The organism is Carnobacterium sp., from assembly GCF_045617425.1.
GTDB lineage: Bacteria > Bacillota > Bacilli > Lactobacillales > Carnobacteriaceae > Carnobacterium_B.
The window spans coordinates 1-57,671 of the sequence record NZ_JAZLIO010000009.1 but is presented as its reverse complement, the minus strand read 5'-3'; the positions used below and the strand labels follow the sequence as shown (position 1 = coordinate 57,671).

Annotated in this window: 47 protein-coding genes and 1 pseudogene (1 of these 48 running past the window's edge); 40 read left to right on the top strand and 8 right to left on the bottom strand. The window is 30.9% G+C overall.

Features of this window, described 5'->3' with window-relative positions; genetic code table 11:
• A protein-coding gene (locus tag ACKI3H_RS03575; RefSeq protein WP_407370913.1) for a TetR/AcrR family transcriptional regulator crosses the window boundary here: on the bottom strand, positions 1-349 show its 5' portion. It extends 266 nt beyond the left edge of the window; the window shows 349 of its 615 coding nt (coding positions 1-349); the start codon lies at positions 347-349; the stop codon falls past the left edge of the window.
• Positions 350-694: 345 nt separating this feature from the next.
• Between ACKI3H_RS03575 and ACKI3H_RS03570 the strand changes: the two genes are divergently transcribed.
• On the top strand, positions 695-1,582 hold the full coding sequence (locus tag ACKI3H_RS03570; protein ID WP_407370912.1) for a S1 RNA-binding domain-containing protein: 888 nt from the start codon (positions 695-697) through the stop codon (positions 1,580-1,582).
• Between the two features lie 80 nt (positions 1,583-1,662).
• On the opposite strand, the gene ACKI3H_RS03565 is transcribed toward ACKI3H_RS03570, so the two are convergent.
• Positions 1,663-2,901 (bottom strand): aminopeptidase, encoded by a 1,239-nt coding sequence (locus tag ACKI3H_RS03565; protein WP_407370911.1) that lies wholly within the window; start codon positions 2,899-2,901, stop codon positions 1,663-1,665.
• 539 nt (positions 2,902-3,440) lie between these two features.
• Here ACKI3H_RS03565 and ACKI3H_RS03560 point away from each other — a divergent pair.
• Entirely contained in the window at positions 3,441-3,998 is a 558-nt protein-coding gene (locus ACKI3H_RS03560; protein ID WP_407370910.1) for a TetR/AcrR family transcriptional regulator, read from the top strand.
• Positions 3,999-4,033: 35 nt separating this feature from the next.
• Here the strand turns inward: ACKI3H_RS03560 and ACKI3H_RS03555 are convergent, their stop codons facing one another.
• From ACKI3H_RS03555 to ACKI3H_RS03540, 4 genes are all read right to left on the bottom strand, one after another.
• On the bottom strand, positions 4,034-4,489 hold the full coding sequence (locus ACKI3H_RS03555; protein WP_407370909.1) for a flavodoxin: 456 nt from the start codon (positions 4,487-4,489) through the stop codon (positions 4,034-4,036).
• A 105-nt stretch (positions 4,490-4,594) separates the two neighbouring features.
• The gene (locus ACKI3H_RS03550; RefSeq protein WP_407370908.1) at positions 4,595-5,683 is read right to left on the bottom strand and encodes a glycosyltransferase; all 1,089 of its coding nucleotides are present in this window, start codon (positions 5,681-5,683) and stop codon (positions 4,595-4,597) included.
• A gap of 80 nt (positions 5,684-5,763) precedes the next feature.
• On the bottom strand, positions 5,764-6,504 hold the full coding sequence (locus tag ACKI3H_RS03545; protein ID WP_407370907.1) for a WecB/TagA/CpsF family glycosyltransferase: 741 nt from the start codon (positions 6,502-6,504) through the stop codon (positions 5,764-5,766).
• 110 nt (positions 6,505-6,614) lie between these two features.
• On the bottom strand, positions 6,615-7,523 hold the full coding sequence (locus ACKI3H_RS03540; protein WP_407370906.1) for an RluA family pseudouridine synthase: 909 nt from the start codon (positions 7,521-7,523) through the stop codon (positions 6,615-6,617).
• Between the two features lie 270 nt (positions 7,524-7,793).
• Here ACKI3H_RS03540 and map point away from each other — a divergent pair, with 270 nt between their 5' ends.
• The 3 genes from map to ACKI3H_RS03525 all read left to right on the top strand — a co-directional run bounded on the left by map (position 7,794) and on the right by ACKI3H_RS03525 (position 10,772).
• Positions 7,794-8,549 (top strand): type I methionyl aminopeptidase, encoded by a 756-nt coding sequence (gene map / locus ACKI3H_RS03535; protein ID WP_407370905.1) that lies wholly within the window; start codon positions 7,794-7,796, stop codon positions 8,547-8,549.
• Positions 8,550-8,681: 132 nt separating this feature from the next.
• Positions 8,682-9,722 carry an acyltransferase gene (locus ACKI3H_RS03530; RefSeq protein WP_407370904.1) on the top strand — a complete coding sequence of 347 codons (1,041 nt, stop codon included), beginning with the start codon at positions 8,682-8,684 and terminating at the stop codon, positions 9,720-9,722.
• 90 nt (positions 9,723-9,812) lie between these two features.
• Positions 9,813-10,772, top strand: coding sequence for a YihY/virulence factor BrkB family protein (locus ACKI3H_RS03525; RefSeq protein ID WP_350450404.1), 960 nt, complete (start codon positions 9,813-9,815; stop codon positions 10,770-10,772).
• A 238-nt stretch (positions 10,773-11,010) separates the two neighbouring features.
• Here the strand turns inward: ACKI3H_RS03525 and galE are convergent, their stop codons facing one another.
• Positions 11,011-12,045 (bottom strand): UDP-glucose 4-epimerase GalE, encoded by a 1,035-nt coding sequence (gene galE / locus ACKI3H_RS03520; RefSeq protein WP_407370903.1) that lies wholly within the window; start codon positions 12,043-12,045, stop codon positions 11,011-11,013.
• 220 nt (positions 12,046-12,265) lie between these two features.
• On the opposite strand from galE, the gene ACKI3H_RS03515 reads away from it, so the two are divergent.
• The 34 genes from ACKI3H_RS03515 to ACKI3H_RS03350 all read left to right on the top strand — a co-directional run bounded on the left by ACKI3H_RS03515 (position 12,266) and on the right by ACKI3H_RS03350 (position 56,154).
• Complete coding sequence (locus ACKI3H_RS03515) at positions 12,266-13,324, top strand: glycosyltransferase family 2 protein (RefSeq protein ID WP_407370902.1); 1,059 nt, start codon at positions 12,266-12,268, stop codon at positions 13,322-13,324.
• Positions 13,325-13,354: 30 nt separating this feature from the next.
• On the top strand, positions 13,355-14,782 hold the full coding sequence (locus ACKI3H_RS03510) for a lipopolysaccharide biosynthesis protein (protein WP_407371372.1): 1,428 nt from the start codon (positions 13,355-13,357) through the stop codon (positions 14,780-14,782).
• Positions 14,783-14,805: 23 nt separating this feature from the next.
• Entirely contained in the window at positions 14,806-15,738 is a 933-nt protein-coding gene (locus tag ACKI3H_RS03505) for a glycosyltransferase (protein ID WP_407370901.1), read from the top strand.
• A 134-nt stretch (positions 15,739-15,872) separates the two neighbouring features.
• The gene (locus tag ACKI3H_RS03500; RefSeq protein ID WP_407370900.1) at positions 15,873-17,252 is read left to right on the top strand and encodes a sugar transferase; all 1,380 of its coding nucleotides are present in this window, start codon (positions 15,873-15,875) and stop codon (positions 17,250-17,252) included.
• Positions 17,253-17,389: 137 nt separating this feature from the next.
• Positions 17,390-18,529 (top strand): glycosyltransferase, encoded by a 1,140-nt coding sequence (locus ACKI3H_RS03495; protein WP_407370899.1) that lies wholly within the window; start codon positions 17,390-17,392, stop codon positions 18,527-18,529.
• A gap of 39 nt (positions 18,530-18,568) precedes the next feature.
• Entirely contained in the window at positions 18,569-19,891 is a 1,323-nt protein-coding gene (locus tag ACKI3H_RS03490; RefSeq protein WP_407370898.1) for an O-antigen ligase family protein, read from the top strand.
• Positions 19,892-19,918: 27 nt separating this feature from the next.
• Complete coding sequence (locus tag ACKI3H_RS03485; protein ID WP_407370897.1) at positions 19,919-20,944, top strand: hypothetical protein; 1,026 nt, start codon at positions 19,919-19,921, stop codon at positions 20,942-20,944.
• A gap of 22 nt (positions 20,945-20,966) precedes the next feature.
• The gene (locus ACKI3H_RS03480; protein WP_407370896.1) at positions 20,967-21,725 is read left to right on the top strand and encodes a glycosyltransferase family 2 protein; all 759 of its coding nucleotides are present in this window, start codon (positions 20,967-20,969) and stop codon (positions 21,723-21,725) included.
• 33 nt (positions 21,726-21,758) lie between these two features.
• Positions 21,759-23,120 (top strand): polysaccharide biosynthesis protein, encoded by a 1,362-nt coding sequence (locus ACKI3H_RS03475; protein ID WP_407370895.1) that lies wholly within the window; start codon positions 21,759-21,761, stop codon positions 23,118-23,120.
• Positions 23,121-23,151: 31 nt separating this feature from the next.
• Positions 23,152-24,120 (top strand): glycosyltransferase family 2 protein, encoded by a 969-nt coding sequence (locus ACKI3H_RS03470; protein ID WP_407370894.1) that lies wholly within the window; start codon positions 23,152-23,154, stop codon positions 24,118-24,120.
• 65 nt (positions 24,121-24,185) lie between these two features.
• A complete protein-coding gene (locus tag ACKI3H_RS03465; RefSeq protein WP_407370893.1) occupies positions 24,186-25,748 on the top strand; it encodes a hypothetical protein in 1,563 nt (520 codons plus the stop codon).
• Between the two features lie 167 nt (positions 25,749-25,915).
• Positions 25,916-29,431, top strand: coding sequence for a GW dipeptide domain-containing protein (locus ACKI3H_RS03460; protein WP_407370892.1), 3,516 nt, complete (start codon positions 25,916-25,918; stop codon positions 29,429-29,431).
• Positions 29,432-29,673: 242 nt separating this feature from the next.
• The gene (locus ACKI3H_RS03455) at positions 29,674-30,078 is read left to right on the top strand and encodes a GtrA family protein (protein ID WP_407370891.1); all 405 of its coding nucleotides are present in this window, start codon (positions 29,674-29,676) and stop codon (positions 30,076-30,078) included.
• Between the two features lie 73 nt (positions 30,079-30,151).
• Positions 30,152-31,363 (top strand): hypothetical protein, encoded by a 1,212-nt coding sequence (locus ACKI3H_RS03450; protein ID WP_407370890.1) that lies wholly within the window; start codon positions 30,152-30,154, stop codon positions 31,361-31,363.
• 340 nt (positions 31,364-31,703) lie between these two features.
• On the top strand, positions 31,704-32,927 hold the full coding sequence (locus ACKI3H_RS03445; RefSeq protein WP_407370889.1) for a hypothetical protein: 1,224 nt from the start codon (positions 31,704-31,706) through the stop codon (positions 32,925-32,927).
• A 264-nt stretch (positions 32,928-33,191) separates the two neighbouring features.
• Complete coding sequence (locus ACKI3H_RS03440; RefSeq protein ID WP_407370888.1) at positions 33,192-34,328, top strand: glycosyltransferase; 1,137 nt, start codon at positions 33,192-33,194, stop codon at positions 34,326-34,328.
• An 83-nt stretch (positions 34,329-34,411) separates the two neighbouring features.
• A complete protein-coding gene (locus ACKI3H_RS03435) occupies positions 34,412-35,632 on the top strand; it encodes a nucleotide sugar dehydrogenase (protein WP_407370887.1) in 1,221 nt (406 codons plus the stop codon).
• A 63-nt stretch (positions 35,633-35,695) separates the two neighbouring features.
• Positions 35,696-36,838, top strand: coding sequence for a non-hydrolyzing UDP-N-acetylglucosamine 2-epimerase (gene wecB / locus ACKI3H_RS03430; RefSeq protein WP_407370886.1), 1,143 nt, complete (start codon positions 35,696-35,698; stop codon positions 36,836-36,838).
• Positions 36,839-37,021: 183 nt separating this feature from the next.
• Complete coding sequence (locus tag ACKI3H_RS03425) at positions 37,022-38,791, top strand: DUF6020 family protein (RefSeq protein WP_407370885.1); 1,770 nt, start codon at positions 37,022-37,024, stop codon at positions 38,789-38,791.
• Complete coding sequence (locus tag ACKI3H_RS03420; protein ID WP_407370884.1) at positions 38,781-39,734, top strand: glycosyltransferase family 2 protein; 954 nt, start codon at positions 38,781-38,783, stop codon at positions 39,732-39,734. Before ACKI3H_RS03425 ends, ACKI3H_RS03420 begins: the two co-directional genes overlap by 11 nt.
• Positions 39,735-39,950: 216 nt before the next feature.
• The gene (locus tag ACKI3H_RS03415; protein WP_407370883.1) at positions 39,951-40,913 is read left to right on the top strand and encodes an LCP family protein; all 963 of its coding nucleotides are present in this window, start codon (positions 39,951-39,953) and stop codon (positions 40,911-40,913) included.
• A gap of 172 nt (positions 40,914-41,085) precedes the next feature.
• Positions 41,086-42,252, top strand: a complete 1,167-nt coding sequence (locus tag ACKI3H_RS03410; protein ID WP_407370882.1) for a nucleotide sugar dehydrogenase — start codon at positions 41,086-41,088, stop codon at positions 42,250-42,252.
• Between the two features lie 35 nt (positions 42,253-42,287).
• Positions 42,288-43,172 (top strand): UTP--glucose-1-phosphate uridylyltransferase GalU, encoded by an 885-nt coding sequence (galU, locus tag ACKI3H_RS03405; protein ID WP_407370881.1) that lies wholly within the window; start codon positions 42,288-42,290, stop codon positions 43,170-43,172.
• A 211-nt stretch (positions 43,173-43,383) separates the two neighbouring features.
• On the top strand, positions 43,384-44,124 hold the full coding sequence (locus tag ACKI3H_RS03400; protein WP_407370880.1) for a YveK family protein: 741 nt from the start codon (positions 43,384-43,386) through the stop codon (positions 44,122-44,124).
• A 14-nt stretch (positions 44,125-44,138) separates the two neighbouring features.
• Entirely contained in the window at positions 44,139-44,846 is a 708-nt protein-coding gene (locus tag ACKI3H_RS03395; RefSeq protein ID WP_407370879.1) for a CpsD/CapB family tyrosine-protein kinase, read from the top strand.
• A gap of 455 nt (positions 44,847-45,301) precedes the next feature.
• The gene (locus ACKI3H_RS03390; RefSeq protein ID WP_407370878.1) at positions 45,302-47,188 is read left to right on the top strand and encodes a nucleoside-diphosphate sugar epimerase/dehydratase; all 1,887 of its coding nucleotides are present in this window, start codon (positions 45,302-45,304) and stop codon (positions 47,186-47,188) included.
• Positions 47,157-47,780, top strand: coding sequence for a sugar transferase (locus tag ACKI3H_RS03385; protein WP_407370877.1), 624 nt, complete (start codon positions 47,157-47,159; stop codon positions 47,778-47,780). Before ACKI3H_RS03390 ends, ACKI3H_RS03385 begins: the two co-directional genes overlap by 32 nt.
• Complete coding sequence (locus ACKI3H_RS03380) at positions 47,773-48,648, top strand: NAD-dependent epimerase/dehydratase family protein (RefSeq protein WP_407370876.1); 876 nt, start codon at positions 47,773-47,775, stop codon at positions 48,646-48,648. Before ACKI3H_RS03385 ends, ACKI3H_RS03380 begins: the two co-directional genes overlap by 8 nt.
• 15 nt (positions 48,649-48,663) lie before the next feature.
• Positions 48,664-49,911 (top strand): glycosyltransferase family 4 protein, encoded by a 1,248-nt coding sequence (locus tag ACKI3H_RS03375; protein WP_407370875.1) that lies wholly within the window; start codon positions 48,664-48,666, stop codon positions 49,909-49,911.
• Position 49,912: 1 nt separating this feature from the next.
• Positions 49,913-50,959, top strand: a complete 1,047-nt coding sequence (locus ACKI3H_RS03370; RefSeq protein WP_407370874.1) for a polysaccharide biosynthesis protein — start codon at positions 49,913-49,915, stop codon at positions 50,957-50,959.
• Positions 50,934-52,043 carry an NAD-dependent epimerase/dehydratase family protein gene (locus ACKI3H_RS03365; protein ID WP_407370873.1) on the top strand — a complete coding sequence of 370 codons (1,110 nt, stop codon included), beginning with the start codon at positions 50,934-50,936 and terminating at the stop codon, positions 52,041-52,043. The genes ACKI3H_RS03370 and ACKI3H_RS03365 overlap by 26 nt, the downstream gene beginning before the upstream one ends.
• Position 52,044: 1 nt before the next feature.
• On the top strand, positions 52,045-53,169 hold the full coding sequence (gene wecB / locus ACKI3H_RS03360) for a non-hydrolyzing UDP-N-acetylglucosamine 2-epimerase (protein ID WP_407370872.1): 1,125 nt from the start codon (positions 52,045-52,047) through the stop codon (positions 53,167-53,169).
• 3 nt (positions 53,170-53,172) lie between these two features.
• Entirely contained in the window at positions 53,173-54,372 is a 1,200-nt protein-coding gene (locus tag ACKI3H_RS03355; RefSeq protein WP_407370871.1) for a glycosyltransferase, read from the top strand.
• 399 nt (positions 54,373-54,771) lie between these two features.
• Positions 54,772-56,154, top strand: a complete 1,383-nt coding sequence (locus ACKI3H_RS03350; RefSeq protein WP_407370870.1) for an O-antigen polymerase — start codon at positions 54,772-54,774, stop codon at positions 56,152-56,154.
• 347 nt (positions 56,155-56,501) lie between these two features.
• Here ACKI3H_RS03350 and ACKI3H_RS03345 read toward each other — a convergent pair.
• Positions 56,502-57,036: pseudogene (locus ACKI3H_RS03345) on the bottom strand (transposase); the annotation flags it as partial.
• A 90-nt stretch (positions 57,037-57,126) separates the two neighbouring features.
• Here ACKI3H_RS03345 and ACKI3H_RS03340 point away from each other — a divergent pair.
• Positions 57,127-57,671 (top strand): hypothetical protein (locus ACKI3H_RS03340; protein ID WP_407370869.1); only part of this gene is annotated, 545 nt, incomplete at its 3' end.

The window sequence follows — 57,671 nt, the reverse complement described above, 5'->3', positions numbered from 1 at the left end:
AACCGACAGAGTGAATGGCTAAATGAAAAAAATTACGGTGTTCAGAGATAAATATAAAAAGGCCATCTGATAAAGGCTCAATTTTTAATTTAGAATAACAGATTCCTTTATAGTTATCGTCCAACATGACCATTAAATGTTCTAAAAAATGATCCTGTATTTCTTTTAAAATATCTTCTTTATACGCATAATGCTTATAAAATGTCCCTCTATTGACACCAGCTTTATTGACAATTTCAGTAATTGAAATTGTCTTAAAATCGCGTTCATTTAATAAAGTAATGAATGTTTCAGATATAGCCTTCTTACTACGCATAATGCGAATATCGACTACTTCTTTTTGTGACATAAGAGTTCCTCCTGAAATTAGGGTAGTACTTATTTGATTTATATGTGAAAACAGACAGTATAAAGATAGTATGTACAATTATTAGTATACAGTAAAATTATCTATAAAAGATAAAGCAGCAGAATTAATAAGTGAACAATTGGTGACATATCAACAATTTGTCACCAATTGTTCAAAAACGCTCTAATAAACATAGCGATATAGTGCCTAAATAAAAAAATTAAACGTTTCAAAAGAGTACAGTTGTTAAATGAAAAAAAAGTACATAAAAATAAAAAAACGTATGCTATAATAAGTTCGACTAAACAAATCGTTTATTATTTTTTGAGGAGTGAGAAGTTAAGGATGGGTATAAGAGATCTAGTAAAAAAATGGATTGGCAATCACAATAGCGATGTAGGCTCAACAGATGTTGCAGTCATGGAAAGAAGTGAAAACGTTTTTTTCAATAGCGATGAAGAAGTGATTCAACCAGTAAACTATGAAGTTTACTACAATATGATCGAACAAGAAGTCGAATTGACCAGTACTGTTTTATCGTCTCAATATGATGGAGCATTAGCTAGCGATATCGTAAAAGTAGAAATAGATGGGATTCCGGTTTTTATTGAACGGAATGAGTTAGAATTTAAAGCTCATCAACTGCCGTTAATGCGTTATGTAGGTGAAGAAATTCGGTTTCAACTAGTTAACATAAATGAAAAAGAAGGTTGGATGTTAGGGTCAGCAAAAAAAATAAAAGAAAAAGAATTTGATTTACTACATAAAGAATTAAAAGAGGGAAAAATATTCGAAGCTGAATTAACCAAAAACTTGCGATATGGAGCTTATTTTTTAATCGGAAACACCTCTGTTCAAATGCTCAATAAAGATTTCGCTGAAGACCATTCAACGATCGGCGATATCTTAACTGTAGGGGATACAATTAAAGTACGGTTTAATCGCATTACTGAAAATAAAAATTTGAGGGTAGAACCTATTGTAAAATACAAAAATGAAACTTCTGTTTCTTTAGAGAATATGGAAGCCAATCAAGTTGTGTTAGGAACTGTCAGAAGTATTAAAAAATGGGGTATCTTTGTAAGGATTGCGCCGAATTTAGATGCACTATGCTCTATTCCGACGCATATAGAAATAAAAGAAGGGGATACAGTTTCCTTTAGAATCACACAAGTCTTAAAAGAAGACAAAAGGGTCCGAGGAAAAATTGTTCGCCTTGTAAAAAAGGATTAACTAAAAAAGCAGTATAAATACACAAAAACGACTAGGCAATTGCTTAGTCGTTTTTGTGTATTTATAGGTTAATTAATATATTAAGCCCAATCACCATTACGGAAAACGGGAACAGTACTACCATCTTTGCGGATACCATCCACATCCATCTTGTCAGACCCAATCATAAAGTCAACATGAATCGTTGAACGATTTAAGCCAGCAGCTTTTAATTCTTCTTCTGACATTTCTGTTCCGCCAATTAAACTAAATGCGTAAGCAGAGCCTAAAGCCAAATGGTTTGAAGCATTTTCATCGAATAAAGTATTGAAAAATACGATACCGGATTGAGAAATAGGAGAAGGATCAGGAACTAAAGCTACTTCACCTAAACGTGCAGAACCTTCGTCAGTCGCAACTAAATTTTTCAAGACCTCTTCGCCTTGTTCAGCAGTAACATTAACTACTTTACCATCTTTAAATGTAAATTCCATGTTTAAAATCGTGTTACCAGCATAGCTTAATGGCTTAGTGCTACGAACCACACCGTCAACGCGATTAGCGTCAGGAGCAGTGAAGACTTCTTCAGTAGGCATATTTGCCATGAAACGTTCGCCACGAACGTTATCACTACCGGCACCTTCCCAACGATGACCTTCAGGTAAACCAACTGTTAAATCAGTACCAGGAGCTGTGTAGTGCAAAGCTACAAATTGTTCTTTATTTAATTCATCAGCTTTTTCATTCAATGTGATATCTTTTTTAGCCCAAGAGGCAACAGGATCAGCGTCATAAAGGTTAACCGCTTTAAAGATAGCATCCCATAATGCATCAACTTGTTCTTCTTCAGTTGGTAAATTAGGGAAGACTTTAGCTGCCCATTTAGCACCAGCAGCTGCAGCCACTGTCCAACTAACTTTATTCGCTTGAGTTGCTTTGCGTTGTTCACTTAAAGCTTTTCCAGCTGCAGATTGATAAGCAGCGATTTTATCGCTGTCTACACCAGATAGTGCGTCTGGATCTGAAGAGCGAACACTGATACGGCTAGCTCCCTTAGCAATTTGATCTAATGATTCATCAATTTTATATTGTGGAATAGCAGTTAAACGATCTTGAGGCGTTCCGATAAACTGTTCGCGGTTCACGACATCATCTGCCCATTTCACAATAACTTCTGTAGCGCCTAAAGCATACGCTTCTTTAGTAATTAAACGAGCTAAGGGTGCTTGCTCTACATCGATTTGCAAGACGACCGTGTGTCCTTCTGTCACATTTATACCCGATTTAACGAGCAAATGAGCGTATTTTTGTAAATTTTCTTCAAAGTTTGGCAATACCATATTTTTTCCTCCTAATATACGAAATGAGGTTGGAACAAAAGGAACTAAAAGCAGTCAACTATTCTTCTAGTTAGTCCGGTTTCAAACTCTTACTAGATAATAATAGCATACGAAAGAAAGAGAAACAATTTCACGGAAAAAAATTTTGGAATGAAAAAAATAGTTTGACAATAGAAAACTGTCTTATAACAATTCATTTTTTTTAGTAAAGAAATAACTAGACCAATTTTATAGAGCAACCAAATAATGCACAAGTGTTTGTTTTTGCAGTACAAAAGAGTTCTCTTTTAATCACAATAGTGATAGAATAAATTAAGGGTTATTGGAGAGAGGATCCGAACAAAACAGGTACAGTATTGTTTTTTAAACACAAATCTTAAAATAATGCTGTTTTTCACTGAACTCAATTTCTAGATGATGTTGGTCAGTTAGTTGTAAAAGAGAAGTCAAAAACTGTTGGTTGCAGATGACGAAACATTCGGAAATAGTTTATAATGTCTCCTAATTACTGGTAAATGATGCAAAAGAGGTGAATTGAGATGGCTAGAAAGAAAACAATTTTAAAATCACAAATTCTTGAAACAGCTTATCAAGTTGTTAAAACAGAAGGATTTGAAGGTTTTACAGCACGCAATATTGCTAAAGAAATGGATTGCTCAACGCAGCCGATATATCTAGAATTTAAAAACATGGATGACCTAAAACAAGAACTCGTTGTGAAAATTAAAAATTATATCGATGAGACTATTTATACAAAAGAACGCACAGAAGATCCATTGCTCAATATGTGTTTGAACTATGTTTATTTTGCAAAAGAGGAACCTGTGTTTTTTAAAGCACTTTTCTTTGAGTCACAACTGAATACGGATCAAATGCATGAGATTTCATTGGATAAGATGATGGAAGTCTTTAAGGGAAGTGCAGGAACTAAAGACTTGTCTAAAGCTGAAAAAATGAAACTATTTAAAAATATTTGGATCACAGTTCACGGCACAGCTGTTTTAATCGCACAAGGCTTCTTGAAGTTTCATGAAAAAGACGTAACCGATTATATCAATCAAGTATTAGTGCAACATGTTCCAAATTATAAAGTATAAAAAAACTTCCTCACCATTATGGTGAGGAAGTTTTTTTATGTTAAAGATTCGGCTTTTACCACTAATGCCTTAGCAAAAGCTTTTAGATTTTCAATGTCTTCTTCGTTAGCATCTAAGTCAACTTTGACACTTTCTGCACCTTCTACCGCACCGATAGAAGCTAACTTATCGGAAAAATCGTCTACCGATTGGCAAAATTTGTCATAAAAGTGATCACCTGATCCGAAAGTACCAAAGACTTTGCCTGTTAAATCAATTTCGCTTAGTTCTTCGTAGAAATCCACGAACTCATCCGGTAAATTTGCATCATTTCCATAGGTGTAGGTACCAACGATGCAGATATCGACATCCAATAAATCTTCCGGCTCAGCTTGCATACATTCAACTGTTTCAACATCCACACCTAACTCTTTTAACGCTTCATCTACAATATCTGCGCACTCTGCTGTGTTACCCGTTAAACTTGCAAAGACAATCAAAGCTTTGGTCATTTATCTATCATCCTTTTCTACGCGTGTGTACTTCCTTAACAGAGTATACCAAAGGAAAGGCAAGTTCTGCAATAAAAGAAATGAGTATATCCATTAAATAGCGGATTAGTGCTGCGCTATTTTTTCGTAAAGAGATACTGTTTCATTATAAAAACGGTCAAGAGAAAATTGAGTAGAAGCCAATTGATAGAGGCGTTCACCTTTAGCTTCTAATGTGCGAGTTTCCCACTCAGCATAGGCTTCATTTAGAGCAGTTGTTAACGACTCTACAGAATCGGTAGGAACACACCAGCCATAGCTTTTATCGGGCACTAGGAGAGCAACATCCCCGACATCCGTAGCAATAAAAGGCACTTTTTGGTTCGCAGATTCAAGTAGAACCATCGGAAACCCTTCGTTTGAAGAGGCTAAGACAGTGATATCCGAGTGAGCAATGGTTTCTTCTACTTGAGGTTTGTTTAAAAACCCTAAAAAGTGAACATTTTCTTGTAGCCCCAACTGTTGTACTTTTTTTACAAGAGTACCTTTCAATTCTCCATCACCAACTAATTTTAAAGAAAAATTAGTGAAGTCAGCAACATGTAGACTGTCTAAGAGTCGTTCGTGACCTTTAATCGGATGCAAGCGAGCAACGCAAGTCAAAGTGAACCTATCATTCCTCATTGGCGGGTTAGGTGTATTCGGATTGAATTGGATCCCATTATAAATAATGGTTAATTTATTTTTTTTGATACCTAATTGAAGTAGTGGCTCCACCAAACTGTCCGTTACGACAATCAGGTGATCAGTTTTTTTTAAACTTGCCAGATTAAATTTAGTGAATAATGCTCCTTTGATGCCTCTTCCCATAAAATCAAGCGTAGGATCGCTATGCACTGTAGTCAGCCACTGTGCAGCTATTTTTTTATGAATCGTAGAAAAAATAAAGTTCGCACGCGCACCATGAGTATGCACGATATCAAAAGAATTGCTATTGATGAACTGAGTCAAGCGTTTTAAAATAGATAGATCATAACGAGATTGTTGTTCAAGAACGTGTACAATGATCCCTAACTTTTTAGCTTCATCTGCAATAATGCCGTTTTCTAGAACGAGCAGCTCAGCTGTTGTTGGATCAAATTGAGAGAGTAGGGAAAGCATGTGGTTTTTTCCGCCACCGTTTTCTAAGCCCGCATTGATGTGTAATACTTTCATAGTTGTCTAACCTCATTTGTATCGATTTTTAATAAAAATTTTGCAAAAAAAACTGAACAGATCTGTTCAGTTTTTTCGGACTATTTTTTGGAGAATTGTTTCTTTTCATTTCTTACTTCGTGTAAGAAGTGAGGCAAGGCCATCATCCGTTTCAATCGATAGGGTTGTTTAATTAAACGATACAACCACTCCATATTCAATTGAATAAAAAATTTTGGAGCACGTTTTGATTTTCCAGAAAGAACATCAAAGCTGCCACCTACGCCCATTAACAATCCTTTTGAAGCGGTAGTCATATACTGCTGGATCCATTGTTCTTGTTTTGGATAACCCAACGCAACAAAGACCATGTCCGGTTGCGTATCTTGAACGGATTTAATAATCGAAGCATCCGAAAAATCAAAGTAGCCATTTCTGGCACCTACTAACTGGATAGAAGGATAGCGTTCACGCACGGTTTTAACAGTATTTTGTAAAACCTCTTCTTGTGCACCTAACAAGTAAACCCGGCTGCCGTGTTGGTTGGCTTCTTCAAGCAAAGCCAACATTAAATCATACCCTGCAACTCGTTCGACAATTGGAGTTCCCAATATTTTTGATCCTTTTATAATGCCAATTCCATCAGCAATAATATAGTCCGCTTTTTTCATTAGTGACATATAAGCGGGATCTTTTTTTGCATACATCACAATTTCTGGATTAGCGGTCACCACAAAAGATTTTTGTTTGCGGCTGACCCGATCCATTAACTCTTCAAGGAAAGTTTCTTTTGTCTTATTGTCAAAAGAAACGCCTAATACAGATACTTTTTTATGCTCCATAATTGCCAACCATCCTTAAACCCTTTTGCTAACATAGCTATTTTAATTATCATACCATTGAACTACAGGAGAGATAAAGCAAAGCTTTATTATTTTTTTATTAAATAGCATTATTTTGAGTGCATCAAGAATACTTTAGGCACTTTTGAATGGAACCGAACCAATTCTTTACTAGTAGGGTGAATCAGAGCTAATGTAGTGGCATGCAAACCCAATCGTTTTAAAGGATTAGAAGTTGCGCCATATTTTTTGTCTCCTGCCACGGGGTGACCTAGTGTTTCCATATGAACACGAATTTGGTTCTTACGTCCCGTTTCCAAACGTGCTTCTAGTAATGTGAATTCAGCGTTGTTCCGTATTTTTTTATAGTGGGTAATGGCTAATTTTCCGCCATTATCATAAGTAGCGGAATGAACTTTCATAGCTTTACTTTCCGTTAACCACGTTTTAATGGTACCTTCATCTTCAGAAACGATGCCTTCGACTAAAACAGTATAGATACGTTCTTTAACGATGTCTTTCCAGTTTTCTTGCATCTCTTGTTTGATCTGTTCTGTTTTTGCAAAAACCATCACACCTGAAGTATCACGGTCTAAGCGATGAACCACGTATATGCGATTATTGTGATTCTCTTGTTTGACATAGTTGATCAATTGACGATGTGCCGTTAGTTCTTGCGCAAATTTAGCAGCAATGGACAATAAACCGGCTTCTTTATCGATTACGATAATCGCATCGTCTTCATAAAGAATCGTCATTCCAACTAAAGCTGTTTCTTTAATTGCTGCTTTATTGGATTGAATCGCCACAACTTGATTAGGAAGCAAAGGGTGATTGTGTTTTTTTATTACTTTTCCATCCACAGTCACTTGGCCTCTGGTTAAAATCGATTTGACTGAATTTCGACTTGTATGACTCATGATACTTAATAGAAAAGGAAGTAATTCCATTGGTTCAGTTACCGTATATAGTTGATTATTGGTATTTTTTTTAGGGGTATAGGTTGTTTTTTTACTCATTAAAAACCACTCGCTCTCATTAATTGATCTATAGTAAAGTATAACGGAAAACAGCATAAAAATAACCCTAAAGTAAGAAATTTTCAAATAGAAAGCCTTATAAAGACTAATTCAAGCTAAAATTAAGAATGGAAACCATTTATTTATGAGAGAAACGGCACAAATTTTAATCAATAAGAAGAATGGTTCACAAATTTAAGAAATAAGCTTATAATGAATAGAAGAGTAAGAAAACTCATATGAATGATTAAATAGAAAAGAGGAACGAAATTGATTACACTAAAATCACAACGTGAAATTGATGCAATGGATGAATCTGGTGCTTTGTTGGCAAATGTTCATGTAGCCTTAAGAGATTTTATCAAACCAGGTATTACAAGCTGGGAAATTAACGAATTTGCACACAATTTTATTGAAGAACATGGAGCTATTGCAGAACAAATCGGTTTTGAAGGATATGAATATGCAACTTGCGTCAGCGTGAATGATGAAATCTGTCATGGCTTCCCGAGCAAAAAAGAAGTTTTAAAAAATGGCGACTTAATCAAAGTTGATATGGTTGTTAATTTAAAAGGAGCTATGTCTGATTCCTGTTGGAGCTACATCGTCGGTGAAGGAACTCCTGAAACGGAAAAATTGATGGAAGTAACAAAAAAAGCTCTTTACTTAGGTATTGAGCAAGCACAAGTTGGAAATCGGATTGGCGATATCGGCCATGCTATCCAAACGTATGTTGAAGCAGAAGGATTTTCTGTTGTGCGTGAATTTGTTGGGCACGGAATTGGACCCACTATGCATGAAGCACCATCCGTCCCTCATTATGGAGAAGCTGGAAAAGGTCTGCGCTTAAAAGAAGGTATGGTGATCACGATAGAACCCATGGTCAATACTGGAACATGGAAATCTAAAATGGATGACAACGGTTGGACTGCTCGTACAAAAGACGGTGGATTAAGTTGTCAATTTGAACACACACTAGCGATTACAAAAGATGGTCCAAAAATTTTAACGGAACAAAAAGATTAATTGATAAGATTATTAAATTTGAGAAAACGAGATAACTCCATGTGAAATTATGGGGTTGTCTCGTTTTCTTGTTTCTTTTGATGGTATACTAATAATGAGGAAATAAAACAGTTAAAAGGAGATAAGAAAAAAATGAAAGAAAGGGTACTATATGCGGACATACTTCGCGTAGCAGCTACGTTTTTAGTGATTACGATTCACATTGTCTCACGTGATTTTGGCTTATACGCAATTGATTCGTACAAGTGGCAAGTATTAAATATCTACGATAGCTTTGCTCGTATGAGTGTGCCAATTTTCTTCATGCTGAGCGGGATCTTTTTTTTAGATCCAAATCGAGCGTTTTCGATTAAAAAACTATACATAAAAAATATTTTCCGCTTAGTAACAACGTTTATCTTTTGGTCAGCCTTGTATGCAGTCTTTTTTACTTGGAATGAGTATCGAACTTTCAATGCCGAAGTGTGGGGTGTAATCTTTGAAGCATTTAAAGAAGGACATTTTCATTTATGGTTTCTTTTTCGAATGATCGAGATTTATGTCATGATTCCTTTTTTAAGAAAAATCGCAGAAGAGAAAAAAATCATTCTTTACCTAATCGCATTTTGTTGGTACATCGGTATAATGTTACCTTCCTACTATGAATTTCCTGTTAGTTCAACGGTTACCTTTGCTGAAAGAGGTATTAACTTAGATATTACTTTTGGGTATGTTGGTTATTTCTTTGCTGGCTATTACCTGGCTCATTATAACTTGAAAAAGTGGATAAAAACTGCGATTTACCTTCTAGGAGTGGCCGGGTTGATTAGTACGATTGTAGTAACCAGTATAGAGTCGCTAAAAAAAGGGGAACATTATGATCTGCCATATCAGTATTTAACACCAAATGTCTTTTTTATGAGTGCTGCTGTTTTTTTATTAGCGAAAGAAAAATTGCATTCTAAGAGTGTTTCTGTCTTGTTTAGACATATTCTTACAGAATTTTCAACCTACTCATTTGGAATCTATTTAATTCATGTATTGCTGATTTTTCTTGTATGGAAAACGGGAGTAACCACACTGTTTATGACTCCGATTTTATCGGTGCCAATTTTGACTATTATAATTTTTTGTATCAGCTACATTTGTGTAAAAGGTATGTCAAAGGTGCCGCTTATAAAACGATTTATATGATAAGTTTTTTTTATAAAAAGATTTTTTTTGTTTTATTTTATTCAATCAAGTGGGTATAATGAGGTTTGGTTTCGAAAAAGGGGTTTAAAGATGTTGGCAAATAGTCTGTTAAGTAAGTTAGAATTAAAGAAAGAAGAAACAGTAAAGGTAGTAAAAAAGTTTAGTGTCATTCTCATTCAAAAATATCGGGAAGCTGAAGTGTGGAATTCAGGAGCTATTATTAGTTATTATTTTTTATTATCCATTTTCCCTGTGATGGTTGTAGTAAGTAATGTACTACCTTACTTGCGCTTAGACGCCGCAGAACTGTTGCCTTATATCGAAAATGCTGTTCCAACTTACTTTTTTAATCAATTAGAAAACTTGTTGATGAATTGGTTTAGTAAAAGCAGTGGGGGCATTTTATCCATTGCTGTAGTTGGAGCACTTTGGTCATCCAGTCGAGGAATGAATGCGATGCAAGTAAGTATGAATAAAGCTTATGGTGTAGAGTCTCGAAGAAACATAGTGATTATTCGCTTATTTTCATTAATTTTAACGACACTATTGATTGTATGTATTATGATACTGGTTATTGTTTTTGGATTTGGACAATTGATATTGGAATACATTACTCCAGTGTTCGAATTGCCTTTAATGATCAGCGAGACGTTTCAAAGTCTGAGGTGGCCCGTAACGATGAGTGTGCTCTTTGTTATTTTTTGCATGTTGTATTACTTTGTTCCACATGCAAAAGTAACCTTAAAAAGTGTTCTTCCTGGAGCAGCCATTTCAACTATTGGGTGGATGTTGGTTTCCCAAGTATTTGCTATTTATGTGGAATATTTTGCTTTTGGTGCAAAAACGTATGGAACGATTGGAACATTCATGATCATGTTGATCTGGCTACAAGTTATTGGGTCATTGATGACCGCAGGCGCAGTTATTAATGCATCAATTGAAGTTTATCAAAATGGGTCCATTAATGAGCCAACACCATTTCGTACAAGAAAATACATTCGTTCTAAAATAAAAGTTTTTTCTAATAAAAAATATCGCATAAAAAAATAATTTCAGGTTAACTATTGTAAATCACTCTTTCATGGAAGAGTGTTTTTTTCTTATACCACTTTATGCTATTCTTTCAAGCAGAGCAATTACAAGAAAGAGTAGAGTCATTTTTTTGTGTGACTTGTTCATGGAAAGACATTTTTCGTAAGAGTGACTGCTCGTTATAATAGTAGGAATTAAAAAAACATTCCCCTATCTAACGAAATAAATCATCAGATAGGGGAATTAATTTGTTTAACTAATGGGTTTGTTCAACGTTTAGTTCTTCGTATCCGTTTGGATTCATTTCTTGCCATTTCCAAGAATCACGACACATATCTTCTAGTGTGTGTTCAGCTTTCCAGCCAAGTTCTGAAGCAGCTTTTGAAGCATCTGAATAGCAAGTAGCGATGTCTCCAGGACGTCTGTCTATAATTGCATATGGCACTTTTTTCCCTGTAGCCTTTTCGAAATTCGTTACAACATCTAATACACTGTAACCAATGCCGGTTCCAAGGTTGTAAGCTTCGATTCCTTCAGTAGAAAGGACTTTCTCAACAGCTTTTAAGTGGCCTTTAGCTAAATCAACCACATGGATGTAATCGCGCACGCCTGTGCCATCTGCAGTATCATAGTCGCCACCAAATACACTTAATTGATCCCGTTTACCTACAGCAACTTGTGTGATGTAAGGCATTAAGTTATTTGGAATACCAGTTGGATCTTCACCAATTCGTCCGCTCTCGTGAGCTCCAATAGGATTGAAGTAACGAAGTAAAGCAATACTCCAAGAAGGATTCGAAACATAAACATCTTGTAAGATTTGTTCAATCATCATTTTAGTTGTGCCATATGGATTTGTTGTGCTTAGAGGCAAGTCTTCAGTTAACGGAGAAACGTTGTTCATCCCGTAAACTGTTGCAGAAGAACTGAAAACCATTTTTTTAACATTGTAAGTTTCCATTAACTCAGCCAAAACAAAGGTACTAGTTAAGTTATTGTGGTAATATTTTAGCGGTTCGCTAACAGATTCACCTACAGCTTTGTAACCAGCAAAGTGGATGACAGCTTCAATATCATGAAGTTTGAAAACCGCTTCTAAATCTGTTTTGTTTAATACGTCAACTTCATAAAAAGAGAACGAGTTCTCAGTAATTTCTTTAATTCGATTTAACACTTCAGGCTTGCTGTTTGAAAAATTATCTACGATGACAACCTCATGTCCAGCATTCAATAATTCTACAGTTGTATGGCTGCCGATATAACCAGCACCACCAGTTACTAAAATGGCCATAATATCCCTCTTTTTTTTCGAATTTTGATTTTAATAGTTCTACCCAACAAGATTAAGTCTACTCATTTAACGAAAATAAGTCAACGCAAAGCAAGTTAAAATTTGGTAAAGTTTACAATGAAAATAGAGAACAGACTTTAGAAAACTGTAATGTTTCAGTTAATTGATTATGCTATAATAGGCAAGTCATTGTGTCAGTAAAGTGAAAGGGGTATAAATGATGAAGAAAGTATCAATTATTATGCCTATATATAATGTTGCAGAACAATTGGAAAAAGCGATTCAATGCGGGCTAAACCAAACGTATAAAAATAGTGAAATTATTTTAGTGAATGATGGGTCAACCGATGCGTCTGGAGAAATATGCGACCGATATCAGTTAAAAGATCCACGTATAAGTGTCATTCATCAAAAAAATGCCGGTTCAGGTTTTGCTAGAAATGCCGGATTGGATAGAGCGACTGGTGAGTACATCTATTTTGCGGATCCAGATGATTATTTTGAATCCAATTTAATTGAAGAAACCGTTACAAAAGCAATAGAATCAAATGCTGATGTTGTAGTCTGTGGGTACTATAATGAAAAAGTAGACAAAGAAGGCAATATTACGACACTAGAAAAAAATTCTGAGTTAGATGGACTTTTAACAAAAGAAGCCTTTAGAGATCAATTTAGAAAACACTATTCTTTATCTCCTTATGCTTTATGGAATAAATTATACAAACACGATTTTTTGAAGCAACACAACTGCCGCTTTACCAATCAAAAAGTTGGACAAGATGCTTTATTTAATCAACAAGTAGGCATGAATGTCCAAACTATTTATTACCATCAAAAAGCCTATTATCATTATGTCTTTCGAGAAGGTTCGGCTGTGAATCGCTACCGTAAAGAACGCTTTTTTTGTGAATACACAATTGCCAGTCATTTTGAAGAGTGGATGGTGCATTGGGGCAAGGAAAAAGAGTATCGTGACTTAGTAAATCAACAATATTGGGGAGCGTTATACTTAGAATTAAGTAACCTATCTTGGGAGGATTGCCCATTAACCGGAACTGAAAAAGTAGAACGAATCGAAGAGTTAATGGATGATTCGAAAATTAACCAAGCCATTTCCGAAATAGAAACTGAAAAAGAGAAGAACTCGTTTGTTAAAATATTAATTCTACTGTTGAGAAATGAAAAATATTCTGCTGCACTAAAAGTGATGCAGTTGAGAGTAACAGTAGGAAAGAAATTTCAGAAGAGCTTTAACGTGATAAAAAAGAGGTTTGGTTAATTATTTAATGGAGCAAAGGAGTTGATAAGTATGGGAATGGCTGATGAGTTTAAAAAAGGCATTTTTTATAGTGCGATTGGGAAATATTCTAATGTTATAATCCAACTATTGGTTACAGCAGTACTTTCTAGAATACTAACTCCAGCAGAGTATGGAATAGTTGCAGTCGTAAATGTCTTTTTAATATTTTTCCAAATGTTAGCTGATTTTGGAATCGGTCCAGCAATCATTCAAAATAAAACCTTGTCGAAACAGGAAATCAATAGTATTTTTGGGTTTTCACTCTACTTAGCTTTATTCTTAGGAATAGTTTTTGTCTTTCTAGGTTACCCAATCAGTGCTTTTTACAACAATGAAGTATATAAACCCATCAGTATGGTATTAGCCATTTGCGTGTTCTTTTATGGTATTTTAGTTGTGCCTCAATCGATGTTATTAAGAGAGAAGAAGTTCAGTACTGTAAACATTGTGACTGTGATGGCCAATATTGCATCAGGTGTGGTGTCGATTGTACTAGCTGTTAATGGTTTTAGCTATTATTCATTGATCATTAGCAATACAGTGAAAGCAGCATTATTGTTTATTATTTTTTATTTCAAAACAAATTTAACGTTTCGTTTAAAAATCGACAAAAAGCCCTTGGAAAAGATTTTTAGTTTTTCAAAGAACCAGTTTTTATTTAATTTTATTAATTACTTTTCGAGAAATTTAGATAGTATGTTGATTGGACGCTATTTTTCAGCGAGTGCTTTGGCTTTTTATGACAAAGCGTACCTATTATCTCTTTACCCAAATCAGATTTTGACTAATGTGATTTCTCCAGTCATTCAACCAATCATGTCTGACTATGAAACGAATCTAGAAAAAATCAAATCCGTGTATTTAAAAATTACAACTATTTTAGCCACAATTGGATTACCATTATCGGTATTTTTATTCTTTAATTCTAACGATATTGTGTTATTTTTGTTTGGCAATCAATGGGGAGGCAGTGTGGCAACCTTCCAGACATTAGCAGTCTCTGTTTGGATACAAATGATTTTAAGCAGCACAGGCTCCATTTTTCAGTCGGCTAATCGAACCGATTTGTTATTGCTTTCGGGGATTTTGTCCGCAATAGTTACCGTTTCAGCTATTCTATCAGGAATTGCGGCTGGCAGAATTGAATATGTGGCCTTGATGGTTATTATGGCGTTCGCAGTAAACTTTATCCAAACAAATTATTTGTTGATGTATCGTTTATTCAACTCGAACTTTATTGAGTTTGGAAAAGCGTTAGTCAAACCCGTTATCATGGCTATAATCCAATGTGCATTCTTTTTGGTGATTCCGCGCTTTCCATTTTCAAGTTTTGTTAATCTTATGATTAATGGAATCGCATTTGTGATTCTATTTATTCTAGGGTTAATTCTTACAGGACAAATGAAATTATTAAAAGAAGTCATTAAGAAAAAGTAAAGTAGTTTGAAAGGAAGAATAGAGTGCAGATAATTCCATTAGTTTCAGTGATTGTACCAGTGTACAACGTGGAAATGTATATAGAAGAATGTTTAGATTCTATTGTAAAACAAACCTACCAAGAATTACAGATTATTGTCGTTGATGACGGCAGTACAGATATGAGCAATCAAAAAGTGAAGTCCTATCTATCAGACAGCAGAGTTCAGTTTATTGAACAAGCGAATAAAGGACTTTCAGGAGCACGAAATACGGGTCTAAAAGCAGCAAATGGGAAATATGTACTATTTGTTGATTCAGATGATTATTTAGAAGTGAACGCTATTAAAGAGTTAGTTTATTTAATGGAAAAAGATCAAGTAGATCTTATCCGATTCAATGGTAGAGCATTTTTAGATGAACTAAATGAACCGATTGAACAAAATAATTATGATTTTAGTCATAGGCTAAAAGAAGAAATACTATATACGCAAAACCTTTTTGAAATGAACCGACGAACATTTGCCTCTCCTGTATACCTTTATATGGTGAAGAGAGAAGTCATAGAAAAAAACACTCTTTCTTTCTATGAAGGAATCTTGCATGAAGATGAGCTGTTTACTACTCAAATCTTTTTAAATAGTCACTCAATGATCTATGCAAATGCTTTTTATTATAATAGAAGATACCGTGAAAATTCGATCATGACAAATCAAAGTCAAGAAAGATTAAAAAGAACCGTTGAATCTTATGTAATCATTTTTAAAGAACTTGAAAAATTGTATTTGAATAAAGAGTATTCTAAAGAACAAAAAAAATTAATTAAAAGGCAAATGCTGTCGATTTATTCAGGACTGAAAAAAAATGGATTAACAAAAAAAAATAAAGATAGTGAGTTAATTGGAAATAATGTTATTTCATTGATAGATAAGTTATTCATAAAATTTAAAGAATTGAATAATAAAAATTTGACTTAATAAATTTAAGAAGCAACTGATGTTTAATTAATTTATAAGAAGTTAAAAGTAATTGGATTGTAATAGGATTTGAATATAGAATATGGTAATATAATTAAATGTATATCTAACATGAGCAATGGAGGAAATTAATAATGAATCAGGGAGAAAAATTTAGCAAGACAAAGAAGTTCTTAATTGGTGCTGTGGACATAATTTTATTCCATATCTCAATTCTCCTTTCTTTTTATGTACAATTCGGTCAAAACATTCCTATAAGAAATATCATAACTTATACTAATGCATTACCTTATATCATGATTTTATTTGTAATATTAAACATTTTATTTGGAGTATATATTTTATACAATAAATCTATAACGGATTTTATTTATCTAACTATTATCATCCAACTTTTAATGATGATTGCGATAATGGCTGTAACATTTGCAGGTAGATGGTTTGCATTTCCACGTTCGGTGTTGTTAATCAGCTTCGTCATCAGTTCAATATTTTTAATTGTATGGAGAGTCATAATATTTAGAGTATATCTTAAATACAGTGGAACAAAGAGAGTAATGGTTATAGGAGATGAAACAAAAGTAATCTCTGCTGCAATGAACTTTAATCAAGCTAAAAATGAACGTCACAAAATTGAATTAGTAGCAATCGATAGATATTTTAAACATATTAAAGAGAATATAGATAATTTTGATATTGTGTATTTAGCTAGTCATGTTGTGGAAGAAGAAAAAATCAAAATATTTGATCTACTAATAAAAAATGAAAAAAAAGTTTTTCTAAATACAAGTTTTGAGAATCTTATGTTAGTAAATCCTAATATTATGAATATTGAAGATGAAAGTATTATTGAGGCTTCAAATTTTAAAATTCCTGCTGAGGATGGTTTAATTAAAAGGATTATAGATTTTATTTTTTCAATACTATTAATTATTTTAGCTTCACCTTTTATGCTTGTAACAGCAGTATTAATTAAATTAACTTCTAAAGGTCCAATATTATATAAACAAGTAAGAATTACTAAAGATGGTAAAGAGTTTAATGTATTAAAATTTAGAAGTATGAGTGCTACTGCTGAGAAAGACTCCGGTCCAGTATTAGCTGCTTCAAACGATGTTCGTGTTACCACTATAGGAAAATATATTAGAGCTTTAAGAATAGATGAACTACCACAATTATTTAATGTTTTAAAAGGAGACATGTCTGTTGTTGGTCCAAGACCAGAAAGACCATTTTTTGTAGATCAATTTCAAAAGGAAAATAAATATTATTATTTACGCCATAATGTACGGGCAGGTATTACTGGATATGCGCAAGTTTATGGGAAATATGCTACAGATTTTAATAGTAAATTGAATTTTGACTTATTATATATTAAGAAATATTCAATTTTGTTGGATGTTAAAATCATGCTTCAAACAATAAAAATATTGTTTGATAAGGTATCTTCTAAAGGTTTAGATGAAGATGAAGTTACTAAAAAAATGCCGGAAAATATAAAAGTATTAAAATAAATAAAAGTACTAATTTAATGGAATTAAAAATATTTAAAGTTTATTAATATTTATTAAACTTTAAATATTTTTATTGGAAATGCTTAGTCAATGTTAAAACTAATAGAAGTAGATTATTTAATAAAAGAGGTGTATTGATGACAAGTAAAGTATTGCATATTATGAGTGGCTTTGGTGGTGGTATATCCTCTTTTATTTGGAATAAAGCAATAGCAATGGATAAAGAAAAAATTATTTTTGACATTATGACATATGATGATTGTAATTTTGAATTCGAAAATGATATCGCAAATATGGGTGGTAAAATATTCAAAATACCTAACCCTAAAATAGTGGGATGGAAACCATTTTATAAAGCAGTGAATGAAGTAATGAGCCATAGCGAAATGTACGAGATGGTACACAGTCATATACCAGGATACCGAGCTATCCCTTTCCGATTGATAGCGAAAAAAAATGGAATCAAACGTTTCATTATACATGCACACACATCTTCAAATCCACTGATTCCTGAAAAAAGTATAGAAAAATTAAATCGGAAATTAAATGGATTATTAGCAACAGATAAAGTATCGTGTGGAATTAAATCTTCAAATTATGTATTTGGTGAGAAGTATGTTAAAGAAAAAAGAATTATGCATATTCCCAATAGTATTGATGAAACACTTTATTTTCATAATAATCAGAATGGTCTTATGAAAGAAACGTTTTTTGATACTACATCAACAGATACTATAATCATTGGTCATGTAGGTAGATTTCATGAAGTGAAAAATCATGCTTTTATGATTCAAATAATGTTGCAACTTAAAGAATTAAATATTGATTTTTTATGGTTATTTATCGGAGCTGGGGATTTACAGGAGAAAGTGGAAAAAGAAATAAAAAAAAATAATTTGCAGAATAATGTGAAATTTCTAGGTAGAAGAAATGATGTGTATAAATTTTACAATTTAATGGACGTTTTTGTTCTGCCTTCATTTTATGAAGGTTTCCCTACAGTAGCTGTAGAAGCGCAAGCAGCAGGTACACCAGCAATTCTTTCTGAAAGTATCACTAAAGAAGCTGATTTAGGTATGGGATTAGTTAATTTTTATCCGATTAATGAAGAATCAACATCTAGTTGGATAGAAAGTATTGTCAAGGCGAAAACAATAGAAATACCAACCATTAAAGAAAGAAAAGATAAAATTGAATGGAAAAAATTCTCAAATAGTAGTTCTGCAAAATTATATGAAGAGTTTATCTTCCAAAAGATTAAACATTATGAGATCTAAAAATTTGACTGTTTTAAAAAGGGGGGGAGTAACCTTTATATGAAAAAATTGACATATATATTAGCCGGATCAGTTTTTTTGGGAGCTCAAATATTAGCTATTGATCTTGGAGTTGCAAAATTATCTCTTTATAGAATAATGTTAGTAATCATATCCTGTTTAATGGTAGTACTAATTTTTAAGAATGATTCTAGGTTATCTTTTTACTCTAATGCATTGGGTAAAAATTATACTCGTTTTTATTTTTTTTGGCTTATATATTCTTTAATATCTGTGATATGGGTTCAAGACATTGGTGGTTGGATAAATGCTATCTTCTTTTTAGGTTGTGGGTGTTTGTCTATATTGTATATGGGTATCTTTATACGCGAAGAGAAAGATATAAAAAACTTGTTTAAAACAATATTTGCATTGATCCTTTTACATAATATAATAGGTATAATGGAAATATTGACGGGTAATTATTTGTTTGCTAATTTAAATAAATTAGATAAATATCATACTTTTGCAACACAACCAAGTACACGAATACCTATTTCGATATATGCAAATCAAAACGATTTCGCAACAATGCTTCTTGCGGGTATAACAATAAGTTTTATATTATTTAAAAATAGTAATAAAACATCTATAAAATTTGTATATCTTTTAACTATTGTTTCATCTGTTTTTTTACTTTATAGAACGGGTTCTAGAGGGAATTTAATTGCTCTTTTAATAGGTATCAGTACACTTCTGATAACAAAGTATCTTCAACTATTCACAAAAAAAAATATAGTCAAATTTTTAATGATTTTATTAAGCATCTGTTTAGGTATCATAATCTTTTCCCCAGAAGTTCAACAAAAAATTATATCTTTAAATTATTCACTCCGAACGACATTTTTTGTAGAAGGTAATTCAAATATGACTAGAGTAAATCTAATAAGAAATGGTTTTTATTTTCTAGTTCAGTCATTTGGATTAGGAACAGGAGCTGGGAATATTGAACACTGGTTAGAATTCAATTCTATATTTTCAACGGGCACAATATATAACATTCACAACTGGTGGATGGAAATTCTATCCGGTTATGGTATTGTGATTTTCGTGCTATATGTTGCAGTTTATTTCTTGATGATTCGCCAGCTATTTATAAATTATAAATATTCAAAAAATAAGTTTGTTCGCACAACATCTTGGATCTTATTGGCCTATTTATTTTCATTTATACTTTCTTCGATCTCATCTTCATCAAACATGCTGATAGAATGGCAGTGGGTATTTTGGGGAGTAATTATCACGTTCATTAGGTATAGTGAGAAACTACCTAAAATGACTGAATACAAAGAAGGATGTAAAGATATAGAAAGAGTGGATTAAAAAATAAAAGTATTCTAGGAGGAAATAATGGATATACAGACATTACTGAAAGAAATAAAAATTTTTCTTTTTGAAAATAAAAAAACCATCTTTTTAACAACTGGTGTAGTAATAATTATAGTAGCAGCTTTACAACTTTTAGGTTATTTTTTTAATTCTCAACCTAATGAGGCTGATTTAAATGAATTTGATGCATTGCATACTGCTTATTTTGAAATATATATCGAACAAAACAACTTAGGTGCTTTCACAAATTCTTATCTTATAGAAGCCTTTTTAAATCAAGATGATGTTATTAATGAAATAGAAAGAAAATCAGGTTTATCCATTGGACCAGTAATTAATGAATATAGAGAAGCTAATGAAGTCATTATTACTACAGACGAAGATCCAATTAATGTTTCTAGAAATACGTCTACCAATATAATGACCATATCTTTTGGCATTGGAACTGAAGAAGAAAATTTAAAAGCAGCAAAAGCTTATTACCAATGGTTAGAAGATTCCAATCATCAGTTTTTTGAGGATAAAAAATTATTTTACATTTCAGCACCTGAAACTTTAGATATAGATACAATAACAAATCAAGCAAAGCCTTTTTCAATTAAAACTTTTGTTATACGATTAGTACTAGCTGTATTTGGAGGAGTAATTTTAGGAATAGCTATTGCATTAGCTTTTGTATTATTTAATAAAAAGATTATGTACGCATTCACTTATGGTTGGAATGAAGATGATGTGTTTTTAAACTTTAGTGAAGATAGTAACCCTAAAGAAATCGCTCACAGTCTTATCCAACCTAACAATGGAAAAAAAGTTATCTTGAGTGAAAACAGCTTAAATCAAGAATTGTTAAATGATTTGAAAAACATGTTTCAAAATGAGAATCAAGTAATATTTAATTCTGATGTACTAAATGTTGATCCATTGATAACTATCAATGAATTTATCATTGTCATTAAAAGAAAAGAAACAACTAAATCATGGTATCAAGATCAAAGAAGACAATTAAAGAGCTATCGTTCTTCTACCATAAAAATTGTTCAAATATAACTTGCAAAGGTGCATTAAAAAAATGAAGAAACCAATTGTTTCAATTATTACACCAGTTTATAATTCAGGAAAACTCATTGAAAAAACCATTAATTCAGTTAGGAATCAGTCATATACTCAATTTGAGATGATCCTAATAGACGATTGTTCTATAGATAATAGTCGTGCAATTATTGAAAAAATTACTGAAATCGACCCTAGAATTCGGTACATTCGATTGGATCGAAATTCTGGCGCAGCGGTTGCAAGAAATACTGGTATTAAAGCAGCTAAAGGAAGATACATTGCTTTCTTAGACAGTGATGATATGTGGAAAAAAGAAAAATTAACTCGTCAAATTGGTTTTATGGAAAAAAATAATGTGGCTTTTACTTATACTGCATTTGAAACCATAACTGAAGATGGGGATTTGATTCAAGATAGAGTCAATGTTCCAGAGAAATTAAATTATACACAATTATTAAAAAATACTGCAATTGCATGTTCCACAGTTATCGTTGATCGAGGTAAAATTGGTGATTTTCAAATGCCTTCAGTAAGAAAAGGTCAAGATACAGCAACTTGGCTTATGTTGCTTAGAGAGTCTGTTTCTTATGCGTTTGGTATTAATGAGATTTTATCTTCTTATAGAAAAGTAACTGGTTCTATTTCAGATGATAAATTAGGTGCGTTAAAAAGAACATGGAATACTTATCGTAACATTGAGAAGTTACCTTTGCTTAAAGCAATATACTATTTTTCTTGGTATGTATACAATGCCATTAAAAAAAGAATAAAATAATGATATTTTTTAGTAGAAAATAGGAGAATAGACATGCATTTAATTAAAAATATTATCAGGGTTGCTTTTGCCAATATTATGAATTTTGGAAGCAGCTTTATCGTAGGTTTTATTTTACCAGCCTATTTAAGTGTACCGGAATATGGTTTGTACAAGGAATATACGCTATATTTAAGTTTTGTCTACCTGTTTAGTTTTGGGTTTAATGATGGGATATATATTAAATATGGTGGGAAAAATTCGGATAGTATAGATAAAAGGGTTATACATGAAGAACATTCATTTTTATCAGTATTTCAACTGATAGTTTTCATTTTAATGTTGTCCTTTTCTATTTTAATCAAAGATCCTATCTTAATCCTTTTTTCAATTTCTACATTGTTTATGGCAATTACAACATACCATCAAAATTTTGCACAAGCGACTGGTAATTTTAAACTTTATTCTTATGCCAATATTCTTAAAACAATCGTAAATGTGTTAACTATTTTATTTGCTATCTTTATTTTAAAGAGTCGTAATTATATGGATTATGTTATTATGAATATTGTAACAAACCTTTTTGTATTTATTTTGTATGAATATGTTTTTATTAAAGAATATGGTTTTAGGTTTAAATTCAATACAACAAATAAAGTATCTATCTTTAAAATTGGAATTTTTGTTTTAATAGCCAATATGTCAATGACTTTTGTTGGAAATATAGGTTCTTGGATAGTTAATTTTGGTTTTCCTGTTGCAAACTTTGCTCAATATTCATTTTCAACGTCCATGTTAAATTTAATTTTACTCATTGTAAATGCAGTAGGTTTAATCTTTTATAATGTTATTTCTAAAAATGAAAATGAAGAAATGTTGAAATTTACTAAAAGGATATTATTATTATTAGGCATAGGTGGAGGATTACTATTTTTTGTGTTCAAAGTAATTATTCAAGTGTTTTTAACTAAATATACTCCAGCATTGTCCTTACTTTCCATAACATTTATCTCGATTCCTTATATTATGGTTGCCAATGTAATTATAACAAATTTATATAAATCGAGAAAAAACGAAAAGAAATATTTTAGAGATGTTATTGGATTTGCAGGAACTTCATTCCTGTTTGTAGGAATAGTCTACTTATTAACTGACAGTATGACAAGTATAGCTTTAGCAACAACGTTTGCGTATATTTTCTGGTATATATACTCTACAAATGTGGAATACAAATACTTAAAAAGTTCATTAAAAGAATATATTTTATTAATAAGTCATTTTATTGTTTTTTATATTACGGCAAATATTTTTAGCAACTATATAGGGGCAAGCGTGTATTTAATTTATGTAGTAGCTGTTTTGTTTGCTTTTAGAAACGATTTATTTAAAATAGTTGAGTATGCTAAAAATAAGTAAACTAGAAATATATAGAATGGATAGGATAGAATTGAAGAATGATTTAATTTCAATTGTTGTGCCTTGTTATAACGAAGAGGAAGTTTTAAAGTTATTCTATAATGAGGTTGAAAAAATAAAAGAAAAACTTGGAAATGCAAGCATTGAATATTTATTCGTTAACGATGGTTCTAAAGATCAAACATTAGATATCTTACGTAGATTAGCAGAAATTGATAGCAATGTAAGGTATTTGTCTTTTTCAAGAAACTTTGGAAAAGAAGCAGCTATGTTTGCTGGTCTTGAAAACGCAGCTGGGAATTATGTAGTTATTATGGATGCTGATTTACAGGATCCGCCAGAGTTATTACCAAAGATGTATAATATAATCAAAAATGAAGAGTATGATTGTGTAGGATCTAGAAGAGTTAACAGAGAAGGTGAACCACCTGTTCGTTCATTTTTTGCTAGACAATTTTATAAAATTATTAATCGTATTTCTGAAACTGAAATTGTTGATGGGGCAAGAGATTATCGACTTATGACTAGACAAATGGTCGATGCAGTTTTAGAAATAAGAGAGTATAATCGCTTTTCAAAAGGAATTTTTAGTTGGGTTGGGTTTGATACAAAATATTTAGAATATGAGAATCGAAATAGAGTAGCAGGAGAAACTACCTGGTCGTTTTGGAGTTTAATGAAATATTCCTTAGATGGTATTGTAGCTTTTTCAGATACTCCATTAGCTATTTCTTCTTTAATAGGTTTGAGTTCTTTTATAATATCCATTGTAATGGCTATTATTGTTGCTATAAGAACTTTAATATTTGATGATCCTACATCCGGCTGGACATCATTAGTTGTTATTATATTAGCAATAGGCGGTCTTCAATTATTTTGCTTGGGCATTCTTGGAAAATATATTGGGAAAACCTTTCTTGAATCTAAAAATAGACCAATATATATTATTAAAGAAACCGAGAAAAATTCCTTAATATATAAAAAAGAACGTAAATTTTAATTTTTAAACTAAAAAATGATATTAAGAATGTTACTAGCGTTAAACTTAGAGGGAGAGTATTTTAGGTGAAGCAAGAGATAAGCATACAAACAAAAATAAATAAAGTTACACCTTATTTTGCACTGTTTTTTTTAACATTTATTACTTCATTAGTCTTAGTTTCTAATCCTTTTTCTGAACTAATAGCTAAACATGATTCAAGTATGTTTACTTATTTTGGATACGCAATGGATAATGGGAAAATTATGTATACTGAAATTTTTGACCATAAAGGACCAATTATTTTTATATTTAATTATATTGGAATTTTATTTTCAACAGCAAATTTTACTGGAATTTATATAATTGAGTTCTTAAGTCTTTTTCTCTTTTTTTTATTTACTTATCGACTAAGTAAATTGTGGATACCAGATTTAACAGCTTTCATTACTCTCATCGTTGAAGCAATCGTTTTAACCTTTTTTTTAGAAGGTGGAAATCTGACTGAAGAATATGCTTTGCCATTTATTGCTTACAGCTTATACGCGTTTTCAAAGTTTTATAAATCAGATAATAAAATTATCTGGAATGAGATCATTTTGATAGGAATGTCGTTTTCGATTGTCTTTTTGTTACGAGCAAATATGATTTCATTATGGGCCATTTTTTGTATGTTTATAGCAGTAGAGTTTATATATAAAAAAGAATATAAGGATTTATTTAAAGTAATTGGATTATTTATTATAGGAGTATTGCTTGTATTCATACCAATTGGTTTATACTTGTATTTAAACAACGCTTTAGAAGCAGGAATTTTTCAGTCTTTAGTCTTTAATTTCATGTATCTAGATAGTTCTGGAGAAAAAAATGAGTCTATTAGAATATTGTACAATATATTATCTAATCATTATGTAGTAGCTTTATTTTCCGGTTTTTTACTTTATGTCATATATAAATGGAGAAACTATATAAATAGTGAAAAAATGCTTGCTATAATTGCATTATTGTTTTCAATTTTATCTTTTTACACTAGTGTGATGTCTGGAAGAGAGTATAAACATTACTTGATGGCGATGATTCCAACAATGACAATACCTTTAATCTTTATTATTAAAGACTTAAGTATAAATATTGGGAAATATAAGTTATTCTTCTCATCGTGTATTGTAATATTTATTTTGTATAATAGTCAATTGAATACAATCTATGAAACAATTTATATTACTAATATTGACGCAGATGAAATCGAACATGCTGATGGTATTGATCACAAAGAACAACAAATGATTTTTAACGCTACTAAAAAAAATAGAGTATTGGAAATTGCGGAAATTATAAAAGAAAATTCGAATGAAGATGATATGATTTATGTGCATCGTAATGCTGGAAATTTATACTTGTTAAGTGATAGACTATCTTCAATAAAATATTTCAATTTACCTGCAGTAGATTTAAATGAAAACAAACTAATAGGGGAAAAATTTTTGAAAGAAATTATTCATGCAGAGTCTAAATTAATTATTTTAGACACCAGCTTTAATAATAAAGAAAAAATTGGAACAGAGTTAACTTTTTATAAGTTTGTATTAGAAAATTATGAGCTTATATATAATGAAAATGGTTATTTTGTGTATTCGGCACTTAAATAATTAAACAGAAGAGAAGATTAATCTGATTATATAATCAGATTAATCTTCTCTTCTGTTTTGTAAAAATTATCTACAAATTTTTAATAATGACAAATTATGTCCATAGTAAAATAAATAATTATAAGTTATACTCAAATTGTTCGAAAAAAAATAGGGGGGATGATTTTTTGAAATTGTCAAAGAAAGTAATACAAAAGGTTATGGTTTTAACTATGGTGGTATGCCTGTTAAATCCAATTGTTGGTTCGTTAAGTGTTTTTGCTTCTGGAAATACGAGTATAGATAGTAGTAAAGTAATAGAAGAGAGTCAAAGCACTGAAATGAAAGACTCAAGTAATGTGTCTACTGAAAGTGGACAAACAGACTCATCGGAAAAAATATATAGCCCTGAAGATGCATCAGAAGAAACTGAACAATCGGTTGTGGAAACTGAGACGGTACCCGATACCGAATCTGATTTGAAACCAGAAATAGAAGAATCACAAGAAGTCGAAGAAATTCAAGAAAACACAGATAAAACATCAGATGAGACAATAGAACAAGAAATAGATGAAGAAATATTTTCTATAGAAGAAACTAGAGAAAAAGCAATGCAAATGATGGATGATGAAAAAAACACTATGAGTACATTCAGTATGAATGCAAGAACAGTATCAAAAACAGATGCTTTTATAAATGCAGTTTCTTCATATGCCGTAACTACAGCAAATGAACAAAAGCTATACCCGTCAGTAATGATAGCTCAAGCTGCACTAGAAAGTGCATGGGGAACAAGTATACTAGCTTATAAACCAAACTATAATTTGTTTGGCATAAAAGGAGAATATAATGGACAATCATTTTCTAAGTATACGAAAGAATATAATGAAAAAACTGGCTGGAGTACAATAAAAGCGGATTTTAAAAAGTATCCTAGTTATAAAGAAACCTTTATAGATAATGCTAATAAATTACGTAATGGAACTGATTGGAATGCAACTTATTATAATGGTACTTGGAAAGAAAATACCAAAACATATAAAGATGCGACAAATTGGTTGACTGGTCGTTATGCTACTGACCCTACATACGGAGAAAAATTAAATCAAATTATTGCTACGTATGATCTAACAAGATTCGATACAATTCAAAAAAATCCAAATGAAAACAATTTGGATGAAATAGGCAATCTGTCATACGATGAAGTTACGTCGACAACAGATATTAAAGATTATGAAGCATATATTAACGGTGAAACAGATGGAATTTATACAACTCCTAAAGGAACGGATAATTCCAGTGTGGTTGCTTCATCAGCTGAATACTTTGATAGAAAAGTTATGGCAATTAAAGAAAGCAAAACAAAAAATGGTCTTACATGGATATTAATTCAAATAAGTGGTAAAAATATTGGCTGGATTGAAAAAAATGGTTTAAGCACATTTGATACAATTAATTCAACTAAAAATACTGATTACAAAGCCATCGTTAAAAGTTCAGGTTATACATTGGATACAGCACCCTGGGGAACAAAAGGTTTTCAAACAATTGGAAAAACGGATACTTATATTGGTAAAGAAATTACAGTACTAAAAGAATCTGTAACTATAAAAGCAACATGGGCATTAATAAAATTACCTAACAACTCACAAGTATGGGTAAATAAAGCAGCACTTGATGTAGAAAAGATTACATCTACTAAAGAGACAAACTACAAAGCACTGATTTCCCGAAAAGGAGATACACTAAATACAGCGCCTTGGGGAACAGAAGGTTTTGAAACAGTAACTAAATCAGATGCTTATGTAGGACAAGAATTTACCGTTCTTAAGGAAGCAATAACAAGAAGAGCAACATGGTCCTTGATTAAGTTGCCTGGAAATAAAGAGGTTTGGATTGATAAAAAAGCTTTAAATATTGAAAAAATTGATTCTATAAAAAGTGTAAATTACAAAGGAACAATAAAAAGAAAAGGAGATACTATCAATACAGCTCCATGGGGTACGGAAGGCTATAAAACTGTAGCAAAATCAGATACCTATGTTGGAAAAGAAGTTACCGTTTTAAAAGTAGCTAAAACAAGACGTGCAGAGTGGGCTTTAATCTCTATAAATGGTAAAGAATTAGGTTGGATTGACATTAATGGATTGGACACCTTTGATACTATTGATTCAACTAAAACCGTTAATTACAAAGCTATCATTTCACGTTCCGGAGATACACTTGATACAGCACCCTGGGGAACAAAGGGTTTTCAAACAATTGGGAAATCAAAAGATTATCTTAATAAAGAAGTAACTGTAATAAAAGAAGCTGTTACGTACCGAGCAACGTGGGCATTAGTGAAGTTACCTGGAGGTATACAAGCTTGGATAGATAAAGAAGCTTTAAATATTGAAAAAGTAGTATCTTCTAAAACTACTAATTATAAAGCTTTAATTGCTAGGTCTGGAGATTCTCTTAACACGGCACCCTGGGGAACAGAGGGTTATCAAACAATTGGAAGCTCAGATCCTTATGTTGGTGAGGAAGTAACAGTATTAAAAGAAGCAATCACAAGAAGAGCAACATGGGCATTAGTAAAATTGCCAAATAATAATCAAGTTTGGTTAGACAAAAAAGCATTAAATATTGAAAAAATTGAGTCATTAAAGGCAGTAGATTATAAAGCTTTAATTTCCCGAAAAGGAGATACATTAAATACAGCACCATGGGGTACAGAAGGTTATCAAACAGTTGGTAAGTCAGATGATTATGTTGGCAAAGAAGTAACTGTAATAAAAGAAGCAATTACGAGACGAGCAACATGGGCTTTAGTAAGATTGCCAGGTGGTAAAGAACAATGGATAGATAAAAAAGGGTTGAATATCGAAAAAATTATTTCAAATGTAGATGTTAGTGATTATAAAGCTAGAATAGTTCGTAATGGTGATAGTATAAACACTTTGCCATGGGGAACAGAAGGCTATAAAAAAGTAACAATGTCAGATAATTATTTTGGAGCAGAAGTTACTGTACTAAGAGAATCAACTACAAGACGAGCTACATGGTTATTGATTGCTTACAATGGTAAACAACTTGGATGGATAGACAAAGCATCTGTAAAAAAAATTACTACAAGTAAGAAGGTAGTCGTTTTGGATCCAGGTCATGGTGATGGAGATCCTGGTGCAACTAGTGGTGGAGTACAGGAAAAAGCTCTTAATTTATCTGTTTCACTTAAAGTGAAAAACCGATTAGAAGCAAATGGTTATGAAGTCATTATGACTAGAAAAAATGATACATTTTTAGAACTTAGTGAAAGAGCAACATTAGCTAATCAATCTAAAGCGGATATTTTCGTAAGTATTCATGCCAATGCATTTAATGGAGCGGCTCATGGAATAGAAACTTATTCTTACAACCGTAAGGGAAATGCAAAAAATCCTTTAGTAGCCAATAATTCTGATAGAAGTTTAAGAAGTGGTGCTTTAGCACTTAGTGTTCAAAATTCTTTAGTCAATAAAACAGGAGCATTCAATAGAGGAGCTAAAACAGCTGATTTCCATGTTGTAAGAGAAACGGGAATGCCAGCTATTTTAGTAGAAATGGGATTTGTTGATCATACTTCTGAAAGAGCAAAATTAAGGACTAATGCTTATCAAGATAAGTTGGCTGACGGAATCACAACTGGGATTATTAACTATTTTAATAATATTAAATAAAGTGAACAATTTAAATAGACTTTTTTTATTTAATAATTGCTTTATAGACTATAAGATTGGTTATGCTGGTTGTCATTTAATTATGATGATCAGCTCAACCGGTCTTCTTTTTTTAATTGTATTAAAATACTTCTTCATCCTACCGTCCATTTCTGATATCATAGATAAGGTTTAGTACAAATAAAGCTTACAACTCTTTAAGTCAATAACAAAAATCCGTAATGGAGTAAGAAGGAGATACAATGAAAAAGATAATTGAGCAAATTTTTAAGTTTGGAATCGTAGGGATTATAGCTGCTATTATAGATTTTGGAACACTTTTTATTCTAACGACATTATTAGATACCTATTATTTGTTGTCGGCTGCAATAGCTTATATTCTATCAACAGTATTTAATTATATTGCAAGTATGCAGTACGTGTTTGTAAGCAAATTTGATAAAAGCGAAAAAAATAAAGAATTTCTTATTTTTGTCATTTTAAGTGTGATTGGATTGGCAATCAATGAACTCATTATGTGGTTCTTTGTTGAAGAATTTAGTTTTCATTATATTTTATCCAAAGTAATTGCTACTATCATTGTGATGGTTTGGAACTTTATCACAAGAAAGATGTTTTTGGAGGGGACTAAGGAATTGCAAAGGTGAGCAAAGGTATATTATAAACAACAAATAAACACAATTTATAAAACAATAGAAAGTTAAAAGTGAGGTATAAGGTTTGAAAAAGACATACATTAAAACTATTTATCGATATGGCACATTATTTTTCTTCTTAATTGCTCTATACACATTGTTAATGACGCTGGTGTACACTATTCCCAATGCAGCTGTGTCTAATCAGGTAGAAGCTGGACAAGCTTTAATTCAAACTGAAGGTAAAAGACCTATCTTGCAATTCGGTGGTACTAGAGCTGCGCAGTTAGATAACTTTACAGATAATGTTATGTTTCAAGGTGTGATCAAGAATGATCAAGAAAATCCACTTGAATCAGGTATGAATGTGCGCTCTTATGCTCGTTATTGGCATGGGTATCAAACTGTTTTGCGTCCGTTATTAACGGTTTTGAGTTATACAAGTATTCGCTATCTAAATATCTTTGTTATTTTAGTATTGCTTTGTTTTGTGTTTAGTGACATTAAGAAAAAAATGGGCACTACATATAGCTTAGCCTTTCTGATTTCACAAGCAATGATTTATGTAATTATATTTCCGATGTCAATGCAATATACGACTTCATTTGTTGTAATGTCATTTGCAATGCTGATGGTAAGTTACCTTTACGAAAGAAAGCAAATGAAATATGCAGGATATCTATTTTTTATAACAGGATCGCTCGTTAATTTTGTCGATTTTTTGACCTATCCATTAGTCACTTTGGGAATTCCGTTAATTTATGCAATATTACTTTTAACCAAAGATGAAGAAATTAGTTTTCTATCTAATTTTTACTTTTTAATAAAAACTTCTATTCTCTGGTGTTTAGGTTATGGACTAACATGGGTTACAAAATGGATATTATCGTCTTGGATATTAAATATAAATGTTCTTAAACAAGCAACTCAGCAAGCTTCTTTAAGAACTGCAGGAAATGCTGAGTATCCAACAAGCCCAATGGGAGCACTCACTGCTAATTTAGATCTCATGTTTCCACCTCAAGCTATTAAAGGATTTTTATTGTTACTTGTTTTATGGGTCTTCCTATTTTTGTTCTTCCATAAACCATTGCAAAACATCTATAAAATGACACCTTTACTAATGGTATCGATGTTTCCCTTCGGTTGGTTAGTGATATTAGCTAACCATTCTGAAATGCATTTTTGGTTTACTTATAGAATATTAGCAATTACGGTGTTCGGTATATTATCCTTTATGGTTTATAGTATTGATACTAATAAAGTAAAACAACTAATACACAAAATAAAATACTAATTTAATTTATACAATTATACTAAGTATAGATTACCTATTTGTGCTATAGTTTTCCGACTTTAATATTAATGATTATTACGAAAATAAATACGGTGCACCAAATTTTTCAACTATTCAAAAAAGAATAGTTTGGAAATTTGGTGTTTTTGACTGTTACTTATGTATCATTTAAATATCATTAGAAAAGCACTGATGTTTAGCGGCAATGATTATGATATAATTGTAGAACAGTTGTGTGAAATTTTGCTAGCTTGTTTTAAGATAATAGAACTTCAAAAAGTACAATGTTTTGGTGTGGGAATAATAAAAAGTATGTTTTATTTAAAAGGAGAATAGCTAGATGAACTTCACATACTTAAGCAAAGAATGGCAAAGTATTAATGAAAAAATGGATAATATATGGAGCTTTATTTTTTTAAGTTTACTATCACTATCATTTGTGGTCACTGATTGGATGGTAGGCATATTTTCATGGTCAGATTTCATTTTTGGGATAATATTGTTTTTTATGGTAATAGGTGGTAATTATATTTTAAAAAAAGAGCAAATTGGATTGTTTGTAGCAGTGTTTATTGTAGTTTTTTTAAATATATTTTTAAGCAATATATATAATGAGCATTTCGAGCTTTCCGTTGGAATAGCAGGACTGATAAAAATTTCCTTTTACTTGGTAACAATAGTAGGATTATATAATTTTATAAAAAAAAGAAAGTTAGAAAAAAAGGTCTTATTTTCATTGAATATAGTAGCTGTTATCGTTTCAATAATAGGTATTTATATTACAATTGCCATTTATTCAAATGGCCAGCTACCCTTTGATTTTTTTTGGCTGTTTACAAGAAGTGATCGGTTAAGTTATTCTTTTAATTGGAATGAGAATTTGATTCGGACAAGAAGTATTTTTTCTGAACCATCATATTTTGGTTATTATTTAAATATTATTTTAGGCATGAATTATTTTAATAAAACAACTCCAGAGACATCTAAGTGGTTAAACTTATTTTTAACAATTATGATCATTTTAACCTTTTCATATAGTTCGATTGCTATAATGGTTGTTGTTCAAATTTTGAAAGGTTTTGATTTTATAAAAAATAAAAGTTTTAAATGGAATAACTTTTATTTTTTATATATTATGATTCTGTTTTTTGTAATTTATCTCTTTTGGGATACGTTTAGTGAGACACTAATACAAAGAACACTAAATATATTATCTGGGGAAGATTCATCGGCAATTAACCGGATTACTACAAGCTGGCAATATATTAATACAAATTATTTATTTTTAGGAAATGGAATTGGCCATACACCATCTATTTGGAATATTTATGCGTATATGTTATCTGATTTTGGGATAATCGTATTTATCTGTTCAATTATTTTTACAGGATATATTATGAATAATAACTTTAGATTAGGTGTATTATTCTTATTGTTGAATTTTCAAAAAGGAGGGTATCTCTCTAATTCTTTTTGGATATATCTACTGCTACTATTTCTTTTTATTGATACTCAAAAAAATAGAAATAATGTTCATATGAAACTTAAACTCAATAGGATTTGAATTGATGATATGTTAATATGATAAAGTTCCAGTTAAAAAGCTGGTTACTGATAATTTAATTAAAGAAAGTAAAAAATTAAATTGAATTATGCTATACTAGATGAGGATTTTATAAATGGAAATCGTATTATCGAATAAATTAATAATAGGCTCTCAACATATGTTGACGATAAATAAATTGATACTTCTTATAATATGAGGTACAAGAATTCTATAAGAATTACTTTTTTTATTAGAGATAACTACTGAAAGGTCGATAAAATTATGCGTATATGTGTCATAAGAAATGCAGAAGGTGAAATGAATGCTCAACTAGAACGTGTGGCTAGTGCATTATTCGAAACAAAAAACGATTTTTTTTTAGTCACGCGCAATCGTGACGCATCAGAAAAAGGAACAGTGATAAAAAAAGAGATATTTATAGATAATAAAAAAATTGATAATTATGAAATACAACTACCAGCTATTATCGGTGGAGGACTAAAAAACGTCTTACCAGTATTAGAGTTTAAAAAAATTCTTACCAAATGGCTTGAAGATAATCTAGAGAAATATGATGCTATTCATGCTATTGATTATGATGTTGGTTCAGTTGCTTTAAAAATATGTAGAAAAAACAATAAAAAATTAATTTATCATATCGCAGATTTTTATGCAGATAGTCGATTGAGTATCCCGGCATTTGCTAAAAAAATACTTCGACAAAAAGAATATACGATTATAAATCATGCAGATGCAACTATTATTTGTTCTGAAGATAGATTTAAACAAATTGAAGGAAGCTTTCCTAAAAAAGTAATCGTTATTCATAATACGCCTGCTAGAAGACAAATGATCACAAAAGAAGAGGTTAGACTAAATAACAAAGATAGCTTGATGTTGACCTATGTAGGAGGACTAGAGAAAAAAAGATTTATAGACAAAGTTATTTCAGTAGTCAAAGAACAGCCAAATTATAAATTACTACTGGCAGGATCCTTAGGAGATGCACGAGAATCTTTTGAACATATTGACAAGATAGAAAATATCACCTATGTTGGTAAACAACCATATGAAAAAGCTTTAGAATTATACCAAAGTACTGATGTTATGTTCGCTATCTATGATCCAGATCATCCAAATCATAGATATTCGGCTGCTAATAAAGTATATGAAGCAATGCTGATGGGTAAAGCCATTATTGTAGCAAAAAATACAGGGATGGATAAAATAGTCGAAGAAGAGAACATGGGCTATACGATAGATTTTGATCAGAAAGATTTTTCTGAATTATTAACGCACATTTCAAACAATCGTGAAGAACTTTACGAAAAAAGCTTAAATGCTTATCATGCTTACAAAAAATATTCGTGGGAAGAAATGAAAAAACGACTTATTTTATTGTATGAAGAGTTAGATTAAGAGGTTTAGATTTAACTTGGATATAAAAAGCATTATTTCTAAAAAATAATTTAAAATAGATTATAAATAATGGAGGTTTTTTTTTGATTAACGTAGTAGGATTAGGATATATAGGTTTACCAACAGCACTAATGTTAGCTGCAAATGGAAATAAGGTCATTGGTACAGATTATAATAAAAAAGTTGTGAAATCTTTACAAAATGGTTCAGTTCCTTTTGAAGAAAAAGGAATTAATGAATTGTACCAAGAAGCCATTTCAAAAGAAATTACGTTTACAGATGAATATATAAAAACAGATATGTATATCATTACAGTACCAACTCCATACATGAAAGATTCTAAAAAGATAGATCCAACTTATATCATATCAGCTGTACAAAGTGTTATGGACGTATGTGAAAAAGGAGCAGTAGTGGCAATTGAATCAACGGTCTCTCCAGGAACGATTGATAAATTTGTCCGTCCTTTGATTGAAAATAAAGGTTTTGTACTAGGTGAAGATATTCATTTAGTTCATGCACCTGAACGTATTTTGCCAGGGAACATGATTTATGAATTAAAACACAATTCACGTACGATTGGTGCTGACAGTCCTGAAGCAGGAGAAAAAGTTAAAGCTATTTATGAAACATTTTGTGAATCTGAAATTGTAATTACGGATATAAGAACTGCAGAAATGACAAAAGTAGTCGAAAATACTTTCCGAGATATCAATATTGCTTTTGCAAATGAATTAACAAAAATTTGTCGTTCAGATGATTTAGATGTTTATGAAATTATCCGCATTGCGAATAAACACCCACGAGTAAATATTTTAAATCCAGGACCTGGTGTAGGTGGCCATTGTATTTCAGTTGATCCGTGGTTCCTTGTTGGAGATTATCCAGGATTAACGAATCTTATTTTGACTGCTCGCCATACAAACGATTCAATGCCTGAATTTGTTTTAGAACGTGTGCATACGATTATGAAAGAAAAAGGGATGACTGATTTATCTAGAGTTGGTTTATATGGTTTAACATATAAACAAGATGTAGACGATATTAGAGAAAGCCCAACACTGCAATTACTTGAAAAAATGAAAGAGCATTTAGCTCCTGGATTAAAAGTATATGATCCAATGGTTCATACAAAAATAGTGGATAATCAATATACTGATTTTGATGCCTTTTTAGGAGAGGTTGACTTTGTGATTGTCATGGTTTCACATACTCATATTCTTCATAATGAAGATAAACTAGCTGGAAAAGTTATTTTAGATACTCAAAAAGTATTAAAAAATACTGTAGTAAATTATTTGTAGAAATTAATCTCTTGTCTATTCGTTTTGATGGAGTTTAAAAATATAGATGTTAGGATGTAGACAATGAAAAAAATTAGAGTAATGACTATCTTTGGTACGCGTCCCGAAGCTATTAAAATGGCGCCACTTGTATTGGAATTAGAACGGCAATCAGATCGATTTGAATCAATTGTTACAGTAACAGCACAACATAGACAAATGTTGGATCAAGTACTGGGAATTTTTAATATTACACCGGATTATGATTTAAATGTTATGAAAGATCGCCAATCATTGGCCCAAATTACAGCTAATGTTTTAACTGGATTGGAAGAAGTCATGAAAGAAGTAAAGCCAGATATTGTTTTAGTTCATGGAGATACAACTACGACATTTGCAGCTGGAATTTCTGCTTTTTATAATCAAATTAAAGTAGGTCATGTGGAAGCGGGTTTACGGACTTGGAATAAATATTCTCCATTTCCTGAGGAAATGAATCGACAAGTAACCGATGTATTATCAGATATATATTTTTCTCCAACTAAAGAAAGTGCTGCAAACTTGTTCAAAGAGAATCATCCAGCAGAGCATGTTTATATTACAGGTAACACTGCTATAGATGCATTGAATGAAACGGTAAAAGATGATTATCAACATGAAGTGTTGGATAAAATATCGGAAAATAATCGTTTAATATTAATGACTATGCATCGTAGAGAAAATCAAGGTGAACCAATGGAACGTGTTTTCCGTGCTATTCGTCAAGTTGTAGATAGTCATGATGATGTTGAGGTAGTCTATCCAGTACACTTGAACCCAGTAGTTCAAGATGCTGCTAACAAAGAATTAGGTGATCATGAGCGAATTCATTTGATTGCACCGCTAGATGTTATTGATTTTCATAATATCGCTGCAAGAAGTTATATGATTATGAGCGATTCAGGTGGAGTACAAGAAGAAGCTCCTTCTTTAGGTGTACCAGTACTTGTTTTACGGGACACCACTGAGCGTCCTGAAGGGGTTGCAGCAGGTACATTAAAACTGGTTGGAACAGAGACTAAAGATGTATTATCTACAATGATCGAGTTATTGGACGATAAAGAAGTTCATCGTACAATGGCAGAAACAAAAAATCCCTATGGAGACGGTACAGCTTCAAAACGTATTTTAGATGCTATTGCTTTTGAATTTGGTATAGATAATGAACGTCCAGTAGATTTTAAATAAAAATTAGTCGTAATTAAGCAAGAGTCATAAATTATTTAACAATTAAATAATACAAGAAGAGAAAAGAATAATTTCAAATTTAAGTTGGAATTATTCTTTTCGAATTGTTTTAAAAATATTTAATTGTAGTTAGGTACTATATGAATGAACTTATTATTAAATCTTAAAAAGTAGGAGATAAACTTGGATAAAAAAAATTACGTTTTGACTTTTCTTTTGATGCTATGTAATCTAATTTTATGTTTGATAAATTATTATAATGTTATTATTTTTTTTGTGATTAGCTTAGTTATCTTAGCAAGTAGGAAGGTTGCATTATGTTTAACAAAAAAAATTAAAATTGGTTTAATAGTCTTTATTCTCTTTTATAGTTTAATAAATATAATCTCTTTTTTATTGAATAGGCCTATAAGGTATGAATACTATGCATTTATTTCATTTGTAAAACTCTTTTTGTACACTGGCTTATTGTGGCTTTATATAAGTGGAGTAGCAAAAAAATTCATTCCAGAAAAAATAAATGTTTTGAATACTAATTTAAAAGACAAAATGTTTCAGTTGAATTCTCAGCACCATCTTTTTTTTGTTTTTATGATGTTAGTAATTTTACATAGTATTTACTTCTTTGCGTTTAGTCCTGGCAACATGTACATTGATTCTTATTCTCAATGGGGACAGGCAATGGGAGGAATAAAAGTAGATGATTGGCATCCCGTATTTTCAACCTTGTTACTCCGTATTTCTTTTTATATTACAGGGACTCCGATAGTATTTACTTTACTACAAGTTCTAGGAAGTATAGCAGTATTTACGTATGCATCAAAAATATTATTAGAAAAAAAAATTAAACCTGTTTTCGTTTATTTTTTCATTTTGTTTATTATGTCTAGTACTGTAACTCTTCCAAGTGTGACAACTATTTATAAAGACAATTTATATAATATTGCTTTGTTCTTTATGACATTATTTTTATTTGAAATTGTAGATTCAAAGGGACAATGGTTAAAAAATAATATTTGGCACGTGGTATTTTTTACGGTAAATGCAATCTTTCTAATGCTTTGTCGTCATAATGGAGTGTATGTATTGATTGCATCTTGTATACTATTTATTCTATTCTTTAAGGGGTTACGTATTTATTTTACAGCGTTTTTAGGAGTAGTAGTAACGATTTACATGCTGTTTACTGGACCTATATTTAGTCATTACAATATAGAAGAAGGTTCGTCTAGTGAAAAATATAGTATTTTGTTACAACATATTGGAAGTGTGATAGCGTATGATGGGCAAATTGATCCTGAAGATGCTGAATACTTGAATCAATTACTACCTTTAGATATTTGGAAAGAAAAATATACAGAGGAAATGATTGATCCAGTAAAATTTCATGCTTCGTATAATAGAGAAGTTATTAATGAAAATGAATTAACATTTGTAAAAGTATGGTGGAATGTATTCAAAAATAATCCGTTGTTAGCTCTTAAAGGTCATTTAGAACAAATTAGACCGCTCTGGGATATAAATGGCTGGGAGCATGGACTAGCAGGAGCAGTAATGTTTCACTTTTTTATTGATTCTCCAAAAGAATATTATGACCCATATTTACAAGAATATACTTTTGAATCAGATGATTTACGTAGTTTAATTGAAGAATACAGTTTTTGGAAAAATGACTATAATATTGAGACTAAACCATTTTTAACTACCCTACCGGCATTAGCACTGGTATGTTTAATCATAAGTACAATTATACTCATTAAAGAAAAAAAATTCCAATTGTTATTAGTTGTTATCCCGGTATTGATGAATAATGGAACCTTGCTGCTTGCAATGCCAGCTTATAATATGAGATATGTTATATCAACAGTTTATATTGGATTGTTTTGTTTGTTTTTACCATTTATGTTAGACAAAAGAAAAGATACTATATTGGAGGAAAATAATGAATACTAAAGAAATAGCTATATTGATTCCTTGTTATAATGAAAGTAAAACAATTGCGAAGGTAATTGCAGATTTTAAAGAAGTATTGCCTCAAGCAACGATTTACGTATACGATAATAATTCAACAGATGGGACAGATGAGATTGCTCGAAAAGCTGGAGCAACTGTTAAGCATGTTTATCAACAAGGTAAAGGGAATGTGATTCGAGCTATGTTTCGGGATATTACAGCAGATTGCTACTTGATGATTGATGGGGATGACACTTATCCAGCAGAGTACGCTCCGGAGATGGTAGAGTCAATATTAGAAGGTCGTTCCGAAATGGTTATAGGTGATCGCTTATCATCTACTTACTTTGAAGAAAATAAACGTCCTTTTCATAATGTTGGAAACAAAGTAGTACGTGGCTTGATTAATTTATTGTTTAAAAATAACGTTAGAGATATTATGACGGGCTATCGTGCATTTAGTTTTGGATTTGTAAAAACGTTTCCTGTTCTGTCTAAAGGTTTTGAAATCGAAACTGAAATGACTATTCATGCATTAGATAAGAAACTAGCTATGGAGAATGTTGTTGTAGGTTACCGTGATCGACCTGAAGGAAGTGTATCAAAATTAAATACTTATTCGGATGGGTTTAAAGTTATAAAAACAATTGGAAGACTGTTTAAAAATTACAAACCATTTGTCTTTTTATCAATTATAGCGGCTATTTTAGCGCTAATTTCAATAGCGTTATTTGTTCCTGTGTGGTTAGATTTTCAGCAAACAGGTTTAGTATTACGATTCCCAACTTTAATTGTCTCTGGATTCTTTATGATTGCAGCCCTACAATCATTTATAAGTGGAATAATTTTAGACGTTTTAATTCAAAGTAGTAAGCAAAGTTTTGAATTGGACTTTAATAAAATCATGGAGTTGCGCTATTTAAGTACTAGAAAGGGTAAATAGTTGTATTTTATATAATTTATCATTAAATAATAAAATATTTTCTTAATTTCCAAAAAAATATCCACAAATGGTTTGTGGGTATTTTTTTGGATAATTTTATAATAAAAAGTCTATAAGAAAGTAATTGCAATTTATTAATGAATTGGTACAATATAAAGGAACATACATAACACAAAGATTTTTGCTTATTGCGAAGATCAAGAAAAGGGTGAAATAATGTCACAATCAAGATCCGAACTGCGAAGACCAAGCAAAAAACCAACGAAAAAAAGAAATGGTTTGAAAATTTTTCTAATAATTATTTTAGTATTATTTATTGCAATTGGCCTTTTTATTTGGAAGGTCTATAGTGATGTAGCAGGCACAACAGAAAAAATTTATAAAGATGTTGAAACAGAAGATGTACGAAATGGTTCAGTTGATATCAGCAAGAAAGACCCATTTTCTATTCTTTTGTTAGGTGTAGATACTGGAGATTTGGGTAGAACTGAGCAAGGTCGTTCAGACACGATGATGGTTATGACAGTGAATCCTAATACAGATAAAACTACAATTGTCAGCATTCCTCGTGACACACGTACTGAAATCGTAGGTCACGGAACAACCGATAAAATCAACCATGCCTATGCATTTGGTGGAACAGCTATGTCAGTGAATACGGTTCAAAACATGTTAAATATACCCATTGATTACTATGTTGAAGTTAATATGCAAGGCCTTCAGGATGTCGTTAACGCTGTAGGTGGAGTGCAAGTAACTAGTCCTTTAACATTTTCTTCAGAAGGATATAATTTTACAGAAGGCGTTTCTGCTTCTTTGGATGGCAAAGCAGCACTTGCTTATTCTAGAATGCGCTATGAAGATCCTGCTGGAGATAATGGACGCCAAGAAAGACAACGACAAATTATACAGGCAACCGTTGAAAAAGTAGCTTCTCTATCTACTATTTCAAATTATCAAGATATTTTAGGTTCGTTAGAAAATAATATGCAAACAAATCTTGAATTTGACGATATGGTAAAAATATTTAATAATTATCGTTCAGCTGCTGGAAATATCCAACAAGAGCAACTTATAGCTGAGGGTACAACTATTGATGGAATTTACTACGGTATCGTTTCCGATGGTGAGATGAGTAGAGTTACTGAATTATTGAAAGAACAATTGGAATTAAATTAATAAGAAAGACACTATGAATACTTCATAGTGTCTTTCTTATTAACTAGTTTATCTAATAAACGAATTCTCAGTAAAATACGGACTGATTGTTTTTGTACCAACAATCTGCTATTATTAGTGTGTTAGTTTGAATTTAAATGGTTTAAATATAAAATTTAAAGGAGTAATCAATTTGAAAATTACAGTAGTTGGAACTGGCTACGTTGGATTATCCAATGCCGTTCTTTTAGCGCAACACAATGAAGTTACAGCATTAGAAATTATTGAAGAAAAAGTTGAACTAATAAACAATAAAAAATCACCAATCGTAGATAAAGAAATTGAAGAATACTTATCAACCAAAGTATTGAATTTAACTGCCACAACGGATAAAAAAACTGCGTACAATGATGCTAAGTATGTTATCATTGCCACGCCAACTAACTATGACGATAAAAAAAATTATTTTGATACTTCAACCGTAGAAGGTGTTATTGAAGATGTTTTAAAATACAATCCACAAGCTACCATGATTATAAAATCAACTGTACCAGTAGGCTATACTAAAGAAACAAGAGAAAAGTATGGTGTAGACAACATTATTTTTGCTCCAGAATTTTTACGGGAAGGTAAAGCTCTTTATGATAACCTTTATCCATCCCGTATAATTGTAGGAGAAAAATTAGAAACAGCTAAAGTGTTTGCTAACTTATTGGTTGAAGCCGCCCTAAAAAAAGATATTGACGTTTTATTCATGAATTCCACAGAAGCAGAAGCAGTTAAGTTGTTTTCAAATACTTACTTAGCCTTGCGTGTAGCTTATTTTAATGAATTGGATACGTATGCAGAAGTTAGAGGGTTAGATACTAAGTCAATCGTTGAAGGTGTAGGTTTAGATCCAAGAATTGGGACACATTATAACAATCCTTCATTCGGATATGGTGGGTATTGCTTACCAAAAGACACTAAACAACTACTTGCTAATTATGAAGATGTACCAAATAATATTATTGGTGCAATTGTAGATGCAAACCGCACACGTAAAGATCATGTAGCAAATATGATCTTAAAACGCAATCCAAAAATAGTCGGAATCTATCGCTTGACTATGAAAACAGATTCAGATAACTTTAGAGCTTCATCTATACAAGGGATTATGAAGCGTATCAAGGCAAGAGGAATCGAAGTAGTAGTTTATGAACCTGTTTTAAAAGAGGATACATTCTACAATTCAAAAGTAATTCCTGATTTTGAAGAATTTAAAAAAGTTTCAGATGTGATTGTTTCAAATCGACTAGCTGAAGAATTAATGGATGTACAAGAAAAAGTTTATACGAGAGATTTGTTCCATACAGACTAATAATTGATGGGAATATAATAATGGAGGTAATGAATATGTCAAAAGTAAGAAAAGCTATTATTCCCGCAGCTGGTTTAGGTACTCGTTTTTTACCAGCTACAAAAGCTACTGCAAAGGAAATGCTGCCAATTGTAGATAAACCAACAATTCAGTTTATTATTGAAGAAGCAATTGATTCAGGAATTGAAGAAATTTTAATCGTTACTGGAAGAAGCAAGCGATCAATTGAAGATCATTTTGATTCTAACTTTGAATTAGAACAAAATCTACAAGAAAAAGAAAAGTTCGAATTATTAAAATTAGTTGAAAGTACTACAAAGATTAAATTGCATTTTGTGCGTCAGTCTTATCCTAAAGGTTTAGGAGATGCGGTTTTACATGGTAAAAGTTTTGTAGGAAATGAACCCTTTATTGTATTGCTTGGTGACGACTTGATGGTTGATGAAATTCCATTGACGAAACAATTAATGAACCATTACGATGAAACTCAATCTTCAGTGTTGGCTACAATGCGTGTTCCACATAAAGACACATCTAAGTATGGAATTGTCGATATTGATGGAGAAGTTTCTAAAGATTTATATAAAGTTAATCACTTTGTTGAAAAACCAAAACCAGATGATGCTCCTAGTGATTTAGCGATTATTGGTCGGTATCTATTAACACCTGAGATTTTTGAAGTATTAGAAAATCAAGAACCAGGTGCTGGAAACGAAGTACAATTAACGGATGCTATTGAAACGCTTAATAAAACACAACAAGTTTTAGCCCATGAATTCAAAGGGAAACGTTATGATGTTGGGGACAAATTTGGTTATATGATGACAAATATTGAATATGGACTTGAACATAAAGAGATTAAAGATAATTTAAAAGAATATATTATTAAATTAAGTAAGGAATTAGATGGTAGGTTATAATTTCAAAAATAAAGAGCTAATCATATGCTCTTTATTTTTTTATAGATTACAAATAAATAATAAAATGATGGAAAATTATTAAAGAACTAAAATAAAAAAAACATTTTTTTGTCACAATTAAGTTCACAAAGAAAATTCGTATGGTATACTGTTTAATGTCATAAAAAAATTAATATTGATTTAATAAAAAAGGTATAAGCAGGAGGAAAACATGGAAGAAGAAATAAGTTTGACAGAATTATTTAGTACATTAAAAAAACGCTTGTCAATGATCATGAGTTTAGGTCTGATTGCTTTGATTGTAGCGGCTGGCTTTACGTTTTTTATTGCAACTCCACAGTACAATGCTACAACTCAAATATTGGTAAATCGGACAACAGAATCTGCGGAAGGACTTCAACTTACTGATATCAATACTAACGTGCAGATGATCAATACATATAAAGACATTATAAAAGGTCCAGTTATATTAAATGAAGTTCGTGAAACCTTAGGAACAAATTTAACAGCAACTGAATTATCAAATAAAGTTGAAATTACAACGCAAGAAAATTCACAAGTTTTTTCATTAACAGTAACTGATGAAAGTCCATACGAAGCCACAGATATTGCAAACGCTGTTGCTAATACTTTCCAAAGTGAAATAGGGAATATTATGAATGTGGAAAACGTGACCATTATTTCTGAAGCAGTACCTAATACCAATCAAATTTCTCCAAATAATTTATTAAATTTAGTGATTGGTTTACTTATTGGATTAATGATAGGTGTAGGGATTGCATTCTTATTAGAATTCATGGATAAAACAGTCAGAGATGAGCGGTTTATTACAGAAAAATTAGGCTGGTCAGTACTTGGAAATGTTTCTGAAATGTCAAATGATGAATTACATGCTGAAGTAAAAGTTAAACGACCAGAATTAAATTCCAGAAGAACGAAAAGTAGAGTATAAAAGAGGTGAGAGAAGTGTTTAATAAAAAGAAGAAACAAATAGAAACAAATGAACGACCTAGTTTAGTAACTTTAACAAGACCAAGTTCAGTCATTGCAGAGCAATTCAGAACGATCCGTACAAACATTCAATTTTCAATGGTAGATAAAAATCTGAAAACACTCGTTATTACTTCAGCTGGCCCAGGAGCAGGAAAGTCAACGATATCAGCTAATTTAGCAGTTACGTTTGCCATGCAAGGAAAAAAAGTTTTGATTGTCGATGCTGATATGCGTAAACCGACAGTTCACAAAACATTTCGATTACCTAATCGTGATGGATTGACAACTTTATTGACAGAAAAAGAAGTTGAAATCAAAAATATTGCTCATCATTTGGATACCGAAGGACTATTTATTATTACAAGTGGCGTTATTCCGCCTAATCCATCTGAACTATTAGCATCTAATCGAATGAATCAACTAATGACAGAATTTGAAGAGTTATTTGATTTGATTATCTTTGATATGCCACCAGTTATTGCGGTTACAGATGCCCAAGTGATGGCAAGTAAAGCTGATGGTACTATCTTTGTGGTTAATAAGAATGGTGCAGACAAAGAAATGGTGACGAAATCAAAAGAATTACTAGAAAAAGTAAAAGCAAATGTTATTGGTGTAGTGTTCAATAGAGTGGAATTGAAAGGTGATAATAATTATTATTACTATGGGGAAGGTGAGTGAATGTGATGATGAACTCACTTTATCATCACTTCTTTTAAATTAGTTCCGCAACTAAATAATTAGAGGGTTCTTAGCAATAGACATCCTGTCTTTGCTAAGAAGGTCACTTTTTTCTTAGGTACAGTATAAAAAAAAATAAATAATGTATACATTATTTATTTTTTTTTATATACTAACTTGTTGAAATTTTACAGGAGAAACTAAATAATCGAGCTATTTCAGTTAAAATAAAATCATAATAAAAAGTACATATATTAGGAGATTTATTTAGAAAATATCTCTTTGAAAAAAATTAGTTCATAAATACAAATATTATTTACTAATCTATATTTTCTATGAATACGATTCTACATTTTACGTAAGCTTTAATTTGAAATATTTAAAGCTAATACAATAAAAAAACTAAATTCACAAAACTTTTTTATTGTATTTTAAAGGAGGAGTTCAGAAAAATTATGAGTAGGAAAATAAAAAAAAGTATTCTGATTGGATTTGATAGTCTTTCTATATTGACATCAGGATTGATAGCATATTTCTTTTTAGATCCTTATATTGCACTTACAGTTCAATCATTTACTACAACTTTAGGATTAACAATCATTCTTTATCTAATCTTTGCAACTCAATACAAGTTATTTTCTAAGATTAATCGCTATACAAGTATACGTGAATCTCTAGCTGTAGTAGCTTGTGTTTCTTTTTCATTTATTGCTTCTGGACTTATTTCTGTAGTGTTGTTACAGACAGTAAGTTTTAGGTTTATTGTATTGACTTATATCTTTTCATTAGCAAGTATAGTTGGAAGTAGAATTCTGTGGCGTATCTTTAATGAACACCAATATAAGAAGTTACATGGACACTTAGTTGAACAACAAATCAGAACACTTGTTGTAGGTGCGGGTAATGGTGGCAGTGTTTTTATACGTAGCTTAAAACGCAACCCTAGTGATGTAAAAGTTGTTGGAATTGTTGATGATGATTTTTCGAAATTAAAAACGTTGATGTATGAAGTACCTATAATCGGAAATATAAAGGATATTCCTGAACTGGTGAAAAAATATAGAGCTCAGCAAATTACAATTGCCATCCCTTCTTTAAAACCAAAAGAGTATGAAAGAATATTAGATATTTGTAATCAAGCGGAGATCACGGTTAATCAAATGCCTTCTATAGAAGACGTTTTACAAGGGAAATTATCTGTTAGTCAATTTAGAGAAATTGATGTTGTAGATTTATTAGGACGGGATGAAGTCAAATTAGACATGCAAAAAATTTCTACAAAGCTTTCTGGGAAAACAGTATTAGTGAGTGGCGCAGGAGGGTCAATTGGCTCAGAGATTTGTCGTCAAATTGCAAGATTCTCACCCAAGAAAATTATTTTGTTAGGACATGGTGAGAACTCTATTTATCAAATCAATAAAGAACTAAATAATAAGTACACTGGACAAATTGAAATTGTTCCTATAATTGCAGATATTCAAGATCGTAATAGAATTTTTGAAGTTATGCAACAATACATACCAGATCGTGTTTATCATGCTGCAGCTCATAAGCATGTACCCATGATGGAATACAATCCAAGAGAAGCCGTTAAAAATAATATATATGGTACTAAAAATATGGCTGAAGCTGCTAAGGCAGCAGGAGTAAATAGTTTTGTCATGATTTCAACTGATAAAGCCGTGAATCCTCCGAATATTATGGGAGCAACTAAGCGTGTTGCTGAAATGATTGTTACTGGACTAAATGAACCAGGAAACACAAAATTTGCAGCAGTGCGATTTGGCAATGTCTTAGGCAGCCGTGGAAGTGTTGTGCCTTTATTTAAGGAACAAATTAAAAGTGGTGGACCGGTTACTGTGACTGACTTTCGCATGACTCGTTACTTCATGACAATACCAGAAGCTAGTCGGTTAGTTATTCAAGCTGGAGCCTTGGCTCAAGGTGGAGAGATTTTTATACTGGATATGGGAGAACCTGTTAAAATTGTTGATTTAGCTAAAAAAGTGGTCAAACTTAGTGGATTTACAGAAAATGAAATTCCTATCCTTGAAACGGGTATTAGACCTGGAGAAAAACTTTACGAAGAATTACTAGTAGATAGCGAACAAACTGATCAACAAGTGTATGAAAAAATATTTGTTGGCAAAGTGACTGACAAGCCTTTAGGTAATGTTATGGAATTTGTATATACGTTAGATAACTGTAGCAGTGAAGAACTTAAAGAACGGTTGATTGGATTCGCAAACGAGAAGTCAGAAAAAAATGCTGTTAGCTACGCTCAAAATAAAAATGAAGGAGTTTATAATGATGTACCAAAAAATATTCAAACGAGTTATTGATGTTATGTTAACATCAATTGGTCTAATCATATTATCTCCATTATTTTTACTTATCGCTTTAGCTATTAAATTGGATTCAAAAGGGCCGATTTTTTTCAAGCAAAAAAGAGTTGGGAAAAACAAAGTATTGTTTAAGATTTATAAATTTAGGACTATGAAAGTAGATACCCCAAGTGATGCACCCACTCATTTATTGAAGAAGCCAGATTTTTTTATTACAAAAGCAGGTAAATTTTTAAGGAAAACAAGTTTAGATGAATTACCTCAATTGATTAATATCCTTAAAGGTGAAATGAGTATCATTGGTCCAAGACCAGCTTTATGGAATCAATATGATTTAGTAAATGAACGCGATAAATTCCATGCTAATGATATTTATCCAGGACTAACCGGTTGGGCTCAAATCAATGGACGGGATGAACTTCCCATTCAAAAAAAAGCAGTTTTAGATGGTGAATACATGAAGAATATAAGTTTTCTATTTGATGTGAAATGCTTTATTGGCACCATTATTAGCGTAGTGAAAAATGATGGTGTTGTCGAAGGTGGAACAGGATCACTGAAGAATCGCGAGGCAATGAAAAATGACTAAAAAAATTTTAATAACTGGTAAAAATAGCTATGTTGGAAATCAACTAGCTGAATGGCTTAATAAAGAACCTGATGAATATGAAGTTGTAAAAGAATCTATACGAAATGATAAATGGAAAGAACTGAATTTTTCTGATTTTGATGTGATTGTTCATGTAGCTGGACTAGTTCATAGAAAAGAGAGTACAGAAAGCGAAAAGATATTTTATGAAATAAATAAGAAATTAACTATGAATATAGCTAAAAAAGCTTATGAACAAGGGGTAACTCAATTTATTTTTTTAAGTACTATTTCTGTTTATGGATTAAGTGGTTCACTTAAAAGCAAAATAATAATTGACAAGCAAACACCATACTTACCTACTACGTTTTACGGAAAAAGTAAATTAGCAGCAGAAAAAGAATTAGAAAAAATGAATAATAAGCAATTTAAAATTGCTATTATTAGACCTCCGATGATATACGGAAAAGATGCTCCTGGTAATTTTAAAAAACTTCAAAATTTAGTTTTAAAAATGCCAATATTTCCTTTAATTAATAATCAAAGGAGTATGATTTTTGTAGATAATTTATCTGAATTCATAAAATTATTAATAGATAATAATGACAGGGGATTGTTTTTCCCTCAAAATAGAGAATATGTAAACACTACAACGTTAGTAAAGAGAATAGCCTTAGAAAATTCAAAAAAAATCAGGTTTTCTAAGTTAATGTCTAAATTTATTTATAAATTCGGAGAGAATAGAAGTGTTTTTATAAAGTTGTTTGGTAACTTAGTTATAGATAGAAATCTTTCGAATTACAATAATTTTGACTATTCTAAGATAGAGTTTGAAAAATCAATTATGTTATCCAAAAAAAATAACTGAAGAGGAATGCTGTAAATGAAAAAAGATATATTAATATTATGTCAATATTTTTATCCTGAGTATGTTTCTTCAGCAACTCTCCCCACTGATTTGGCGGAGGACCTTGTAAAAAAAGGATTATCTGTAGATGTTATCTGTGGAGTTCCGAAAGAATATTACGATGGAGAGAAAGTTGAAAAAAAAGAGGTTTATAAAGGAATCGGTATACACAGAGTAAATTATACAGAGCATAATAATAAAACAAAAATTGGACGAATTATTAATTTTTTTTCATTCTTTTTTTCTATAGTATTAAAAACTCCAAGAATGTTTAAATATAAGACGATAATTGTTTATTCAAACCCACCAATACTTCCTTTGATACCGTATATAATTTCTTTATTTACAAAGACAAAATACATTTTTATTGCCTATGATATCTATCCAGATAATGCTTTATTATTGGGAGCAATAAGTAAAGGATCTATTATTGAAAAAACAATGAAGTTGATTAATAAAAGAGTTTATACGACAGCATCTAAAGTTGTTGTTTTAGGAAATGAAATGAAAAGTTATTTAATAAAAAATAAGATTGCAATAAACGCTGAAAATTTGGTCATCATACCAAACTGGTATAATGAAATAATTGAAAATAATATAGAAATAAAAAATAACGAATTTCTAAAAATAAAAGAAAATAGACCTTTTGTTGTCTTATATAGTGGTAATATGGGACCAATGCAAGATATAGATACTATACTTAATGCTGCTTTAAACTTAAAAGAAAATAAAAATATTTCCTTTTTATTTTGTGGCCATGGAAGTAAAGTACAAGCAATAGAAAAATTTATCAAAGAAAATGAATTGGATAATTGTAAGTTATATGGTTTTTTAAAAGGGAATGATTATAAAGAAGTATTACGGATTTCTAATTTGACCATAGTAAGTTTAGAAAAAGGTGTGGAAGGGATTGGAGTACCTAGCAAAACATATGGGTATTTTGCTGCAGGTAAACCTGTCATTGCGATAATGACAGATGACACTGACATAGCTAATAATTTAAAAGAATACAACGCAGGAACAAATATACATCAAGGAGACGTAAGTATGCTTGTAAACCTAATCTTAGAATACCAAAATAATGTTCAAGAAAATAATATTAGAGCAATAAACTCAAAAAAGTTATTTAATGATTTGTACCGAAGAGAATTATGTACAGAAAAATATTATGAGATTATTAATGAGCTTATTGATGATGAAAAAGTAAAGGTTGGTGAGTATTAAAATGTTTAATAACAAAATATTATTAATAACAGGTGGTACTGGATCATTTGGAAATGCAGTACTAAAAGGATTTTTAGATAGTGGTATTAAAGAGATTAGAATATTTTCAAGAGATGAAAAAAAACAAGATGACATGAGAAAAAAATATAATAATCCTAAAATTAAATATTTCATTGGTGATGTACGAGACATTAACAGTGTTAGAAATGCTATGTACAATGTGGATTATGTATTTCATTCTGCAGCTTTAAAACAAGTACCTTCGTGTGAGTTTTTTCCAATGGAGGCTGTAAAAACGAATGTTATAGGTACAGATAATGTACTTATCGCTGCTATTGAAGCTGGAGTTAAAAAAGTGATTTGCTTATCTACAGATAAAGCAGCATATCCTATTAATGCTATGGGAACCTCAAAAGCTATGATGGAAAAAGTTTTTGTCGCAAAATCTCGTAATGTTGACCCAGAACAAACTTTAATATGTGGTACAAGGTATGGAAATGTTATGGCTTCACGTGGTAGTGTTATTCCTTTATTTATTGAACAATTAAAAAAGGGTAAATCACTTACCGTTACAGAAGGTAGTATGACGCGTTTTATGATGAGCTTAGAAGAAGCTGTTGATTTAGTTATCTTTGCTTTCCAAAATGCTGTACAAGGGGATATTATGGTACAAAAAGCACCAGCAAGTACTATTGATACTTTGGTAAAAGCTTTACAAATAATATTTAAAACAAATGTACCGGTTGAAGTCATCGGAATCAGACATGGTGAAAAAATGTACGAATCTTTATTAACCAAAGAGGAAGCGGCTCATGCAATCGATATGGGTGGATTTTACCGGGTACCTTCAGACAAACGAGACCTAAATTACGGCAAATTCTTTGAAGAAGGAAATAAAGATGCTGTACATATTGATGAATATAACTCAGATAATACTCATCAACTTACAGTAGATGAACTGGTTGATAAACTATTGAAATTAGATTATATCCAAGATGAACTGGTTAAGTGGGGTATTTATAGTGAAAATATTAGTAACAGGGGCTAAAGGTTTCATCGGGAAAAATTTAATAGCTGAATTAACAAATATAGGGTATGGAGATATATTTCAAGTTAGCAGAGATACAGATTGGAATTTATTAGATAAATATACAAATGAATGTGACTTTGTGTTTCATCTTGCTGGGGTTAACAGACCAGAAAAAGAAGAAGAGTTTATGAAAGGTAATGTTTATTTCACTTTTCAACTACTTGAACTTCTGAAGAAAAATAAGAACAAAGCTCCTGTTTTAATGACTTCTTCTATCCAAGCTGAGCAAGACAACCCTTATGGCAAAAGTAAAAAAGCTGGAGAAGAAATGATTTTTAATTATGGAAAACAAATTGGCTCTAAAGTATATGTATATCGGTTACCAAATGTTTTTGGGAAATGGAGTAAACCAAACTACAACACTGTAGTAGCAACTTATTGTTATAACATTGCAAGAAATATAGATATACAAATTAATAATCCAGATGCACAGCTAACTTTTTGTTATATTGATGATGTCATAAAGGAATTTGTTTCTATTTTAAATAATCAAATAAGTAGTGAAGAAAAAATTCAAAAAATAACTAAAGATTATCATATTACATTAGGGGACCTTGCTAAAACAATTAAAAGCTTTAAAGAGAGTCGCAATGATTTAATGGTACCTGATATGGAAAATGAATTAACAAAGAAATTATATAGCACTTATTTAAGCTTTTTACCAGAAGACAATTTTTCTTACGATTTAAAGATGAATATTGACCAAAGAGGATCTTTCACAGAGTTTATAAAAACACCAGATAGAGGACAAGTTTCCATTAATGTATCAAAAACTGGTATCACTAAAGGAAATCACTGGCATCACACTAAAAATGAAAAATTCTTAGTTGTTAGTGGTAAAGGACAAATTCGTTTTAGAAAACTGGATTCAGAAGAAATCATTGAATACAATGTAACAGGAGACAAACTGCAAGTAGTGGATATTCCTACAGGTTATACCCATTCAATTGTAAATACTGGAGAAACTGATTTAGTAACGGTGATGTGGGCAAACGAACTATTTGACCAAGATAATCCTGATACTTATTATGTGGAGGTTTAAAATGAAAAAACTAAAAGTCATGACTGTCGTTGGAACGAGGCCTGAAATTATTCGTTTATCTGCAGTTATCAATAAATTAGAAGAGTCAGAAGCTATTGAACATATTTTGGTACATACAGGACAAAATTATGATTATGAATTAAATGAAGTTTTCTTTAAAGATTTCCATTTAAGAAAACCGGATTACTTTTTGAACGCTGCAATTGGAACAGCAGTAGAGACGATTGGAAATATTTTAATCAAGGTAGATCCAATTATGGAAGAAGTTCAACCAGATGCCTTTTTAGTACTTGGCGATACAAACAGTTGTTTATGCGCTATTGCTGCAAAAAGAAGGCATATACCGATTTTTCATATGGAAGCAGGAAATCGTTGTTTTGACCAACGTGTTCCAGAAGAAACAAATCGTAAAATTGTAGATCATACTGCTGATATTAATTTAACATATAGTGATATTGCAAGAGAATATCTCTTAGCTGAAGGTTTACCTGCAGATAGGATTATAAAAACAGGGAGTCCTATGTTTGAAGTATTAGATTCTAGAAAAGATGATATTCAAAATTCAACTATATTAGAAAAATTAAATTTAAAAGAGAATAAATACTTTGTTGTTTCTGCACATCGTGAAGAAAACATCGGTTCAGAAGAAAATTTTATGGATTTAGTAGCTACTTTAAACGCAGTAGCAGAAAAATACAATTATCCAGTTATTGTTAGTACACATCCAAGAACTAAAAAAATGATTGAAGAAAAGAACATAACATTTAATCATAACATTCAATTAATGAAGCCTATGGGATTTAATGATTATAATAAACTTCAATTAACTGCTAAAGCTGTATTAAGTGATAGTGGTACAATTAGTGAAGAATCTTCAATTCTTGGATTTAAAGCTCTGAATATTCGACAAGCACATGAAAGGCCTGAAGCAATGGAAGAAGCATCTGTAATGATGGTAGGATTGAAAAAGGAAAGAATTCTGCAAGCATTGATAATATTAGAAACACAAAAAAAGAGTAAATTAAGAAATGTAGCAGATTATAGTATGCCGAATGTTTCTGATAAAGTTTTAAGAATAATAGTATCATACACAGATTATATAAATAGAGTAGTTTGGAGGAAGTAATAAGTGAAAATTCTTCAAATTAATAGTGTGTGCGGCTTTGGAAGCACAGGCAGGATAGCTACTGATTTATACGATGTACTTGAAAAAGAAGGACACGAGTGCTGTATTGCCTATGGCAGAGGAAATGCACCAAAAGGATATAAGACTATGAAAATAGGGAATGACTTTGACTTTTATACACATGTATTAAAAACTAGATTTTTCGATTTACATGGTTATGGATCAAAAATAGCAACAAAAAAACTCATTAAACAGATAGAAGAATACGGCCCAGATATTATTCATCTACATAATATTCATGGGTATTATTTAAATATTGAAATTTTATTTAATTACTTAGACACTGTAGATATACCTATAGTATGGCTACTTCATGATGCTTGGGCTATATCTGGTCATAGTGCACATTTTGATTTGGATTTGAATGGTGAAATACCTATAAAGAGCACAAAAAAGTATCAACAATTAGAATATCCTAAATCTTATTTAATTAATAATTCAAAAAAAAACTACTTAAAGAAAAAAAAGATGTTTACACAAGTAAAAAATATGACTATTATTACACCTTCCCATTGGCTAGCTGAAATAGTAAAAAAATCTTTTTTATCAGAATATGAAATAAAAGTAATTCATAATGGAATTGATTTATCAAAGTTTAAAGTTACACCTAGTCACTTTAAATTTGATGCAGGATTAGCCAATAAAAAAATAATACTTGGAGTAGCTAGTGTGTGGAATGAGAAGAAAGGACTAGATTACTTTATCCAACTCGCACAACAACTAGATGACAATTTTAAAATAGTACTTGTTGGGATTGATAAAAAACAAATAAAAAAACTGGATTCAAATATTTTAGCAATATCTAGAACCAATAATATTAAAGAATTAGCTGCAATATACACAGCAGCGGATATTTTTGTTAATCCAACTTTAGAAGATAATTTTCCAACTACAAATTTAGAAGCACTCGCATGTGGGACTCCGGTAATAACTTTTAATACTGGCGGGAGTCCAGAATCAGTAACTGCCAAAACTGGAAAAGTTATTGAGAGAGGCGAGATTCAATCTTTATATGAATATATTTTGAATTTTAATTATGAGAGAAAAAAAATATATGAATGTAGAAATCAAGCGGAAAAGTTCGAAAAAAGAGATGTATACAAAAAATACTTGAAACTATATCTTTTTTTGAAAAATAAGTAAAAAAGGCTTTTATCATGTTAAGTAATTTTAAAGTCTTTTTGTTTTTTTATGGAAGTAACTATAGAACAAAAATAAGTTAGAAGGTATTTGCTTTTTTGATAAGTTTTTCTTCTATAATAATAGAAAAATAATAGAAATATTAGGATGTGCATTTTACATGTATTAGTTTAAAATGCATAGAGAGTGAAAAAAATCGTCTATTATCACTGCACAGCCTTATTCTAATTATTACTTCATTTCTGGAGCGAAGATTAATAAGATACTTGATTAAGTAGTTGATATTTAATCAAACAATCAAGAAAATAGAAACGCATTCATCTTGCTCTATAAAAAATAGATTCTTTCTAAATTATTTAATATGAATAATATTAAAATTTCCTTAGGAATAGGTGTTAAGTAATGTTATTGAATAAAAAAAATGTTTTTAGTTCTTACATATTTATTTTTGTTATGCTTTTTCTTATAATAAGTATGTTTAAAGAAACAACAATATCTAATTTAAGCGGAATTGTTATGTTTACTTTTATACTTAATGGTTTTGTAATTTTTATTAGATTACTGAAAAGTAGTAAGTTGGGTTATTCTTTAAGCAATATAATTGATATGTTTATGTTTGCCTTTATGTTTTTAGCTCCCATAATACAATATGTGAATAAAACATTCCCATGGGATAACGCTTCTTTAATTACAGACAGAGCAGTAGTTATTACTAATTTTATAATTTTAATATTCCTAGCAATATATTATTTTTTTTATGATCAGTTCACTGCTAAATATAAGAAAAGCACAAAAAAAATTACTTTAGTGAACTTTATAAATGTTAGATTAATGCTAGATATAGGATTTATAATTTCTCTAATTGCTGGAAGTTATATATTTTTTGTTACTGGTTTTACTAATCTTTTTGCAAGGTCAACAAATAGTCTAGGGCTTGACGGTACAACAAGCTTAGTTGTAAATAATTTTTTAAAAGGTTTTCCGATGACGACATTATTGATGAACATTGTGTATTGGCAAAATAATAAAAAATTTTATAACAAATTTCAAGCATTAGTATTGTTAATTATTACAGTCCTACTAAACTTCCCTACAGGTAATCCTAGATTTCAGGTTGCCGTCATTTATTTAGGCTTATTGATAGCCGTAAAACAAAAGTTTAACAACAAATATTTCTTTAAATATCTACTATTTATTGGGCTATTTATTATATTCCCATTGCTTAATATTTTTAGGAATAATACATTTTCAGATTTAGCCGCTTTAAATGTTACAGTATCAAAACCTGTGGATGACTTTTTAACAGGTAATTACGATTCATATTCAATGCTCACAAGAAGTATAATTTATGGGAGTATCAGTGGTACTACTTTAGGAGGGCAATTATTAGGAAGCATACTATTTTTTGTACCCCGTAGCATATGGCCTAATAAGCCAATTGGAAGTGGTGCATTTATTGCGAAATCTTTAGGATGGGACTTTACTAACGTTTCAATGCCATATATAGGGGAAGGTTACATAAATTTTGGATTATTGGGGGTAATCTTATTCTCGATAGTATTGGCTTTTATTACTAGTACCTTAGATTATAAACACGAAAGAATAATAGAAGAGAGGCTATATGAAAAAGTTTCTTTCATAAGTGTTGTTTATCCTATCATGATTGGATTTATATTCTTCATTATGAGAGGAGATTTGCTAAGTTCGCTTTCTTTTACAATCGGAAGTGGAATTTTGCCAATTATTACATTATTAGCTATAGATAAATTATGTTCTTTAAAATAAATAGTCTATCTTAAACTCTACTCAGAAGTTTAAGATTGTGAAAATGGTAATACATTAAAGCGAATAATTTAGATAATTTTGACAATTAATTTTCTTTTTTGAGCAAAAATCCTAAAGGTCTCTATGCTACCCTTACTATTTAAGCAACATTTTAAGAACATTCTTTAATAACAGTTGTATTTTTATTTTTAAAATTAAGTATTAAAGCTATCTACTCTAATCTTATTATTTTAATTGAAAATTATTTATATATCGGTATAAATAAGCTTGTTAATTGTAAAACTCTAGGCAGGAAAGCTTTGATCAGAACAATTTTCTATTTTGTTCTTTCTTAGTAATTTGATTTGTCAAATTAAGCTAGACAAAGTTGATTCACCCACATAACTCAGAAATACTTCCAGAGGTGTCTGATAATCTAAGGACTTTCGCGGGATATTGATTCTCTTGTTTGCGACCGAAGTGACAAAAATTTGGTCGACTTGATTAAAATCCAAATCTTTTGTTAATCCATCTTTTCACATTAAACCTTTGGAGCTTTCATTCAGCGCTCGTTGTGAAGGTGTTTCTGGATTGGAGAAATAAATGGCGATGTCCCGTTGGTTGCATAAAGCCTTCCAATTGAAGAATTCTTTTCCACAATCAAAGGTGATGGATTTAAATAAATGCCGTGGAATCTGTCTCTTTTTCAGCGATATTTCGGGTGAAAGCCTGTTTTCCTCGTCGTTCTTGATGACCACTAGATTTCCGTTTGCCTTTCATAGGCAGAGTCAATTTATCGAATACCTTTTCCTTGAATCGAAGATATAGGGTTCGCATAGAATAACCTATAGGCATCGCTTTCCAGCTAATGATGACATCTGGTGTCCAAACTTGCATTAATTTTAGAATCAACTGAAGTTTATTGACTTAAGTATTTTTATTTAACCAACTTTTTTAAAACGAAAAATAAATACTAATAAAAGAGGTGTTAAGATGATATTATTTGTTTGCAGTTCCCCTATTCAGATTATTAATATGATTAATCTATCTATATCTAATTTCAATACAAAGAATATAGATTTAATAATCTTAGATCATGCCCAAGAAAACAAAAAATATTACGAAGCACTTAAAGGAATTGATTTATTCAATAATATTCAGTTTTTAGAAACAAGTCAAATTACTGGTGGATCTAGTAAGCACAGAACGATTAGATATTTAAAAGCTGGATTAAATGTATTAAATAAAAGTAAACTTGAAAACAAAATAAATAACTATAATTATAATTATGATAAGTTTTTTATATCTTCGCCAGACTTACCATCTCAATTAATCTATTATTATATGAAAAATAAAAATAATAAGATGCAATTGTTTATGATAGAAGAAGGGACATTTGCTTATAGTTTTTTCAATCAAAAAGAAACTATATTAAAGAAAGTATATACAAAATTTATATTTAGGCAGAATATGAACAAAAATTATATAGGAGCGTATGTGTATAAACCAGAATATATGATAATAAATAAAGAAATAAC

What these genes read in the sequence shown, in the direction of transcription:
- ACKI3H_RS03570 (WP_407370912.1), top strand. Translation starts at nt 695, where the DNA reads ATGGGTATAAGAGATCTAGTAAAAAAATGGATTGGCAATCACAATAGC.
- ACKI3H_RS03565 (WP_407370911.1), bottom strand. Translation starts at nt 2,901, where the DNA reads ATGGTATTGCCAAACTTTGAAGAAAATTTACAAAAATACGCTCATTTG.
- ACKI3H_RS03560 (WP_407370910.1), top strand. Translation starts at nt 3,441, where the DNA reads ATGGCTAGAAAGAAAACAATTTTAAAATCACAAATTCTTGAAACAGCT.
- ACKI3H_RS03555 (WP_407370909.1), bottom strand. Translation starts at nt 4,489, where the DNA reads ATGACCAAAGCTTTGATTGTCTTTGCAAGTTTAACGGGTAACACAGCA.
- ACKI3H_RS03550 (WP_407370908.1), bottom strand. Translation starts at nt 5,683, where the DNA reads ATGAAAGTATTACACATCAATGCGGGCTTAGAAAACGGTGGCGGAAAA.
- ACKI3H_RS03545 (WP_407370907.1), bottom strand. Translation starts at nt 6,504, where the DNA reads ATGGAGCATAAAAAAGTATCTGTATTAGGCGTTTCTTTTGACAATAAG.
- ACKI3H_RS03540 (WP_407370906.1), bottom strand. Translation starts at nt 7,523, where the DNA reads ATGAGTAAAAAAACAACCTATACCCCTAAAAAAAATACCAATAATCAA.
- ACKI3H_RS03530 (WP_407370904.1), top strand. Translation starts at nt 8,682, where the DNA reads ATGAAAGAAAGGGTACTATATGCGGACATACTTCGCGTAGCAGCTACG.
- ACKI3H_RS03525 (WP_350450404.1), top strand. Translation starts at nt 9,813, where the DNA reads ATGTTGGCAAATAGTCTGTTAAGTAAGTTAGAATTAAAGAAAGAAGAA.
- galE (WP_407370903.1), bottom strand. Translation starts at nt 12,045, where the DNA reads ATGGCCATTTTAGTAACTGGTGGTGCTGGTTATATCGGCAGCCATACA.
- ACKI3H_RS03515 (WP_407370902.1), top strand. Translation starts at nt 12,266, where the DNA reads ATGAAGAAAGTATCAATTATTATGCCTATATATAATGTTGCAGAACAA.
- ACKI3H_RS03510 (WP_407371372.1), top strand. Translation starts at nt 13,355, where the DNA reads ATGGGAATGGCTGATGAGTTTAAAAAAGGCATTTTTTATAGTGCGATT.
- ACKI3H_RS03500 (WP_407370900.1), top strand. Translation starts at nt 15,873, where the DNA reads ATGAATCAGGGAGAAAAATTTAGCAAGACAAAGAAGTTCTTAATTGGT.
- ACKI3H_RS03495 (WP_407370899.1), top strand. Translation starts at nt 17,390, where the DNA reads ATGACAAGTAAAGTATTGCATATTATGAGTGGCTTTGGTGGTGGTATA.
- ACKI3H_RS03490 (WP_407370898.1), top strand. Translation starts at nt 18,569, where the DNA reads ATGAAAAAATTGACATATATATTAGCCGGATCAGTTTTTTTGGGAGCT.
- ACKI3H_RS03485 (WP_407370897.1), top strand. Translation starts at nt 19,919, where the DNA reads ATGGATATACAGACATTACTGAAAGAAATAAAAATTTTTCTTTTTGAA.
- ACKI3H_RS03480 (WP_407370896.1), top strand. Translation starts at nt 20,967, where the DNA reads ATGAAGAAACCAATTGTTTCAATTATTACACCAGTTTATAATTCAGGA.
- ACKI3H_RS03475 (WP_407370895.1), top strand. Translation starts at nt 21,759, where the DNA reads ATGCATTTAATTAAAAATATTATCAGGGTTGCTTTTGCCAATATTATG.
- ACKI3H_RS03455 (WP_407370891.1), top strand. Translation starts at nt 29,674, where the DNA reads ATGAAAAAGATAATTGAGCAAATTTTTAAGTTTGGAATCGTAGGGATT.
- ACKI3H_RS03445 (WP_407370889.1), top strand. Translation starts at nt 31,704, where the DNA reads ATGAACTTCACATACTTAAGCAAAGAATGGCAAAGTATTAATGAAAAA.
- ACKI3H_RS03440 (WP_407370888.1), top strand. Translation starts at nt 33,192, where the DNA reads ATGCGTATATGTGTCATAAGAAATGCAGAAGGTGAAATGAATGCTCAA.
- wecB (WP_407370886.1), top strand. Translation starts at nt 35,696, where the DNA reads ATGAAAAAAATTAGAGTAATGACTATCTTTGGTACGCGTCCCGAAGCT.
- ACKI3H_RS03420 (WP_407370884.1), top strand. Translation starts at nt 38,781, where the DNA reads ATGAATACTAAAGAAATAGCTATATTGATTCCTTGTTATAATGAAAGT.
- ACKI3H_RS03415 (WP_407370883.1), top strand. Translation starts at nt 39,951, where the DNA reads ATGTCACAATCAAGATCCGAACTGCGAAGACCAAGCAAAAAACCAACG.
- galU (WP_407370881.1), top strand. Translation starts at nt 42,288, where the DNA reads ATGTCAAAAGTAAGAAAAGCTATTATTCCCGCAGCTGGTTTAGGTACT.
- ACKI3H_RS03400 (WP_407370880.1), top strand. Translation starts at nt 43,384, where the DNA reads ATGGAAGAAGAAATAAGTTTGACAGAATTATTTAGTACATTAAAAAAA.
- ACKI3H_RS03390 (WP_407370878.1), top strand. Translation starts at nt 45,302, where the DNA reads ATGAGTAGGAAAATAAAAAAAAGTATTCTGATTGGATTTGATAGTCTT.
- ACKI3H_RS03385 (WP_407370877.1), top strand. Translation starts at nt 47,157, where the DNA reads ATGTACCAAAAAATATTCAAACGAGTTATTGATGTTATGTTAACATCA.
- ACKI3H_RS03380 (WP_407370876.1), top strand. Translation starts at nt 47,773, where the DNA reads ATGACTAAAAAAATTTTAATAACTGGTAAAAATAGCTATGTTGGAAAT.
- ACKI3H_RS03375 (WP_407370875.1), top strand. Translation starts at nt 48,664, where the DNA reads ATGAAAAAAGATATATTAATATTATGTCAATATTTTTATCCTGAGTAT.
- ACKI3H_RS03370 (WP_407370874.1), top strand. Translation starts at nt 49,913, where the DNA reads ATGTTTAATAACAAAATATTATTAATAACAGGTGGTACTGGATCATTT.
- wecB (WP_407370872.1), top strand. Translation starts at nt 52,045, where the DNA reads ATGAAAAAACTAAAAGTCATGACTGTCGTTGGAACGAGGCCTGAAATT.
- ACKI3H_RS03350 (WP_407370870.1), top strand. Translation starts at nt 54,772, where the DNA reads ATGTTATTGAATAAAAAAAATGTTTTTAGTTCTTACATATTTATTTTT.